Source organism: Rhodoferax sp., from assembly GCF_012927445.1.
GTDB lineage: Bacteria > Pseudomonadota > Gammaproteobacteria > Burkholderiales > Burkholderiaceae_C > Rhodoferax.
In genome coordinates, this window is sequence record NZ_JABBPD010000004.1 from 738,942 (window position 1) to 796,213 (window position 57,272).

56 protein-coding genes (2 of these 56 cut by a window edge) are annotated in these 57,272 nt (G+C 59.2%); 26 read left to right on the forward strand and 30 right to left on the reverse strand.

Translation table 11 applies throughout. From position 1 onward, the window contains the following. Nucleotides 1-714: the 3' portion of a transglycosylase domain-containing protein gene (locus HHJ17_RS09090; protein WP_296501120.1), read on the forward strand. Its footprint begins 75 nt before the window's first position; the window shows 714 of its 789 coding nt (coding positions 76-789); its start codon lies beyond the left edge, outside the window; its stop codon occupies nt 712-714. A 24-nt stretch (nt 715-738) separates the two neighbouring features. On the opposite strand, the gene HHJ17_RS09095 is transcribed toward HHJ17_RS09090, so the two are convergent. Then, nucleotides 739-1,404, reverse strand: a complete 666-nt coding sequence (locus HHJ17_RS09095) for a hypothetical protein (protein WP_296501119.1) — start codon at nt 1,402-1,404, stop codon at nt 739-741. Nucleotides 1,405-2,008: 604 nt separating this feature from the next. Here HHJ17_RS09095 and HHJ17_RS09100 point away from each other — a divergent pair. The 23 genes from HHJ17_RS09100 to ruvC all read left to right on the forward strand — a co-directional run bounded on the left by HHJ17_RS09100 (nt 2,009) and on the right by ruvC (nt 24,936). Further along, the gene (locus tag HHJ17_RS09100; RefSeq protein WP_296501199.1) at nt 2,009-2,269 is read left to right on the forward strand and encodes a hypothetical protein; all 261 of its coding nucleotides are present in this window, start codon (nt 2,009-2,011) and stop codon (nt 2,267-2,269) included. 3 nt (nt 2,270-2,272) lie between these two features. Further along, nucleotides 2,273-4,123: a Tad domain-containing protein gene (locus tag HHJ17_RS09105; protein ID WP_296501118.1), complete on the forward strand. Its 1,851-nt coding sequence runs from the start codon at nt 2,273-2,275 to the stop codon at nt 4,121-4,123. Nucleotides 4,124-4,130: 7 nt separating this feature from the next. Further along, nucleotides 4,131-5,522, forward strand: a complete 1,392-nt coding sequence (locus tag HHJ17_RS09110; RefSeq protein WP_296501117.1) for a hypothetical protein — start codon at nt 4,131-4,133, stop codon at nt 5,520-5,522. Further along, complete coding sequence (locus HHJ17_RS09115) at nt 5,512-6,225, forward strand: hypothetical protein (RefSeq protein WP_296501115.1); 714 nt, start codon at nt 5,512-5,514, stop codon at nt 6,223-6,225. The genes HHJ17_RS09110 and HHJ17_RS09115 overlap by 11 nt, the downstream gene beginning before the upstream one ends. Before the next feature lie 17 nt (nt 6,226-6,242). Next, nucleotides 6,243-6,452, forward strand: coding sequence for a hypothetical protein (locus HHJ17_RS09120; RefSeq protein WP_296501114.1), 210 nt, complete (start codon nt 6,243-6,245; stop codon nt 6,450-6,452). 68 nt (nt 6,453-6,520) lie between these two features. Continuing rightward, nucleotides 6,521-7,567, forward strand: a complete 1,047-nt coding sequence (gene cpaB / locus HHJ17_RS09125) for a Flp pilus assembly protein CpaB (protein WP_296501112.1) — start codon at nt 6,521-6,523, stop codon at nt 7,565-7,567. A 29-nt stretch (nt 7,568-7,596) separates the two neighbouring features. Further along, nucleotides 7,597-8,901, forward strand: coding sequence for a pilus assembly protein N-terminal domain-containing protein (locus HHJ17_RS09130; protein ID WP_296501111.1), 1,305 nt, complete (start codon nt 7,597-7,599; stop codon nt 8,899-8,901). 31 nt (nt 8,902-8,932) lie between these two features. Continuing rightward, a complete protein-coding gene (locus HHJ17_RS09135) occupies nt 8,933-10,642 on the forward strand; it encodes an ATPase, T2SS/T4P/T4SS family (protein WP_296501108.1) in 1,710 nt (569 codons plus the stop codon). Beyond that, on the forward strand, nt 10,642-11,493 hold the full coding sequence (locus tag HHJ17_RS09140; RefSeq protein WP_296501107.1) for a type II secretion system F family protein: 852 nt from the start codon (nt 10,642-10,644) through the stop codon (nt 11,491-11,493). The genes HHJ17_RS09135 and HHJ17_RS09140 overlap by 1 nt, the downstream gene beginning before the upstream one ends. A 32-nt stretch (nt 11,494-11,525) precedes the next feature. Then, nucleotides 11,526-12,374, forward strand: a complete 849-nt coding sequence (locus HHJ17_RS09145) for a type II secretion system F family protein (RefSeq protein ID WP_296501197.1) — start codon at nt 11,526-11,528, stop codon at nt 12,372-12,374. After that, on the forward strand, nt 12,371-12,730 hold the full coding sequence (locus HHJ17_RS09150; RefSeq protein ID WP_296501104.1) for a DUF192 domain-containing protein: 360 nt from the start codon (nt 12,371-12,373) through the stop codon (nt 12,728-12,730). Before HHJ17_RS09145 ends, HHJ17_RS09150 begins: the two co-directional genes overlap by 4 nt. Then, the gene (locus HHJ17_RS09155; RefSeq protein WP_296501101.1) at nt 12,709-13,575 is read left to right on the forward strand and encodes a TadE/TadG family type IV pilus assembly protein; all 867 of its coding nucleotides are present in this window, start codon (nt 12,709-12,711) and stop codon (nt 13,573-13,575) included. Before HHJ17_RS09150 ends, HHJ17_RS09155 begins: the two co-directional genes overlap by 22 nt. A gap of 26 nt (nt 13,576-13,601) precedes the next feature. Beyond that, the gene (locus HHJ17_RS09160) at nt 13,602-14,072 is read left to right on the forward strand and encodes a cyclic nucleotide-binding domain-containing protein (protein WP_296501099.1); all 471 of its coding nucleotides are present in this window, start codon (nt 13,602-13,604) and stop codon (nt 14,070-14,072) included. An 11-nt stretch (nt 14,073-14,083) separates the two neighbouring features. Continuing rightward, on the forward strand, nt 14,084-14,542 hold the full coding sequence (locus HHJ17_RS09165) for a Crp/Fnr family transcriptional regulator (protein ID WP_296501096.1): 459 nt from the start codon (nt 14,084-14,086) through the stop codon (nt 14,540-14,542). Nucleotides 14,543-14,602: 60 nt separating this feature from the next. Continuing rightward, complete coding sequence (locus tag HHJ17_RS09170; protein WP_296505590.1) at nt 14,603-15,247, forward strand: formyltransferase family protein; 645 nt, start codon at nt 14,603-14,605, stop codon at nt 15,245-15,247. A gap of 5 nt (nt 15,248-15,252) precedes the next feature. Then, nucleotides 15,253-17,457 carry an adenylate/guanylate cyclase domain-containing protein gene (locus HHJ17_RS09175; protein ID WP_296501090.1) on the forward strand — a complete coding sequence of 735 codons (2,205 nt, stop codon included), beginning with the start codon at nt 15,253-15,255 and terminating at the stop codon, nt 17,455-17,457. A gap of 55 nt (nt 17,458-17,512) precedes the next feature. After that, the gene (locus HHJ17_RS09180) at nt 17,513-18,442 is read left to right on the forward strand and encodes a transporter substrate-binding domain-containing protein (protein ID WP_296501086.1); all 930 of its coding nucleotides are present in this window, start codon (nt 17,513-17,515) and stop codon (nt 18,440-18,442) included. Further along, on the forward strand, nt 18,439-19,770 hold the full coding sequence (locus HHJ17_RS09185) for a cation:dicarboxylase symporter family transporter (protein ID WP_296501083.1): 1,332 nt from the start codon (nt 18,439-18,441) through the stop codon (nt 19,768-19,770). The genes HHJ17_RS09180 and HHJ17_RS09185 overlap by 4 nt, the downstream gene beginning before the upstream one ends. 136 nt (nt 19,771-19,906) lie before the next feature. Continuing rightward, nucleotides 19,907-20,647: a response regulator transcription factor gene (locus tag HHJ17_RS09190; RefSeq protein ID WP_296501081.1), complete on the forward strand. Its 741-nt coding sequence runs from the start codon at nt 19,907-19,909 to the stop codon at nt 20,645-20,647. After that, nucleotides 20,619-22,667, forward strand: a complete 2,049-nt coding sequence (locus tag HHJ17_RS09195; RefSeq protein WP_296501078.1) for an ATP-binding protein — start codon at nt 20,619-20,621, stop codon at nt 22,665-22,667. Before HHJ17_RS09190 ends, HHJ17_RS09195 begins: the two co-directional genes overlap by 29 nt. A 58-nt stretch (nt 22,668-22,725) precedes the next feature. Then, entirely contained in the window at nt 22,726-23,337 is a 612-nt protein-coding gene (locus HHJ17_RS09200) for a lysophospholipid acyltransferase family protein (RefSeq protein WP_296501076.1), read from the forward strand. Nucleotides 23,338-23,355: 18 nt separating this feature from the next. Next, nucleotides 23,356-24,345, forward strand: a complete 990-nt coding sequence (locus tag HHJ17_RS09205; protein WP_296501073.1) for a phosphatidate cytidylyltransferase — start codon at nt 23,356-23,358, stop codon at nt 24,343-24,345. A gap of 42 nt (nt 24,346-24,387) precedes the next feature. Further along, a complete protein-coding gene (gene ruvC / locus HHJ17_RS09210) occupies nt 24,388-24,936 on the forward strand; it encodes a crossover junction endodeoxyribonuclease RuvC (protein WP_296501070.1) in 549 nt (182 codons plus the stop codon). 46 nt (nt 24,937-24,982) lie between these two features. On the opposite strand, the gene pssA is transcribed toward ruvC, so the two are convergent. From pssA to dapF, 29 genes are all read right to left on the reverse strand, one after another. Beyond that, on the reverse strand, nt 24,983-25,594 hold the full coding sequence (gene pssA, locus HHJ17_RS09215; protein WP_296501066.1) for a CDP-diacylglycerol--serine O-phosphatidyltransferase: 612 nt from the start codon (nt 25,592-25,594) through the stop codon (nt 24,983-24,985). A gap of 38 nt (nt 25,595-25,632) precedes the next feature. Then, on the reverse strand, nt 25,633-25,809 hold the full coding sequence (locus tag HHJ17_RS09220) for a hypothetical protein (RefSeq protein WP_296501060.1): 177 nt from the start codon (nt 25,807-25,809) through the stop codon (nt 25,633-25,635). A 27-nt stretch (nt 25,810-25,836) separates the two neighbouring features. Next, nucleotides 25,837-26,760 (reverse strand): UDP-3-O-acyl-N-acetylglucosamine deacetylase, encoded by a 924-nt coding sequence (gene lpxC, locus HHJ17_RS09225; protein WP_296501058.1) that lies wholly within the window; start codon nt 26,758-26,760, stop codon nt 25,837-25,839. A 51-nt stretch (nt 26,761-26,811) separates the two neighbouring features. Continuing rightward, entirely contained in the window at nt 26,812-27,138 is a 327-nt protein-coding gene (gene flhD, locus HHJ17_RS09230) for a flagellar transcriptional regulator FlhD (protein ID WP_296501055.1), read from the reverse strand. A gap of 27 nt (nt 27,139-27,165) precedes the next feature. Further along, complete coding sequence (ftsZ, locus tag HHJ17_RS09235) at nt 27,166-28,419, reverse strand: cell division protein FtsZ (protein WP_296501052.1); 1,254 nt, start codon at nt 28,417-28,419, stop codon at nt 27,166-27,168. Between the two features lie 144 nt (nt 28,420-28,563). Beyond that, nucleotides 28,564-29,793, reverse strand: coding sequence for a cell division protein FtsA (ftsA, locus tag HHJ17_RS09240; protein WP_296501050.1), 1,230 nt, complete (start codon nt 29,791-29,793; stop codon nt 28,564-28,566). Nucleotides 29,794-29,846: 53 nt separating this feature from the next. Then, entirely contained in the window at nt 29,847-30,632 is a 786-nt protein-coding gene (locus HHJ17_RS09245; protein WP_296501047.1) for a cell division protein FtsQ/DivIB, read from the reverse strand. Then, the gene (locus tag HHJ17_RS09250) at nt 30,629-31,627 is read right to left on the reverse strand and encodes a D-alanine--D-alanine ligase (protein ID WP_296501043.1); all 999 of its coding nucleotides are present in this window, start codon (nt 31,625-31,627) and stop codon (nt 30,629-30,631) included. The genes HHJ17_RS09245 and HHJ17_RS09250 overlap by 4 nt, the downstream gene beginning before the upstream one ends. After that, entirely contained in the window at nt 31,624-33,057 is a 1,434-nt protein-coding gene (gene murC / locus HHJ17_RS09255) for a UDP-N-acetylmuramate--L-alanine ligase (RefSeq protein WP_296501041.1), read from the reverse strand. The genes HHJ17_RS09250 and murC overlap by 4 nt, the downstream gene beginning before the upstream one ends. Further along, nucleotides 33,054-34,136 carry an undecaprenyldiphospho-muramoylpentapeptide beta-N-acetylglucosaminyltransferase gene (gene murG / locus HHJ17_RS09260; protein ID WP_296501038.1) on the reverse strand — a complete coding sequence of 361 codons (1,083 nt, stop codon included), beginning with the start codon at nt 34,134-34,136 and terminating at the stop codon, nt 33,054-33,056. The genes murC and murG overlap by 4 nt, the downstream gene beginning before the upstream one ends. Next, the gene (gene ftsW / locus HHJ17_RS09265) at nt 34,133-35,368 is read right to left on the reverse strand and encodes a putative lipid II flippase FtsW (RefSeq protein WP_296501194.1); all 1,236 of its coding nucleotides are present in this window, start codon (nt 35,366-35,368) and stop codon (nt 34,133-34,135) included. The genes murG and ftsW overlap by 4 nt, the downstream gene beginning before the upstream one ends. 17 nt (nt 35,369-35,385) lie before the next feature. Next, on the reverse strand, nt 35,386-36,903 hold the full coding sequence (gene murD, locus HHJ17_RS09270; protein ID WP_296501037.1) for a UDP-N-acetylmuramoyl-L-alanine--D-glutamate ligase: 1,518 nt from the start codon (nt 36,901-36,903) through the stop codon (nt 35,386-35,388). Between the two features lie 3 nt (nt 36,904-36,906). Beyond that, a complete protein-coding gene (gene mraY, locus HHJ17_RS09275; RefSeq protein ID WP_296501036.1) occupies nt 36,907-38,085 on the reverse strand; it encodes a phospho-N-acetylmuramoyl-pentapeptide-transferase in 1,179 nt (392 codons plus the stop codon). 21 nt (nt 38,086-38,106) lie between these two features. Then, nucleotides 38,107-39,522, reverse strand: a complete 1,416-nt coding sequence (gene murF / locus HHJ17_RS09280; protein ID WP_296501192.1) for a UDP-N-acetylmuramoyl-tripeptide--D-alanyl-D-alanine ligase — start codon at nt 39,520-39,522, stop codon at nt 38,107-38,109. Nucleotide 39,523: 1 nt separating this feature from the next. Further along, nucleotides 39,524-41,098, reverse strand: a complete 1,575-nt coding sequence (locus HHJ17_RS09285; protein ID WP_296505591.1) for a UDP-N-acetylmuramoyl-L-alanyl-D-glutamate--2,6-diaminopimelate ligase — start codon at nt 41,096-41,098, stop codon at nt 39,524-39,526. Next, nucleotides 41,098-42,840, reverse strand: coding sequence for a penicillin-binding protein 2 (locus HHJ17_RS09290; protein ID WP_296501032.1), 1,743 nt, complete (start codon nt 42,838-42,840; stop codon nt 41,098-41,100). The genes HHJ17_RS09285 and HHJ17_RS09290 overlap by 1 nt, the downstream gene beginning before the upstream one ends. Beyond that, entirely contained in the window at nt 42,837-43,133 is a 297-nt protein-coding gene (gene ftsL, locus HHJ17_RS09295; RefSeq protein WP_296501030.1) for a cell division protein FtsL, read from the reverse strand. The genes HHJ17_RS09290 and ftsL overlap by 4 nt, the downstream gene beginning before the upstream one ends. Beyond that, a complete protein-coding gene (rsmH, locus tag HHJ17_RS09300; RefSeq protein ID WP_296505765.1) occupies nt 43,130-44,071 on the reverse strand; it encodes a 16S rRNA (cytosine(1402)-N(4))-methyltransferase RsmH in 942 nt (313 codons plus the stop codon). Before rsmH ends, ftsL begins: the two co-directional genes overlap by 4 nt. 9 nt (nt 44,072-44,080) lie before the next feature. Next, entirely contained in the window at nt 44,081-44,509 is a 429-nt protein-coding gene (gene mraZ, locus HHJ17_RS09305; protein WP_296501027.1) for a division/cell wall cluster transcriptional repressor MraZ, read from the reverse strand. 258 nt (nt 44,510-44,767) lie between these two features. Next, nucleotides 44,768-46,099 (reverse strand): ATP-dependent protease ATPase subunit HslU, encoded by a 1,332-nt coding sequence (gene hslU, locus HHJ17_RS09310; protein WP_296501026.1) that lies wholly within the window; start codon nt 46,097-46,099, stop codon nt 44,768-44,770. 4 nt (nt 46,100-46,103) lie between these two features. Then, entirely contained in the window at nt 46,104-46,649 is a 546-nt protein-coding gene (gene hslV / locus HHJ17_RS09315; RefSeq protein ID WP_296501025.1) for an ATP-dependent protease subunit HslV, read from the reverse strand. Between the two features lie 80 nt (nt 46,650-46,729). Next, nucleotides 46,730-48,505 carry an STAS domain-containing protein gene (locus HHJ17_RS09320; protein ID WP_296505592.1) on the reverse strand — a complete coding sequence of 592 codons (1,776 nt, stop codon included), beginning with the start codon at nt 48,503-48,505 and terminating at the stop codon, nt 46,730-46,732. A 41-nt stretch (nt 48,506-48,546) separates the two neighbouring features. Next, the gene (gene dksA, locus HHJ17_RS09325; protein WP_296505593.1) at nt 48,547-49,680 is read right to left on the reverse strand and encodes an RNA polymerase-binding protein DksA; all 1,134 of its coding nucleotides are present in this window, start codon (nt 49,678-49,680) and stop codon (nt 48,547-48,549) included. Between the two features lie 32 nt (nt 49,681-49,712). Next, on the reverse strand, nt 49,713-50,762 hold the full coding sequence (locus tag HHJ17_RS09330) for a GTP-binding protein (RefSeq protein ID WP_296505594.1): 1,050 nt from the start codon (nt 50,760-50,762) through the stop codon (nt 49,713-49,715). A gap of 60 nt (nt 50,763-50,822) precedes the next feature. Then, the gene (locus HHJ17_RS09335) at nt 50,823-52,004 is read right to left on the reverse strand and encodes a class I SAM-dependent methyltransferase (RefSeq protein ID WP_296505595.1); all 1,182 of its coding nucleotides are present in this window, start codon (nt 52,002-52,004) and stop codon (nt 50,823-50,825) included. A gap of 78 nt (nt 52,005-52,082) precedes the next feature. Continuing rightward, nucleotides 52,083-52,394: a hypothetical protein gene (locus HHJ17_RS09340; protein ID WP_296505596.1), complete on the reverse strand. Its 312-nt coding sequence runs from the start codon at nt 52,392-52,394 to the stop codon at nt 52,083-52,085. A 34-nt stretch (nt 52,395-52,428) separates the two neighbouring features. Continuing rightward, nucleotides 52,429-53,400, reverse strand: coding sequence for a tyrosine recombinase XerC (locus HHJ17_RS09345; protein WP_296505597.1), 972 nt, complete (start codon nt 53,398-53,400; stop codon nt 52,429-52,431). Nucleotides 53,401-53,412: 12 nt separating this feature from the next. Beyond that, nucleotides 53,413-54,099 carry a DUF484 family protein gene (locus HHJ17_RS09350; protein WP_296501014.1) on the reverse strand — a complete coding sequence of 229 codons (687 nt, stop codon included), beginning with the start codon at nt 54,097-54,099 and terminating at the stop codon, nt 53,413-53,415. Next, nucleotides 54,096-54,971 carry a diaminopimelate epimerase gene (gene dapF / locus HHJ17_RS09355; RefSeq protein WP_296505598.1) on the reverse strand — a complete coding sequence of 292 codons (876 nt, stop codon included), beginning with the start codon at nt 54,969-54,971 and terminating at the stop codon, nt 54,096-54,098. Before dapF ends, HHJ17_RS09350 begins: the two co-directional genes overlap by 4 nt. A gap of 69 nt (nt 54,972-55,040) precedes the next feature. Between dapF and HHJ17_RS09360 the strand changes: the two genes are divergently transcribed. Then, complete coding sequence (locus HHJ17_RS09360; protein WP_296505599.1) at nt 55,041-56,696, forward strand: MBL fold metallo-hydrolase; 1,656 nt, start codon at nt 55,041-55,043, stop codon at nt 56,694-56,696. Between the two features lie 12 nt (nt 56,697-56,708). Further along, nucleotides 56,709-57,272: the 5' portion of a M90 family metallopeptidase gene (locus HHJ17_RS09365; RefSeq protein WP_296505600.1), read on the forward strand. 255 nt of this gene lie beyond the right edge of the window; only the first 564 of its 819 coding nucleotides appear in the window; it begins with the start codon at nt 56,709-56,711; its stop codon lies off the right edge, out of view.

A 57,272-nucleotide genomic window follows, 5' to 3' on the forward strand; every position in this document is an offset into this window, starting at 1 on the left:
ATTGCCGCCATGGCGGTACTGGACCCGCAATCGACCTCGTTTGGGCGCTCGGAAGCGTGGCGCGTGCTGCATGAAAAAGGCACGTTGCGCTGGCGCCAGCAATGGGTGGCCTACCCGCAGATTGCGGACTCACTGAAGCGGGCGGTCATTGCCAGTGAAGACGACGGCTTTATCTACCACGACGGCGTGGACTGGGACGCCCTGGAAAAAGCCTGGCAAAAGAATGCCAAGGCGGAAGCGCAGGCGGCCAAAACGCAGGCGGCGATGACGCAAACCGCGAAAAACCAGGCCAACCGAAAAACCGGTACGGGCCCGGCCAAAAACCAACCGCTGGTGCGCCAGCCCAAGGTGGTGGGCGGCTCCACCATCACCCAGCAGCTGGCCAAAAACCTGTTTTTATCGGGCGAGCGGACCCTGCTGCGCAAGGGCCAGGAGTTTGTGCTGACCCTGCTGCTGGAGTCCTTGCTGAGCAAGCAGCGCATTCTGGAGATTTACCTCAACAACGTCGAGTGGGGCGAAGGTGTGTTTGGCGCCGAGGCGGCCGCCCAGCACTACTTTCGCAAGCCGGCCTCGCGGCTCAGCGCCTACGAAGCATCACGGCTGGCCGTGATGTTGCCGCGCCCCAAGTATTTCGAAAAAATGCCCAACTCCAGCTATATCTCGGGACGCGCCGGCGTGATCGCCAACCGCCTCGCGGATGCCGAATTGCCCTGACCGCAGCTCCATTCGTCGACAAGGTCACAGAACTCGAGCTATTGGCGTGGCCTCTGGGGCCAGAGCTTGCGCCAGCCTTTTCATGCTGCCACGGCTTTCATAGGTACTGAAGCAATAGGGGGCCAACCGTTTGCGGAAAAAATTAATCATCTTGGTGGACGAATCAAATGACATGCCGTACACCCCCACCGGTCGCGTTTCCACGATAGGGCTGGCAACATGGCGACGCAGGGCCGCCGCCAAAATAAGCGGGCTTAAGGCCTGCGCGGCGCGCAAATGCGGGCGAACGAACGTGCTCCGGTAACACAGTGCATCCGTCACCAGCGGAGAGCGGGTGACGATCATCCAGGCGACCACCTCGCCGTGATGACGCACACCGACACTGATGCTGGGTTCAATGTCCTCGACTTCGGTAAAGGGCGAAAGCACATAGGGAATCTTCCCTTCCGCCACGTCATGTTGCAGTTGGATGCGTTCTTCGACGCTGAGCTCCTTGGGAGCAGTAGCAGGCGACAGCTGCACCATCATGCCGGGCTTGATTCGTTTAGCCTCGCTCTGCGGTGGCATGTAGATCAGCGCTTCAAGTAGCTTGACCGGCGCCTCTACCGAAAGTACCGGCTGGTTAACCGTGACGACGTCGCCTTTGCTCACCAGCACTTCAACGACGAGGCCGTCATGCGTGCTGACCACATTGCTGGCCAGTTCATACTAGGCCGACAAGTCGGCCAGCCGGCTGCGTTTTCCGGCCCTGCTGGGGCGTTTGGGCTCGCGTCGGCCAATTTTGGTGCAGCTCAAGCTGCGTTTGCCACAACGCCTAGCGCTGCGACTGGTGCAGCACTCCAAGCGGCTTGGGGTGCAGCCAAAGCCGCCGGAGCTGATTTGAACGACAACACCGCGACCGAAATCTCCCTGTTGTTGTCCTACTCTTTCTAACTGGAGCCGAATGCCTGGCTCGCGTTAGCGCTGCGAGCCTGCACAACTCGGCCCTGATGACATATTGGTGCTGGACCGGGGTTATCCGGCAACCTGGCTGGTGGCCTATCTCAATGAGCACAAGATTCGCTTTTGCATGCGCTGCGACAAGGTCACAACAGAACCTTTTCGCTAAGCGTTCGAACTCCAAAATCTACTACGAGTAAGTTGTTGGCTTGTCCCTAGTTTTGGGGACAAACAAGCAATCTGTCTTGCCCAATAATTAATGCATCAATTTGTTGGCGAGATTGCCGGTGCGGGTTTTGAGGAAGCACCTTACAGAAGAACCGTTTATTTATTAACCAAGAGTGAAGGAATTTTCATGAACCATTTTGAATCCAAAAAACGTCAACTCGGCCAAGGCATGACCGAGTACATCATCATCGTCGCCTTGATCGCTGTTGCCGCCATTGGTGTTTACAGCTTTTTCGGTGAAACCATCCGGGCCCAAATGGCTGGGATGACCAATGAGTTGGCAGGAAAAGATGGTTCGGCAAACATCCAAAAAGCAGGAGACGCAGCAGGCAAAGCTGACGCTGAAAATAAAGCCAAAAATCTGGGTAACTACACATCACCAAAGTAAGTGATGCACCCCCGGCGCCGAGCATTAACGCCTAGCCCGGGTAAACAGCGGGGACAGGCCCTGCTGTTTGTCACTGTGACAGCGTTGGTGATATTGCTGGCCATGTTGACGATGTTCAGCATGGGCCAGCTCACCACCGAGAAGATGAAACTGCAAAACACGGCCGACGCAGCGGCCTACAGCTCGGCGGTCGCCCAAGCGCGTGATTACAACTTTTCGGCCTACCTCAACCGCGGCATGATTGCCAACGATGTTGCCGTGGCTCAGTTGGTGGGTTTGGCTTCCTGGGGGCGCAATTACTACGACACCTTCCACACCCTGATGCCGCGGGTTGATTCGAGATATTCATGGGTGTCGCCCGGCCCACTGTATTCGCTGTGGTCGGTCTCTGAGCCCGTGGCCAAAGGCGCGTCTTCGATACTCAAGCCGGCCTTTGATACTGCTGCCAGGATGTTTGTACCCCTGTTGTTGACGATCAACACGGGTTTTGCCGGTGCCCAAAAGATTTACCACTACGGCACCGCCCTGACCGTGGCTCAAACGCTGGGCGTTGACGACAAGTTCAACAGCATCATGCAAGGCACCGTCGGCTTTGACATGAGCACGATCACCGACTACATCCGCTTCGGGGACAGCTACAACGTGGTCAAGCTCAATGATCCCAGCGCCCACCTGAGCTTGCTGGGCATGGCGGGCTATGCCTACAACACCTCTCAATGGGTCAAGTTCACGTCAGACCGTAACCCCCTCGGCCCTTGGGGAACGGAGTCATTTGATTTCACGTTGGGCGACGGCTGCGGAGGATCTCCCTGGGAGCCATACAACGAAGACTGGTGTTTTAGTTGGCTCTATGGAGCAAAGCCGAGGCAGAAAGGCCATATCACCTTCACCCAAAACCACCCGGAGGATGCGACCGACGACGGACCGAAAAAAGACCGCATGGCCGGTGTCGTGAATGCCTCACTCGATGGCTTCACCACCGACCGCTCCAAGACCTGGTGGCTGCCGATGCTGGTCGATCCGATTCTTTTGGTCGGGCCGGAGCCCTCCGCTGGTTGGTTTTTGAAAATGCTGTTTCACGACGGTGCCACCAAACTCGCGGATGACAAAGACGCCAACGGCTTCCGAAAAGAAGACAGCTGGAACCAGCGCTGGGTAGGCCAAGATTCCACCAACATGCTGGCGATTGCAACGGTGCCCGTTGGCCCCATACCGTTTTGGGGTTTCATCAACATCCCCGTGGTGCCGCTGATGTCCGGCAAAGGAGCATGGGACCTACTGGGTGCGGATGCCGCTGGCACGGCATCCGCCGGGCCCACCAGTGGCGACTTGTCAAAGCTAACGGCACTGCGCAGCTACCGGGACGTGACAAACATAGAGCAGGCCACAACCACAGCGAATCAAAATATAAGTTCGCCACCGCTGCTGGTTGAGGTGGAGAAAAGAACCAGCACCATTGCCACCAGTGCCACGGGGCGTCTTCGCATAGGTCGCAGCGGTGGGGCCGCCGATCCCGCCGGTTGCGGCATAGGGGATGCAGCGCGCAATGCACCTCAAGTGACTGCGCCGTTTGGCAGCGGTAACCTGGACGTGGGAGACGGCGCAGCCGCTAATTGCATGCGCGCCTTGTCCAAGGCCGAAGCCTATTTTTCGCGCCCGACGAACCTTTTCCCGCGCGCCGATGGCCTGACCGAATACGGCAGCTTGTACAGCCCTTACTGGCAGGCGCGCCTGCTGCCTAACAGCGCTGACGAGCAATCGGCCTCTCTGATCTTGCACGGCTTGACGGACTTCAAGAGTTTTGGCACCGGTGCGTCATCTTATGCAACTGAATTGATCAAACGCGCCCAATAACATCCGCATGCGTTCAAGTCTTTACCCCACACAGTCAACCCATCGCGGACGTCAGCGGGGTCAAGCCCTGGCTGAATTCACCATTGCGGCGGCTTTTGTATTGATCCCGCTGTTTTTGATGATCCCGTTGTTAGGGAAATTCATGGACATGAAGGCGACGACGATTCAGGCGGCGCGCTATGCGGCTTGGGAACGAACGGTTTGGTACGGTAATTCAGACTGGGCGGACGGTCAAAAATCAGACGTGCAGATTCAGAGTGAAGTCCAACAGCGGTTTTTTGCTGATTCAGCCACCACCACCCTGCGCAGCACCGACCAAACGCTGACCGGTGCTGTGGCTGCTAAACCGCTGTGGTACGACCATGCTGGCGCCTCAATGCTCTCGACCTATTCCGCAGGTGTTGGCCCAGGCACACAGACCCCCGGCACGATGGATGGTTTCTTGAGCGGCGCTCAAAAAATCGTCAACACGATTGACTCGGCGCTCGGCACCAAATTCAAGTTGGACATGCAAAGCCTGTATACCTCAACGGTGAGCTTGGATGCCGCCAACACCCCGGCCATCCGCCTGGCAACAGGGGCAGATACGTCCGGCTTCATGGCCCCCAACTTTGTCATGAAGCAAGTGCTGGTGACCAATGGTTGGAGCGCCAACGGACCAGACTTCGTCAAGAAACAGACTGAAGGTCTGGCCGTTCTCAGCCTGGCCCAGCGCAGCCCGGTCAAAGAAGTCATGCACATTGTTCAAAGCGTCCTTGGCACTTTTGTTGAAGAATTGAAGCCGAGCAGCCTCAAGCTCGGCGGAGAAGTATTGCCCGACTTGGTGCCGCCCGATCGCTTGACAGCCTCCGCATCACCTGCCCCGCAGCCCGGGAAGACCGCCGAGCAGCGACGCAAAGAAGAAGCCGATAAACAAAATGCGGAAGCAAAAGCGTTGACCGATAGGGTCACAACAAAAGTTAACGCTTTGCATAACGCGATTGGGACGACTCAAAACTCGATCAATTCCTGCAGCGCCGACAAACAAGCGGAGTTCCTTGCGAACTACCAGAAATGTGACGTTAATCCTCTCACAGGAGAGAAGACTAACTGCACCGTCAAAAAACCACCTGGTGGACTGGACACCAGTTACACGCCAAATGCTGACGCCAGTGTGGCTTGTCACGCGGGATTGGACGCGCAAATTGCAGCCTTGGAAGCCAAGCTCGCTGACCCCGATTTGCAATTGGCAATAACAAAGTCAGACCAACAGTTGGCGGCTAATCCAGATCTGATCAACGATACCGTCTTTATGACGAATCGCAACGCAGCAAAGTCGAAGATCGCAGCTTTCCAAGCGCAAATTGACGACTTGCGAAGGCAAATTATTGACTTGAGAAAGCCGAAAAATGCCCTCTAAGACTTTGTTACTTGCGGCCAGCCTCGCCTTGAGCGGGTTGATGGCCATCGCCGCCGAACCGAAAAAACCGGACTGCGCGCCGTTTGCCTTGCCCGATCTGAAGCTGACCTGGGTCGCCCCCGATATCGTGCACAACGGCACGCCGTTGCAGATCAGGCGCTTTGACAGTACCGACAGCGTGCAGGCGATCCTGGCGCGCTACCGCCGCGAATGGAAATCTTCTGCGCAAAGCCCCCAAGACGCGATTGAATACACGGTTGGCGGCTATCAGGTGATTGCCAAGCTGCGCGACATGTGCTTTTACACCGTGCAGGCACGCAGCAATGGCACCGGCGGCTCTACCGGCATGCTGGCTGTCAGCCAAATACAGGACAGCAACCAGCTGCGGGTTCTGGGGAAAGATTTCCCGATGATGTCGGGCAGTCTGGTGGCAGCCGACATGACACACCGCGACCCCGGCAAAGAGGCTCGCACCATCATGCTGATGAACCAGTTTTCAACCAACGCCAACGCCGACTTTTACCGCCGGGTGATTGGCGGCGACGGCTGGAACATCACCAGTGACCACTTGGTTAAATTCAAAGGCGGCAATGGCAATGGCTACGCCATCACCTTCAAGCGCGCCTTCAATGAAACCAGCATGGTCATTTCGCGCACCCAGGGCGGCAGCAGCGTGCTGGTCAATCTGGTCGACAAACCTTGACCCAAACAGTAGCCAACATGCCTTTGAACCTGTCACCCCAGCCACGGCTACAACGCGGTCAGTCCAGCGTTGAGTACCTGACTGTCAGTGCCTTTGCCGCCATTGTTTTGCTGGTGCCCGACGACAGCGGCAACGTGGTTGTGGTGCAACTGGCCAACGCCATCAAGACTTATTACAACGCGTTTGCATATGCACTTTCTTATTCCTCCACGATCACGCCCTTTTGAAGGGACGCCACGCCGATGACGACACCCGAATTTACTCCGCCCCCACTGACCAAAGAGTCATATTAATCATGCGCAAATTAATCACTTTTTTCAGAAAAATCAACCGCATGTGGCTGCTGGTGGCACTGGCTGTTGTGCTGGGCTTGGCTGCAGCCATGCTGATGTCCAAATACCTCAAGGGTCGCGAACAGACATTGGAGGTAGAGGCCAAAAAACGTGCCAGCGGTGGCCCCACCGTCGAAGTGGTCGCGGCCGGAATAATGATTCCCAGAGGCTCGGCGCTGGGTACGCAGAACCTTACCAAGCGCGAGATTCTGGCGGACCTGGTGACCGAAGAGATGGTGCTGGTCAAAGACTTTGATCGCATTGACGGCGCCAAGGCCACACGGCCGATTCAGGCTGGCTGGCCTTTGCGCATAGCCGATGTGACCGAAAAAGTCCAAGGCTTCGCCGACGGCCTGCAAGAAGGTTTGCGTGCCATCACCATTGATGTCGATGAAATCAATTCGATGGCGCAAATGGTCAAGCCGGGCAACATGGTTGACCTGATGTTGATCGTGCCCGACAAAACGGATGCCGATGGCGGTCTGCGGGCGGTGCTGGTGTTGCAAAACGTCAAGGTGCTGGCAACGGGTCAAAGCATCGCACCTGGTGGCGGCAATAAAGGTGGGACCACGAGCCAGGGCGATTATGCTGGCTCCTCTGGCAACGCACAGCGTTACTCGAACTTCACGTTTGAAGTCACGCCGCAAAATGCAGCCCGCATCGCGCTGGCCCAGCAGGTCGGAAAAATCCGGGCTGTGTTGCGTGGCAATGCCGACAGCGCCATGGTGTCACTGACAGACATCAACACCAGGACCATGCTCAACACCGGCGTGAATGCGGTCAAGGGGAGCAACATCAACACACCCAAAATCAGTGCGGTCGAGTACATCATCGGCGGCAAGGGCTCTGGGGGCGCTGTCAACATCAACATCCCATCGCTCTTTCCACCTTCAGCGGGTGATCGCCGGTCGCCAGCCGGGGCCGATGCCGCGCAAGCGGCCTATCCACCCGCAATGGCAGGCTTCATGCCGCCATCGGCTGGTGGTGCCAACGTTCAGCAGCGACCATGAGTCAACTCAATACACAAGGACACTTCGCGATGTTTTTTAGACTCACCCTACTCTTTCCCTTGCTGGCCGGACTGGCTTGTGTACAGCCTGCCGCGGCTGCAGATGATGTTTCTTCACTGCAACTTGTTGTGGGGCAGATCAAAACGATTCCACTGCCTAGCAAGGTCGTTCGGGTCGCTGTTGGTAACGGGAAAATCATCACCAGCAATGTGCTTGAGACCGAAATGGTGGTACTGGCTGAAACACCTGGCACCACGAGTCTGCGACTTTGGACTGCTGACGGCAATCAGTTGAACTACGCGGTCAGCGTGCTGGCCACCGATCCGGATGTCACGGCCAAACGCCTTCGAGACATGCTGGGCGCCATGCCAGGCATCAAGGTTGAGCGCATCGGCGACATGGTCTTGCTGACGGGTTCTGCGAGTAAAGCGGGCCTGTCACGCATCGACGCCATTGCGAAATTATTCCCGCAAACCCATAACGCTGTGCTTGAAGAAGAAGTCACGATGCGACGCATGGTGTACATGAAAGTACAGATTGTGGAAATGAAAAAATCACTCGCATCGAACATCGGGGTTGCATGGGACAAAAGTATTGCGGGTCCCGCAGCAGCTGTTGCCGGCAACTGGAGCACCAACCAGAATTTCAGGGTTCCATCCACACCGCCTGCAGGGTTTCCAACTACACCTATTCCTATTGGTGGTGCCGGCTGGCGTCCGTACCTTGGCATGACATCAGTCATCACCTCGATGATCAACCTGGCTGTTGACAACGGCGACGCCTTTGTTCTGGCAACACCTGAGCTCAGTGCTCGCAGCGGGGGCAAGGCCGAATTTTTGGCGGGTGGACAAATTCCCATCATCTCGCCGGCCAGCGCTGCAGCCCCAGCAACCGTGACCTTCAAGGACTACGGCATCAAGCTGACCATTGAACCGGTGGCTGACGAGAAGAACAATGTCAGCGCCCTACTCAAAACAGAGGTCAGCAACGTTGACAACTCCGTCGCCGTGGGCGGAAACCCGGGCTTCCTGACTCGAAAAACGGATTCTGAATTCAACGTGCAGTCAGGGCAAACGATTGTGCTGTCTGGCCTGGTCAACACCAGCCTGCAGAAAGACATTTCGAAACTCGCGGGTTTGGGTGACTTGCCCATCCTGGGCGCCTTGTTCCGTTCGACTAACTTTCAAAATGGCCGCACCGACCTGGTGATCTTCGTCACCCCGACCGTGATTGATTCGTCCTCAAGCCTGAATCAAGAGCGCTTGCAGAAGGCGCAGGACATTCAGGAAAAGGCCAAGTCACAGTCAGGCGACTTGGGCACCCTCAATCAATAGTTGATGGTTTGTTTGTTTACAGGGGGGAACCATGTTCAGTGTTGAATACAAATCTGCAAAAAGTGAGCTCACACGGGTCAATTGCGAGATCGACAGTCTCACCATCGGCAAAGCCGACACTAACCTGATCGTGTTGCGTGGCTGGACTGTAGGAAAACGCCACGCCACGATTCACAAGCGGGCGTCCGGTTTTTTTGTCGAAGATCATGGAGCCATGGGTGCGACAGAAGTCAATGGGAAAGCCATCGAGAAAGAGTACGGCCCGCTGCGCGCTGAAGACGTGATTCGGATTGGTGACAACTACGTGAATGTGATTGTCGAAGCCGCGATTCTCATGGCGGCGGTTGCACCAGCTCCCCTGCCCGCGTCAGCTGCCGTTACGGCCACTTTCGTGGCGACACCGGAGCTCATCGTCAAGCAGCCGCCAGCGCAGCAGGCCGCGGTACCCGCCACGCCTGACCTGACCGAGCGTATGAACGCTGCACGCCGAGCGCTTCATGGCAAGTTGATCAGTCAAATGGATTTGCGACGGGTCGATGTCCGGAGCATGAGCGAAGATGACTTGCGTTTGAACACGCAAACCATGATTGCAGAAATTCTGGCCAGTGACACCAGTTTGCCACCTGATATTGATGGTGCCCGGCTGGCCAGAGAGTTGCTGAATGAAGTGATTGGCCTGGGTCCGCTTGAAGACTTGTTGGCTGATCCAGACATCAGCGAGATCATGGTCAACCGCTTTGATGAAATTTACGTCGAACGCAAAGGCAAATTGACAAAGGCTGATATTGCGTTCAGCACCGACCAGGCGGTGCTCGGGGCGATTGAGCGAATCGTTGCGCCTATAGGCCGTCGTATTGATGAGAGCTCTCCGATGGTGGACGCCCGCCTCAAAGACGGCTCACGCGTCAACGCAGTGATCCCGCCGCTGGCGCTCAAAGGCTGCAACATCACCATCCGTAAATTTTCAAAGTCGAAACTGGTCGACACGGACATGATCAATTTCGGCTCGGTCACCAAAGACATGATGAAATTTTTGGAAATAGCAGTTGATCAAGCTGCCAACATCGTAATCTCGGGCGGCACCGGCTCGGGCAAAACGACCTTGCTGAACGTGATGTCGAACTACATTCCAGATGATGAACGCATTGTCACGGTCGAAGATGCGGCCGAACTTCAGTTGGCCAAACCGCACTTGATTTCACTTGAGTCACGGCCACCGAATTCTGAAGGCAAAGGCGCCATCACGATTCGTGATTTGGTCAAAAACTGCCTGCGCATGCGACCTGACCGTATTGTGGTCGGCGAGTGCCGCGGCGGTGAAGCGCTGGACATGTTGCAGGCGATGAACACCGGCCACGATGGGTCCATGACTACAGCCCACGCCAACACGCCGCGTGACTGTATCGCACGACTTGAAGTGATGACCCTGATGTCTGGCCTTGACTTGCCCTTACGTGCTATTCGCGAACAAATTGCCTCGGCAGTTCACATGATCGTTCAGCAAAGCCGCTTTCCAGACGGCAGCCGCAAGATCACGCACATCACCGAGGTCACCGGCATGGAGGGCGATATCGTGCAACTGCAGGACATATTTTTGTTCAAGCAGGATGGCTATGACGAGCAAGGCAAGATCAAAGGCAGGTTCGTCGCAACCGGCAATATCCCCGACTTCTGCCAAGACTTGGCCCGCCGCGGTATCCCGGTTGATTTGTCCATCTTCCAACCACCGAAGAACCTCTGATGTTTGAATTTGCCTTCCTTATTGGTGTCGTGGTGGCGGCTGCGATTGTGATTGGTATGGTGGGCATGTTGCTGGTCCGTTCATGGCTAAACCACCAACAGGCCACACTCGCGACAACAGCCAAGACAGATTTGGCTGCGATGTTCATTTTTATCGACCCCAAGCTTCTGTTCAAGTACAGCGTGGGTGCCTTGGTCGTGATTCCGATCTTGCTGCTTGTCGTGCTCGACAATCCCTTGGTGGCGGTTGTGTCAGGCGTGGTCGTGGCTTTTACGCCCCGCTACTTCGTCAAACACCTCCAAAAGTCACGTATCACATTGTTTGAAAAGCAACTGCCCGACGCGCTGCTGATGGTGTCGGGGGGCATGCGCGCTGGCGCCAGTTTGGCGGTCGCGCTGGAGTCGATGGTGAAGGAACAAAAACCACCCTTGGCTCAAGAGTTCGATCTGATGCTGCGCGAGCAGCGACTCGGTGTGGACTTTGACAGCGCCCTGTCCAACATGGAAAAGCGCATGCCTCTACCCGACTTTGTGTTGTTGGTGGCGGCCATGAAAATCACGCGAGAAGTCGGTGGCAATTTTGCCGAGATTCTCGAATCACTCTCCGGTACCTTGCGACGCAAGCATGAGATGGAGGGGAAGATCAAAGCCCTCACGGCACAGGGAAAACTACAAGGCATCGTGATGGCGCTTTTGCCCGTCTTTCTGCTGGCCATTCTGACCTTTATGGAGCCAGATGCCATGGCTCCGCTTTACAACACGCTGTATGGCTGGGGCGTGTTGCTGGTGGTCAGTATCATGATCACGATTGGCTACATCGGTATCCAAAAAATTGTGAACATCGACGTATGAACTCAACCACTGTAGTCTGGATTTTGGCTGCGATGGTCGGCACTATTGCGCTGATTGTTTTGTACGTGTATTCAACTTTGAGCCGTGCAGTCCCGCAGGACGATCGTCAGTACATGGACAAACTCCCGCCGGCTTTGCGCTTGATGTGGCCTCTGGTGCGACTCATTGATTTCCACCTGACATCGCGCATTTCACTGGAAAAACTCGAGCGCACCAACACCAAGCTGAACAACAGCGGCGTCGCTCACATGATGACTGCCGAGCAGTTTTATGCGGTGCGAATGGTTTCTTTGGTGGCTGTATCTGGAATCATGTACATGGTCGCAGGCATGCTGAACAAGTCCTCACCGACCCTACTCATGGTGGGTGCGTTATTGGGTTATTTTTACCCCTCGATCTGGCTGCTAGACGCCCGTAAACGTCGTTGCAAGCTAGTGCAAAAGGCCATGCCGATGTTTCTGGACTTCATCACCATGGCAGTGGAAGCCGGGCTGAACCTGACCGGGGCCTTGAACCAAGTCGTACAAAAGGGCCCCCCCGGCCCCTTGCGCCAAGAATTCTTCATGGTAGTCCGCGACCTGCGCTCAGGACTTCCGCGCGCCGATGCGCTTCGCCGGATGGAGTCACGCTTGATGATGCCTGAAGTGTCAAGTTTTGTGGGTACTGTGATTCAGGCCGAAAAGATGGGCGCATCACTGGGTTCGGCCCTGCGTTCGCAAGCCGACCAGCGCCGCAGCGAACGTTTTCAGCGAGCGGAAAAACAAGCCATGGAAGCACCCGTCAAACTGATCGGTCCGCTGATGATGTTTATTTTCCCGGTCACCTTCATCGTTATTGGCTTTCCTATCGTCATGAAATTCTTGAAGTCTGGACTGTTTTGAAGCTCGGCGCTGTCTACCGGGAATCAGACACCCATAGCCTGGTGCCACGGGTGTGGAAAGCCGCCAGCGCCATTGAGCGGATGCGTGGTTTGCTCGGGCGACCTCCCCTGAGGTCTGGCGAAGGCCTGCTGATCAACGCTTGCAACATGGTGCACACCGTCGGCATGCATTACGCGCTGGATTTGGTTTTTTTGGACGCCACTGGGCATATTAGAAAACTGGTCTGCAACGTGAAGCCACTGCGCTGCGCTGGAGCCTTTACCGCAACGACAACGCTCGAACTGCCAGCAGGATCGCTGGCCACGCTAGGTCTCAGCTTGGGCGAGCAACTTACATGGCGGACGTTCGAGGCATGAGAGGCTTTACAAGTAAACCCCTGCACCGCCAGCGCGGTCAATCGATGACGGAATACCTCATCATCTTGCCATCATTGCTGTTGCTGGTGCTCGGCGTTATCCAGTTTGCACTCATTTACCAGGCCAAAGCCTCACTGAACTATGCAACCTTCATGGGAGCCCGCCAAGGTGCATTAAATAATGCCAAAATTACTTCCATCATCGGCGGTGTGGTCGGTGGCATGACGCCGTTTTTTATGCGCACCAGCAACGCGCCTTTTCTGGACGATATGGCCAAAGCCCGCATGATTGCGGCGATCGAAGTCTCTAACCCGAACACCGCCAAGGTTGAAATCATCAGCCCTACGGCAGTAGCGTTCGACGCGTACTCGCAACTGTCGAACACGGGTGATATTCCAAACGACAACCTGATGTTCCGCGACAGCAGCGTTCTCAAAGATGGCATGTCGATTCAGGATGCCAACCTGTTGAAAATACGGGTGACTTACTGCGTCAAGCTGATGGTGCCTTTTGTCGACCGGGTTATTTATGCATTGAGCACTGGCATTGCCAGCGTGAAAAATATGACCCAGGAATCATATTGGGTATCAAGCACAGAAACCATTCCGAATATATGTTCAGTGATGAACGGTAGCTATGCCTCAGCCAGGCAGCAAGTGAATGCACTCACCGGCGCAATGCCTGCCGGCGTCTCACTTACCGACAGTGGACTAACAGATTCGGACATCAAGCAACTTTCGCAGCAATTTCCAACCACTCCGGTGCTCAACTGGAATGTCGGTGGCATGCGGATACCCATCACAGCCGAGGCGATTGTGCGCATGCAAAGCCCAGTTAGGTTTTAAGTCGAAGAACAGCAACAGGACACACTATGGAACAAACAGCAAACGACGCTTTTTGCAGGCATTTTTCGACACTCGCAGAAGAGCTTGATCCCCTTCATACCGCAACCTTTTTGAAGGGCGTCACTGTGTTGGAACTACCTCCAGGACGTAAATTGATACGGCATCGCATGCCAGTTGATTCAATTTATTTTATTGTGGCCGGCACTGTCGCCGTGTCCGTTGAGGATGGTAAAAATTCAACCTTACTGAGCGTGCTTGGCCCTGGCCAGTGGCTGGGCGAGGTCTCGGCACTGAGCGGTGAGTTGATGACCAGTGCGACCATTACCACCCAAACACCAGCGCGTTTCTTGCGCATGCGGCATCAGATACTGGAAGACTTGATCACCACCAATCAGGCCGTAGCAAACGTGCTGCTACCCCACCTAGTGCTGATGCTGTCAGACCGTTTGCGTAAGTCGTACCAGCGTGAAGCAGATTTAGCACTGGCCCAGGCCTGATCGGAATCATCATGGACATTAAATACTTCCTCAAACTTCAGCCAGGTTTTGAGAATTTTTCAAACGCAGACCTTGACGTTTTTGCGCGAATGCTGAACGTCGCCCTCTACCCGGCAAGACACTCATTCACAGTAAGAGGTGAGCAGGGCCATGCTTTGTATTTGATCATGGATGGCGCGGTCACGATGACCAGCGGCGATGTCCAGCCAGGCGATGGTGATGCGCGTTCTTTGCGGATTGGCGAATGGTTCGGCTTGCTGTCGTTGGTTGAAAATTTGCCCGCTTTTGAAAACTGCTGCGCCTCTGATAGTGTCACGGTAGCGTCGTTCAACCGAGTGCAATTTGATGAACTCTTTGAGTTAGCGCCGCCCATCGGACGGCATTTTCTGTACATGCTGGCGAAGCAGCTGGCGCGTACCCTGATTGCGCAAAACAGCCGGCTCAGTGCTAGGGCACGACTGTCGAAATAGTGTCATCCATGACCCCTCAACGATCAAGCTCAGCCAACACAAAAACAAACTTTGCAACAAATGAGTATTCAAAAATACAGAGTCGCCATGTTTGGAAGTTACTACCGTGGCTTCTATTTACTCAACGAGTTGTTACATGGGGAAATAAGCAGTCAAGTCATGGTCGTTGGTGTCGCCAGTGACGACCCTGAGGCTAGCAATATTGCGGCTGACAAGCGTGTGTGGCAATACCCGCACACTTCATATGAAGAGAGGATGGTCGCTGAGCTGGCCGAGGAATTCGACGTGGAGACGTTCATCGGACCCGTCAATGCCCAACCGTTTTACGACATCATTGACCAGTGGAAGCCGGACATTTGCATCATGGCGACCTTCGGTCAGCGGATCAAGGCGCGACTGATCAACACACCGCCGCTTGGGTTTTACAACATGCACCCCTGCATTGATGATTCTTGGCCGAGCCAATATGTCGGGGGCAATCCGTTTCAAGCGCTTATGCTCGATGGGAAGCGTTATTGCACGATTGCTTTTCACGCTGTGGACGAATCGTTTGACACGGGGTCGTTGATGGGAATGTCAAAAAAAATTGCGCTCCCCAAAGAAGCATCCGTCACCGACATGCACAAAATTTCCTCTTTTGCTGCCGCACAGCTGGCTAGCTGTGCGTTGAAGAAAATCATCGTTCAACATCAGGCCTCAAAGTAGTCGCCATGGAAGAAAAAAAAACTACCCGACTATCACGCAGTCTGTCAGTCGAGTCGATGCCACTGGCTCTGCCACGTTCATATGGCATCAAGTTGCGGCTGAGTATCAGCGTGCTTTTTATGTGTCTGATCCTGCCGTCATTCGGGCTAGTTATTTACTACGTCTACAAAAACAACTACAAGATCTATAAAGAAAATGCCTCGGCACGGATCACTAACCACAACAACCAGATGCAGGACAAACTGGAAGCCTTGCTAGATCCGATCAGTGCCTCGCTGTTAAGCCTGGCCAAACAAATCCACGATGACCCCAAGCTGTTTAAAAATCCAAGCATCAACGACACGATGCTGCTGCATCTAGAGAACAACCCCAGGCTAGTCTCCATCTTCCTTGCGTCCGACAAGGGAAGTTTTCATCAAGTGCAAAAAGTCCAGGAAGGCATGATCATTGCCGACCGGGTGCCGCCACCGGATTCGAACTTCAACTTCTGGGTCGTTGAACCTTCCCAGAAACCATCAAAAAATGCAACAACCGTGAACTCAGTCTTCACATTCTTCAAGACCCGGGATGCGGAACCGCTAGATACCTTCGTCATCTCCAATGACTACGATCCGCGTAAGCGACCTTTTTATAAAAACTTATCCGCCACCGCGGCCAAGGCGACTGAATCACTGCGCCAACGTTTTATTCTGCTCGATGAACCTTATGTGTCGGGCAGTACCTCCCGCGCCACGATGACTGTCTCCACGCCTATCTATGAGGACAATAGATTCAAAGGGATGATCGGCGAATCGTTCGAACTCTCTACGATTTCTAATTTTTTGAAATCCATTCGAATCACTCAAAATACCCAGACATATATCCTCGATGCAGGTGGCGACATCGTCGTCAGCACGGGTGCAGACAATGGCTACACGATAGAGAAAAAAAAACTGATCAAGCAAAACGTGCTCACCGCCGATGGTCAAGCGGTTCAGCAAGCCTTCAAGATGTTCACCACTGAGAAGAATCGCCAGTTTGAGTTCACCCATGAAGGAACATCCGAGAGTTATCTTGTCCAGTTCACCGAGCTACCTAATTTCTATGACAAGAAATGGACGGTCCTCACGCTCGCCCCGGAGAGCGACTTCTTGATTGGCCTGAATGAGATCAACAAACGTCTCATTATCTATGGCGGACTGGTTAGTCTGTTACTCGCATTTCTAACCTATGGGCTCTCCAGAAAAATATCACGCCCAATCGAAATTTTGGCGAATGATATTCGTGACTTGCTTGACTTCAACCCTTCCAATAAAGTGATTAATTCGAAGATATTCGAAATCAATATTCTGAGCAGTTCCGTCAACAAGCTTCGCAACACGCTGAGAGCGTTTACAACCTACGTACCGCAAGATTTAGTCAACGACTTGTTGCGCTCAGGCAATGAAATCGAGCTGGGCGGTGAAAGCCGTTACCTGACGATTCTCTTCACCGACTTGCAGGGATTTTCATCAATATCGGAAGTGACGCCTTCACGTGAACTGATGAAACTTATCTCTGCCTACTTGGCACTGGTGACCTATGCCGTGAAGGAAGAGAGTGGCACGGTTGACAAATTCATAGGCGACTCAGTGATGGCGTTTTGGGGCGCCCCGCTGTTGAATCAAAACCATGCTTATCACGCCTGCGTTGCAGCGGTGAAGTCGCAACGCCGAATGGTTGCACTGAATCTTCAGTTAAAGAAAGAAGGCCTGCCACCGCTGACAGTTCGAATCGGCATTCATTCAGACGCCGTTCTCGTGGGCAATATTGGATCGCCAACACGCATGAGCTACACCGTGATGGGCGACGGCGTCAATATTGCCGCGCGCCTTGAGGGCATCAACAAGGATTTTTTGACCTCTATTTGCATCAGTCATGCCACGTACAAAGAGGCCGGTGAGCGCCTGTGGACACGTCCGGTTGACGTGATCACAGTCAAGGGCCGCAAGGGCGAGATTCCGATTTACGAGCTATTGGCGATTCGAGGAGATGACCCAGAGACGATGCCCACTGACCGAGAGCAAGCGCTGTGCAGAGAGACGCAGAAAGCATTTGCGCAGTTCTCAAACCAACGCTACAGAGAAGCGGCAGACCTGTATCAGGAGATCATCGACTCTTTTGATGATGGACTTTCAATGATCATGAAAAACAGATGCATTGAGCACTTGGCCGTTGAGACTCCGATATGAGTCAACGTATTGCAAATGACGACGCGTACCCACCAGCGCCAATGAAGGAACCGCTTTGAAAGTATTTCATCGTAGAACCCGTCAAGACACAGATTCGATGCGTTGGGTTGGCGTATTAGGACGAATTGTAAAAGTGGGAGTTCTGGCTACATGGCTGATGATGGATATGTCGCATGGGCTAGTATCGGCTCAGACAGCGCCTGATCCTATCGCCCCTAAATCACCTCTTGTGAAGGTTCGCAATGGTCAGATGGTTGCACCAGACATCGCTCGGATTTTGAACCGGGGAGAGTTGGTTGTTGCGATCATCTCCAGTGACTCAGCACCCTTCTTCTCTGAAATGGATGGCGCGATGGTGGGTACTGATGTCAATGTTGCCCGTTTAATCGGTAAGGAGCTAGGAATACCGGTTCGTTTTGACCGGACCGCGAAGACATTTGAGGCCGTGGTTGATATGGCTGCCGAAGGGCGTGCGGACATTGGCATGGGGCGATTGGCCAGAACAACATTGCGTGCTCAGAAGGTCAGCTTCAGTACGCCTTACATGACGCTGCAGCATTCTTTCATCATCAATCGACTTGAATTTTCAAAAATCTCAGGCGACCGCGCAGCACAGAGTGTCATCCGCAACTTTAATGGGACCTTAGGCCTTATTGGCCGATCCGCTTGGGAAGAATTTGGACGGCGCAATTTTCCAAAAGCCAAAATTGTTACGTATACATCTTGGGATAAGGTCTTGGAGGCAGTAAAAAAAGGTGAAGTGGTGGCGGCCTATCGTGATCAGTTTGAGATTCAGAAAATCATGCATGCAGATCCGGGATTGGCGCTGACGCTTAGAACCGCGACCTTCAAAGACATTGAGTCATCGCTGAGCCTGATGATTGGTATTCAAGACACCGCATTGCTGTCATTTGTGAATGAAGTTATTACCATGCGCCACGAAAAACCAACCGTTTCCATGCTACTGAAGGAATTGAAAGAATGAGTCATTTTCCGCTGGCTCTCACCAACTGGCAGAAGTACCGCCGCTTCTCCATGCACCCACTGACGGTATTGGTGTGTGTGATTTTGGGTGGCTTCCTTGGCTATGTGGCACCCGCCATCGCCAAGAACCTGACGGTTGTTGGCACGGTTTACGTTGACCTTCTCAAAATGATCGTGATGCCATTCATGATGTCGGCCATTATTTTCAGTTTGCAAAACCTTTCTCACGCTGGTGATACATCCAAGATACTGGGCCGTGTCTTGTTCGTATTTGTCTATTTCTCAGTTTCTGTAGCAGTTTTATCGGCCGTTCTTTTCATGCTGGCCAGTCCCGGCGACCACTTGTCAGAAAGCGTGAAGTCCACACTTGGCGCTATCGTAGGTGCCAACTCCGAAAGTATTAACCTCGATATGTTCCGCTGGAAAGTCGATGAGATTCCGAAAGAAGCCACCGTCTCAGATTTTTTGACTTCTTTAATCCCCACCAATATTTTTGCTGCGTTGGCCAGTGACGATACGCTCAAAGCACTGATCTTTGCGCTACTTTTTGGCTTTGCTGTGGGGCAAGTCCCCAGTCGCGTATCAGGAGGATTGAATCAGACCCTGGAGACCATTTACAAAGCTTGCCAAACATTGACCCTATGGATGAATTTCCCCTTGCCCATCGTGCTAATTTGTTTATCGGCGAGTCAGATAGCCAAAACAGGTTTTGAGCCACTGCGCGCCATGTCTGGTTTTGTGATCACGTTTCTGGGGATCAGTGCCGTTCTGCTGGGCCTGGCTGTAGTGGTCATTCGCAGTCGTGCTTCCATCACCTTGAATGCGGCGATCCGTTCCATGCGCGTGCCTTTTGCACTTGGTGTTGCGACCAATAACAGCGCGACTTGCATGGCGTCCATGATTGAGGCGTTGTCAGACATCCTCGGCTTCTCCAAGTCACGCGTGGAACTGCTTGTCCCGCTGAGTGTGTCACTGCTGAAAGTCGGTGCCGTGGCCTACTTTGTCTGTGCCACCCTGTTCGTAGCCGACCTTTATGGGCGCGACATTACTGCGGTCGATGTTGGACAGGTCATTCTGATTTCGTTCCTGGCCGGGTTTGCATCAAGCGGTATGGTCGGCATTGTTTCGATTGCGCTGGTGGGAACTATTTGCAAATACTTGAATTTGCCGTTTGAGGCGGCTTTCATCTTGTTCGTAGCAGTAGACCCCATTTGTGCCATGGCACGTACCGCCGTGACGGTGGTCGCAGCTTGCGCTGCTGTCGCCATCATTTGCCCCAAACCTCAGACTCAGGCTGGTGTGGCAGATCAGGTTCTGAAAATCATCTAGAGCGGTTTCAGCCTGGCTACAAAGTTGTCCCCAGTTTTGGGGACATACACCCGAACGGCATGGTGCAAAATCTATGCCTTTGTGGTCTCTGATGGCGGTCACATTGCGCACTTGCGTCAACACTTAAGGTGATTCCATGCAAACCTTTACGGACCGCCCTCTGATTCATGTGGCGCTGGTTGAAGACGACGTCCATTTCCAGCATGCGATAGGCGCAGCCATCAAGGCTTCTGACGACATGAAGCTGGTCAGCCTGGCCGGCACGCACGCCGAGGGCATGCGCGCGCTCCAACAGGCGCCGGCCGACGTCCTGCTGGTGGACTTGGGTCTGCCCGACGGCTCGGGCATTGACGTGATTCGCGCGGCGCAAGTCCAGTGGCCCACCTGCGCCGTGATGGTCTGCACCACGTTTGGCGACGAAGCGCATGTGCTGCGGTCCATTGAGGCCGGGGCCGCTGGCTATTTGTTGAAAGACGGCGCACCGGCCAGCATGCTCGACGAGATTCGCATCCTGCACGGCGGCGGCAGCCCGATCAGCCCGCTGATTGCCCGCCAGATTCTGACGCGCTTTCGTGATCGCGGGAGTCTTGGAAATACCCCCAATGGCGCCCTTGCCGGCGCTGGCACCGCCCCTGCCCCGCCCATCACCAGACGCAGAACCGACATCGACGCAGGCGACGAATCCCTGGCGCTGTCCAGCCGAGAGCATGAAGTGCTGGGTCTGATTACCAAAGGATTCACCGCCGAAGAAATCGCCAGGCTGATGCAGATTTCTGTTCACACGGTGCAGACCTACGTACGCCGCGTATACAGCAAGCTCAAGGTGAACTCGAAAGCGGAAGCGATCTATGAAGCACGTCATCAAGGTCTGGTGTAGGGCCGACGGGGTGCCTCAAGAACGCACGCGCTTGAACCGCTGGGCCGACCAATGCATGCGGCGGCTGGCGCGCGGGTGCCGCCATGGCCTGTTGTGTATTGCCTTGATGAGCGGGGTTCTCCAAGCCACATGGGCGGCAGCCGATCCAGGCTTCCCGCTGCACTTCACGGAGGCCGAAACGCTGCTGGTGGACGGCATCGGTTTTTCAGCACCGCCCTACTCGCTCGATTCAGCCCCACCCGCTGGCGAGTGGACGCCGGTCACCTTGCCGCATGGTGTGCCACAGCAAGTGGTGCGCACGGTAGAGACTGGCCAGACGCTGAACCCGCCGACGGTGATCCGCTGGTACCGCTTGCGGGTGCCGGCGTTGAGTGCGTCACCCGCATCGGCAACCGAGCCGCGCTACCTCTATATTGCGCGCTGGAAAGCCTACGGCCAGCTTGCGGTCTACGGCGACGGCCGCCTGCTCTACCAGTCCCATTCCAATTTGCTGTGGAATGGTCGCAACAATCCGCTCTGGATTGCGCTTGACGGCACCGCCGGCGCCGTCACGCCCAAAGTGATCACGGTGCGGCTGGAAAGCCTGCGTCACAGCGGAAGTGCACTCTCCTCGATCTGGCTGGGTGATGAACCCACCGTGGGCTGGCGCTTCCGCACGCGCAATCTATTGCAGACGCAGTTGCCTTTTGTGTCGAGCGCCGCCTTCCTGATCTTCGGTCTGTTCGCCATGAGCGTGTGGGTGAGGAGGCAAGAAGATTCGCTCTATTTGATCTTTTTTCTTATCTCGGTGGCGGCCTACCTGCGCACCATGCACTACTACCTGGGCGAACAGCGTCTGCCTGTGTCTGACGAGTGGTTTGGCTGGATCACGCTGAATTCGCTGTTCTGGCTCTTTGCGCTGGCCAATTCGTTCCTGGCTCACTTGCACCTTCGCCAACAACCCTGGCAGACGCGGGCCATTGTCGCCGCCACTGCGGTCATCAGCTTCATGACCCTGCCGTTCCTGCCCACCGTGCTGCCTTGGGCAACCTGGCTGCATGCCACTTTTTTGGGGTCAACGATGTATGTGGTGGCGATGGTGATGGGGGTCGCCGTGGGCGGGTTGGGCTTGTACCACTCCCGACTGGCCAAGTCCCGCCATGGCATCGTGCTCTCCAGCTGGGGGCTGATCACGCTCTTGATTGGTGTCTACGACTGGATGCAACTGAACAATCACGTCAGCGTTGAAGGCAGTTACCTGGGTTCCTACGGCATTGTGGGTATTTTCCTGATCTCCCTGCACATCATGTTCCAGCGTTACAACGGCGCAATCGAAGAAGTGAAGCATGTCAACACCACCCTCGCAGAGCGACTGCGGGCGCGCGAAATGGAGCTCACATTGGCTTCTTCGCGTTTGCGTGAAATTGCCCATCGGCAAACATTGAGCGACGAGCGGCAGCGTCTGACCCAGGACATGCATGACGGTCTGGGGTCTTCGCTGGTCAGTGCACTGCGCGTGGTCGAAGGCGGTCGCATGTGCGAGGCGGACGTGGCCGAAGTGCTGAAGGGCTGTATCGACGACCTGAAGCTGGCGATCGACTCCATGGAGCCGGTCGAGGCCGACCTGCTGCTGCTGCTTGCCACACTGCGCTTTCGTTTGGGGCCGCGGCTTGCCAGTGCAGGGATCGCGCTGCGCTGGGAAGTCGTGGACGTGCCAGCGCTCGACTGGCTGGACCCGCGCAACGCCCTGCACATCCTGCGCATCCTGCAGGAGGCTTTTGCCAACATTCTCAAGCACACCCAGGCCCACGAAATCCGCGTCACCACCGGGCTCGAAAACGGTGGCGTCACCGTCACCATTGCCGACAATGGCCAGGGATTTTCTCTGGCAACCGCACTGCAAAAAGGCGGCAAAGGCCTGCACAACCAGCAGCGCCGGGCACAATCGATCGGTGGCGCGGTCCGCTGGCAATCGAACGACCATGGCACCCGCATGACGCTGTGGTTGCCAGAAAAAACGCAGGCATCGCTGGCGGCCTGAGGCCATTGAAGTCCGGGGTGCTGGCGGCGACAGCTTTACGCTCTGTATCATCGCGGCCATGCTTGCAAAGCTCATGAGTTACTTCCTGCTGGGCCTGATCCGCGTCTTGACCGGGGCACAGGCACGCTGGTACGGCTGTCCGCCCAAGGCGGAGCAACGCATCTACTTTGCCAACCACCAAAGCCACGCCGACCTGCTGATGATCTGGGCCGCGCTGCCGAAAGAGTTGCGCGTGCGCACCCGCGCCATCGCGGCCAAAGATTACTGGACCACCACGCCGTTCAAACGCTGGCTCACCACGGCGGTGTTCAACGTCATTTATGTGGCGCGCGATCGCAGCGCCGACGAAGACCCGCTGGAGCCACTGATTGAAGCCCTGAGTCACGGCGACTCCATCATCCTGTTTCCGGAAGGCACCCGCGGCAACGCGGAAGAGCCGCAAGCGTTCAAGGCCGGCCTCTACAACCTGGCCCTTAAGTTCCCCGCCCTTGAGCTGGTGCCGGCCTGGATCAACAATGTGCAGCGCGTCATGCCCAAGGGCGAAGTGGTGCCGGTGCCGGTGCTGTGCTCGGTCACCTTCGGGGCGCCCCTGCATCTGCAAATTGGTGAAGAACGGCGCGCCTTTCTGGAGCGGGCCCGCCACGCCGTCATGGCCCTGCGCGACGTGTAGCCGAACCGCATCAACGTCATGTACCAGACCCTGAAAAATCTCACCGCCACCGAGCAAGTGGGCGCCCTGTTCATCCTTGTGTTCGGCCTGTTGCTGCTGGCCAGCATCGCCGCCGTGTTGCTGTCGCTGCGCGAATTCGACGACGCCAAAGTTGCTGAGCAGCGACGCAGCGACCTGCACAATTTTGAGGGCGTCCTGCGCACCAGCTGGTTCATGGTGCTGGTGTTCTGGATCGGCTGGCTGGCGGGCGACTGGGTGGCGCTGACCCTGTTTGGCTTGGTCTCGTTTTTTGCATTGCGCGAGTTCATGACCTTGTCGCCGACGCGCCGGGGCGACCACCGCAGCCTGGTGCTGGCCTTTTTTGTGGTGCTGCCCATCCAGTACTGGCTGGTCGGCAGCGAGCACTTTGACCTGTTCACGGTGTTCATTCCGGTCTACGTATTTTTGGCGCTGCCGGTGGCGAGCGCGCTGGCCAATGACCCGCAGCGCTTTCTGGAGCGCAATGCCAAGCTGCAGTGGGGCATCATGGTCTGCCTCTACGGCATGAGCCACGTGCCCGCCCTGCTGCTGCTGGACTTTCCCAACTACAACAACAAAAGCGCCTTTTTGGTGTTCTTTCTGGTGCTGGTGGTGCAGACCTGCATGCTGGCCCAGCACCTGGCTTCGCGCCAGCTGCAAAAAGCCCCTGCCGCCCCCCACATCAGCCAGAGTTTCAACTGGCCGAGTTGGTGGATTGGCATTGCCGTCGGCAGCCTCCTGGGCACCCTGCTGGCCGGCATCACGCCGTTTGTGCCGGGCCAGGCCTTTGCCATGGCCCTCATTGCCTGCGTCGCCGGCTCACTCGGGCACCTGGTGATGAAAGCCCTCAAACGCGACCGCGGCATCCCGATCTGGCGCGGCCAGGGCCTGGCCGTCACCGGTGCCGGTGGCCTGCTGGACCGGGTCGATGCCCTGTGCTTTGCCGCCCCCGTCTTCTTTCACTCAGTTAGATGGTATTTTGGCCTCTAGCCCCCGTGAATACTGCGCAAGCAGCTACTTAATTAATAGCAAATGAGAATTTTAGGCATCGACCCCGGTCTGCGCACCACCGGCTTTGGCGTGATCGACGTGGACGGCTCCGAGCTGACCTATGTGGCCAGCGGCACCATCAGCACGATGCACCTGGACAAAGGGCATTTGCCGGCGCGGCTCAAGGTGCTGTTTGACGGCATCCGCGAAGTCACTGGCCGCTACGAGCCCGATTGCGCCTCGGTTGAAATTGTGTTCGTCAACGTCAACCCGCAGTCCACCTTGTTGCTGGGGCAGGCCCGCGGCGCCTGCGTCACGGCACTGGTGTCGACCGATTTGCCGGTGGCCGAATACACCGCGCTGCAAATGAAACAGGCCGTGGTCGGCTACGGCCGCGCCGAGAAAACCCAAGTGCAAGAGATGGTGCGCCGCCTGCTTAGCCTGCCCGGCCTGCCCGGCCCGGACGCCGCCGACGCCCTCGGCCTCGCCATCACCCACGCCCATGCGGCCAAGGCGATGGCCCGGCTGGCGCTGGCCGATGGCGTGCTGGGGGCGGGGAGCGGCAAGTACAAGGCGGGGCGCAGTCGGTAACGGGTGTTGGTCAGGACTCACCCAAGGCGGCAAAGTCCAAGGCAGTTCAGAGTTTGGGCAGCCGGATGCGACTGACCATCAAGGAGCCGGAGATGGCAAACAGCAAGACCAGGGGGTGCAAGCTGAAGCCGGCCAAGGTGACCCGCCCAAACCAAAGTGACTCATGCAGCGCCCCTTGCACGGCCGCCACAAACAGCAGCAGGACGAGCAGCAGCGACGTCGGGATGGGCGTTCCCTCGAAGTATTTCACCTTGTCCTGGCCCTCAGAAAGAACCTCGGCCGTCACGTTGTAGCGCGCTAGGCGCGATACGCCGCACGCGACAAAATAGGCCAGCACAATGCGGTCGTACAAGCCCTGCATGCCGCAACCATACGCAATCAAGGCGGGGGCGACGCCGAACGAAATGACGTCGGCCAGCGAATCCAGTTCCCGCCCCATGGCCGAGGTTTTCTGCCGCCAGCGCGCAATCCGGCCATCCAGCACATCGAAGATCAAAGCCGCCAGGACCAGTCCGCAGGCAAAGTAGACATGACGGACATCGCTGGTTTGCAGGTAGGTCATGATGGAAAACAAGGCGCCCGTGCCGCAAACCGCGTTCGCCAGGGTGAACCAGTCGGCCAGGTGAAACTCCCGAATCATCGAGAAAGGCTTTTGCATGGTACGTGTCCTCCTAACAAAAAAATTGCGGCACTGCTTTAAGCGAGGCGCTCCAGAATCAGCACCGCAAAAAAACCGAAGCCGGCAATCAGCGCCCACTTGAGCGTCCGCAGGCCATAGCGCTTGAAGCGCGGCTGGCCGGTGGCAACATAAAAAGTGAACGACACCACGGCGCCCAGCAAGAGCAGCAGAATGAGCCAGCGAAAAAGCAGCATGGTGATGGTCTGAGTTAACTGGCGGGCCTACCAGGCGCGGGCCAGTTGTGCGAAACCCGGGGGGGCGAGCTTTTCGTCTTCAAACGTCACCACGTCCCAGGCATCGGTGCGTTTTAACAGTTCGCGCAGCAACAGGTTATTGAGCGCGTGGCCCGAACGACGGGCGCTGTAGCTGGCCAGAAAGGGTTTCCCCACCAGGTAGAGGTCACCCATGGCGTCGAGGATTTTGTGCTTGACGAACTCGTCGTCGTAACGCAGCCCCTCGGCATTCAACACCTTGTAATCGTCCATCACGATGGCGTTGTCCAGCCCGCCGCCCAGCGCCAGGCCGTTGGCGCGCATCATTTCCACGTCCTTGGTGAAGCCGAAGGTGCGGGCCCGGGCGATGTCTTTTGAATACGAATTGAGGCTCATGTCAAACACCACGCGTTGGCCGGTAGCGTCCACCGCCGGGTGGTCAAAGTCGATCTCGAAACTGAGCTTGTAGCCATGGTAGGGCTCAAGGCGGGCCCACTTTTCAAAAGCGCCCTGCCCTTCACGCACTTCCACCGGTTTGGTAAGGCGGATGAAACGCCGTGGTGCCTTTTGCAGTTCAATGCCGGCGCTTTGCAGCAGAAACACAAACGACGCCGCCGAACCATCCAGAATCGGCACTTCTTCGGCCGTGATGTCCACGTACAGGTTGTCCACACCCAGCCCGGCGCAGGCCGACATCAAATGCTCTACCGTGAGCACCTTGACATTGCCGTTGGACAAGGTCGATGCCAGCCGGGTATCGGTCACCGCAAAAGCCGAGACCGGAATATCCACCGGCTGCGGCAGATCGACGCGCCGGAACACGATGCCGGTATCGGGCTGCGCCGGCCGCAGCGTGATCTCGACACGTTGGCCGCTGTGCAGACCGACGCCAACGGCGCGGGTCAGGGATTTAAGGGTTCGTTGTTGCAGCATGGTGCAATTTTACCGACGGGGGCGCCGCAGCGCGGCGCCCCCGTCGTTGCGTCACAGCGCCTCGGCGTAGCGCCCGGCCATCAGGATACTGGCGTGCAAGCGGGTGGTGGCATCGTTATCGACGCGCCCCAGGTTGTGGTTGGTCAGCAAGCCCCAGACGATGTCATCGTCAATGCGGAAGCGGCACAGCAACATGTTGCTCGAAGAAATCTTGAGCATCTGCCCCATTGACAGTCGACCAATGATCTCGGCCGCCTCCTCCGAGATACCGAGGCGAAACAGCGCCTCGGCCTGATCGACGCGGATCAGTTTTTGCGCCAACATCAGGTAGGTCAGATTGGCGTCCCGAATCTCTGACAGGATTTGTTCATTGGTCATGGCGGTCTCTTACTGTAGGGAAGTGGCTCAATCGGCCTGTTTGCGCAAAAAGGCGGGGATCTCAAAGTCATCCATGCCGCCCGAGGCCAGCGCATCAACTTTGGCGGCCGCCTGGGTCCGGTCGCGGGTGCGCCAGACGCTGGGGGTGGCCATGCTGTTGTAGTCGGGCTGGGTCAAACCAGCCACCGACGTCATGCCGGAAGGCATCATCGTCGAGGGCGTCACGCTGCCGGCGGCGCTGTTCATGGTGGGCATGTGAAACGGCACGTTGTCGGTTCCGGTGCGCAGCACCTGCAACTGGGGCTTGGCGCGGCTGGCACCCAGGCGACTCAGACCGGTGGCCACCACGGTGACGCGGATTTCATCGCCCAGCTCGTCGTCGTAGGCGGTGCCGTAAATCACATGGGCATCGGGCGAAGCATAGGCACGAATGGTGTTCATGGCCAGCTTGGACTCGCTCAATTTCAGCGAACCTTTGGCCGCGGTGATCAGCACCAGCACGCCCTTGGCGCCCGAGAGGTCGATGCCTTCGAGCAGGGGGCAAGCGACGGCCTGTTCAGCGGCGATGCGGGCGCGGTCCGGGCCGGCGGCGACTGCCGTGCCCATCATGGCTTTGCCGGGCTCACCCATCACGGTGCGGACGTCTTCAAAGTCGACGTTGACGTGGCCGGGCACATTGATGATTTCGGCAATGCCGCCGACGGCGTTTTTCAGCACATCGTTGGCATGGGCAAAAGCCTGATCCTGCGTCACATCGTCACCCAGCACGTCGAGCAACTTCTCGTTCAGCACCACGATCAGTGAATCGACATTGGCTTCCAGCTCGGCCAGCCCACTGTCGGCGTTGGTCATGCGGCGACCACCTTCAAACTCAAAGGGCTTGGTGACCACACCGACCGTCAGAATGCCCATTTCACGGGCCACGCGGGCAATGACGGGCGCCGCACCGGTACCGGTGCCGCCGCCCATGCCAGCGGTGATGAACAGCATGTGCGCGCCATCGATGGCGGCCCGAATGTCGTCCACGGCCAGCTCAGCGGCTTCGCGCCCTTTGTCTGGCTTGCTGCCAGCGCCGAGACCACTGGTGCCGAGCTGAATGGTTTTGTGGGCATCGCTGCGGCTCAAGGCCTGGGCATCGGTATTGGCACAAATGAACTCCACGCCTTGCACCGCGCAACCGATCATGTGGCCGACGGCATTGCCGCCGCCGCCGCCGACACCGATGACCTTGATCTGGGTGCCGAGGTTAAACGCTTGTTCTTCAATCATTTCGATAGGCATTTTTTTCTCTCCTTAAGTTTCATTTATTTGACAGTTGTCGAATTGGGTTCAGATCGCTTGTTGCATCCGATGGCGGGGGCGGATCCATGCATCGCCATCGCCAGGGGGGACTTGCGCGTGCGAGCCAGCGTCGGGTGTGCATGGTTAAAAGTTCCCCACAAACCAGTCCTTGACCTGGCCGAAAGCGGTTTTCATGGAGCCATTTTTTTGCGCCACCTTGAAGCCGCGCAGGCGCGCCAGTCGGGCCTCTTCGAGCAAACCCATGACCGTGGCCGCACGGGGCTGGGCCACCATGTCGGACAGCGATCTTGCATATTGGGGAATCCCGCGGCGCACCGGCTTGAGGAAAATATCCTCGCCCAGTTCCACCATGCCGGGCATGATGCAGCTGCCACCGGTGAGCACAATGCCACTGGACAGCATTTCTTCAAAACCGGACTCGCGCATCACCTGGTGCACCAGCGAAAAAATCTCTTCGACGCGGGGCTCGATGACGCCGGCCAGCGCCTGGCGGCTCAACATGCGCGGACCGCGGTCACCCAGACCGGGCACCTCGACCTGGGCATCCGGGTCGGCCAGCATCTGCTTGGCATAACCGCTCTCGACCTTGATGTCTTCGGCGTCCTTGGTCGGCGTACGCAGCGCCATGGCAATGTCGCTGGTGATCAGGTCACCGGCAATCGGGATGACGGCGGTGTGGCGGATGGCGCCATTGGTGAAGATCGCCACGTCGGTGGTGCCAGCGCCAATGTCGACCAGCGCCACGCCCAGCTCGCGTTCGTCTTCGGTCAGCACCGACAGGCTGCTGGCGAGCGGATTGAGCATGAGCTGCTCCACTTCCAAACCACAGCGGCGCACGCATTTGATGATGTTCTCGGCGGCACTTTGGGCGCCGGTCACGATGTGCACCTTGGCTTCCAGCCGGATGCCGCTCATGCCGATCGGCTCTTTCACATCCTGGCCGTCAATGATGAATTCCTGCGGCTCCACCAGCAGCAGCCGCTGGTCGGTCGAGATGTTGATCGCTTTGGCGGTTTCCACCACGCGCGCCACGTCGGCAGCGCTCACTTCACGGTCCTTGATGGCGACCATGCCGTGCGAATTGATGCCCCGGATATGGCTGCCGGTGATGCCGGTGTAAACCCGGGTGATCTTGCAGTCGGCCATCAGCTCGGCTTCTTTCAGCGCCTGCTGGATGCTTTGCACCGTGGCGTCAATGTTCACCACGACGCCGCGCTTGAGGCCATTGCTGGGTGCGACACCCAGCCCGGCGAGCTTGAGCTCGCCATTGGGCAGCACCTCGGCCACCACCACCATCACTTTGGCGGTGCCAATGTCCAGCCCTACGACCAGATCTTTGTATTCTTTCGCCATATATTCACCTGTTGCTTCTGTTGCCGCTATTGCCGTTACTGCCGTTATTACCGTTACTTTTTCTGCACATCCGCCACGAGGGTGGTCACACCCCGCAAGCGAATGGCATACCCATCTTGATGTCGCAAATCTGCTGTTTCCAGGGCATCCGGCGTTCGTCCGTAGCGGGAAGTGACCTGGGTCAGCGTCTTGAGAAATCGTTGCGTGTGGGCCTGCACCTCCGCCACCGAGCCGCCACCCAGCTCGATGACCGCGCCCGTATCGAGCTTCACCCGCCAGCCGCCATGAACGGTCAGTTCAAGTTGCTCCAGCGCCATGTCCATGTCTTCAAACATCGGCTGCAGCGTCTGGTACATCGCCAGGATCAGCGCCGCCTGGACGTCCGGGCCATTCAAGCGAGGCAAGGTCTCTTGATCGACCTCGCCAATATTGGCTTCAAACACTTCGCCAAAACTGTTGACCATCCGGGACTCCCCCTCCACACCCCAGAAAGCCACCGCCTTGTGCTCCTGCAACAGCACCTTGAGCCGATTCGGAAATTCGCGCCGCACCACCGCCTGACGCACCCAGGGCACCGCCTCAAAAGCGAGCCGTGCTGCGGTCAGATCCATCGTGAAAAACGTGCCGCTCAACCGGGGGGCCACATTGGCCCGCAGGGTCAGCGCATTGTTGTGTGTCACTTCGCCGGTCACCGCAATGCCGCTGATGGCAAATTTGGGGTGACGCGAGGCCCAGCCCGCCACTGCGCCAACGACCATCAAGGCGAACGCCAGGAACAGGGCGGAGGCCGTCATGTTCATGAGCTTCACATCGAATGGTGCGGGCAGGTTTTTAGTCATGGAGCGACCTTGGACGAGTCCGCTGCACCAGCGCTGGGGGTGCCAGCGGCCAACGCATAGTCGAGGGCGGCATGGCGCAAGACCTCCACGCACAGCGCCGGGTAAGCAATACCGGCGGCCTGGGCCGACATCGGCACCAGCGAATGGCTGGTCATGCCGGGCGAGGTATTGATTTCAAGCAGATACGGCTTGCGCGTGCGGGCGTCAATCATCACGTCGGCACGGGCCCAGCCGCGACAACCCAGCACCCGGTAGGCCCGGAGCACCAGTTGTTGAATATGCTGCTCTTCACCGTCGGGCAGCCCGCAGGGCACCAGATACTGCGTGGTGTTGGTGAAATACTTGTTCTGGTAATCGTAGTTGCCGTCCGGCGCCACAATGCGGATCACCGGCAGGGCCTGGGCGGCGGAGCCCGACCCCAGCACGGGAATCGTCACCTCATCGCCGCTGATGAACTGCTCGCACAACACCATGGCGTCATGCCGGACCGCCAGCGCATAGGCCGCGGCGCACTGGTCTTTGTGCGTGACTTTGGTCAGGCCGATGGTGGAGCCTTCGCGGTCGGGCTTCACAATCATCGGGCATCCCAACTCGGCAAAGGCTCGTTCGGTGGCCGCCGCGCTGTCGACCTGCAGCCACTCGGGGGTGGGCAAGCCTTCACTGCGCCAGATGCGCTTGGTCATGACCTTGTCAATGCCGATGCTCGACGCCATGACGCCGGAACCAGTGTAGGGAATACCCAGCAACTCCAGCGCTCCCTGCACCGTGCCGTCCTCCCCAAAGCGGCCATGCAAGGCGATGAAGCAGCGTGCAAAACCTTCCCGTTTGAGTTCAGCCAGATCGCGCTCGGACGGATCAAACGCATGGGCATCGACGCCTTGCGACAGCAAGGCCTGCAGCACGCCCTGGCCGGACATCAGGGACACTTCACGCTCGGCGGAGGCGCCGCCCATGAGCACCGCCACTTTGCCTAGATTTAATTCAGAATAGCTCATAGCCCGCGTATTTCCTGCGTTAGTTGCTCAGTATTTTGTAGCGATTCGACCACTTTGCCCGGCACGGCACCGATTGAGCCGGCGCCCATGCACAGCACCACGTCGCCGGCGCGGGCGTTGTCGAGGATGCTTTGCGGCATGTCGGCGATGTTGTCCACGAAGACAGGTTCGATGCGCCCCGCCACGCGTAGCGCGCGCGCCAGACTGCGGCCATCGGCCGCCACAATCGGCGCCTCACCGGCGGCATAGACCTCGGCCAGCAGCACGGCATCGGCCAGCGCAATGACCTTGATGAAATCCTCAAAACAATCCCGGGTGCGGGTGTAGCGATGCGGCTGGAACGCCAGCACCAAGCGCCGCTCCGGAAAAGCCCCGCGTGCCGCCGCCAGCGTGGCCGCCATTTCAACCGGGTGGTGGCCATAGTCGTCAATCAGCGTGAAGAAGCCGCCATCACGCGCCCGGACCTCGCCGTAGCGCTGGAAGCGGCGACCGACGCCCTTGAACTCGGCCAGCGCCTTTTGCACTGCGGTGTCCGCCACATTCAGCTCTACCGCCACCGCAATCGCCGACAAGGCATTGAGCACGTTGTGCCGGCCCGGCAGGTTCAGCACCACGTCCAGGTCCGACAGCACCACGCCATTGCGGCGCTGCACCGTGAAGTGCATTTGCCCGTCCACGGCGCGCACATCCACGGCGCGCACTTGTGCGCCTTCGTTGAAGCCGTAGCTTGTGATCGGGCAGGTTACCAGCGGCACGATGTCTTGCACAGCGGGGTCGTCGGTGCACAAAATGGCGGTGCCATAAAACGGCATGCGGTGCAGAAAATCAACGAACGCCTGCTTGAGCCGGGCAAAGTCGTGCCCGTAGGTCTCCATGTGGTCGGCGTCGATATTGGTCACCACCGCCATCACGGGCGACAGCTTCAGGAAGGAGGCGTCCGACTCGTCGGCTTCCACCACGATGTAATCGCCCTGTCCCAGCCGCGCGTTGACACCGGCACTGTTGAGCCGGCCACCAATCACAAAGGTGGGGTCCAAACCGGCTTCCGCCAGCACGCTGGCCACCAGGCTGGTGGTGGTGGTTTTGCCGTGGGTGCCGGCAATGGCGATGCCCTGCTTGAGACGCATCAACTCGGCCAGCATCAGCGCCCGCGGCACCACCGGGATGTGCTTCTCGCGGGCGGTCAGCACTTCAGGATTGTCGGCCTGCACGGCGGTGGAAGTGACCACCGCGTCGGCGCCATCCACGTTGGCGGCGGCATGGCCGATGTAGGTCTGGATGCCCAGGCCGGCGAGGCGCTTCAAGGTGACGCTGTCCGCCAAGTCGGAGCCTGAAATCACGTAGCCCAGATTAAACAGCACTTCAGCGATGCCCGACATGCCAACGCCGCCGAGGCCTACAAAGTGAATATGACGAACAGCATGTTTCATGAAATCAGGTCCTCACACGCGGCCACGATTTTCGCGGTCGCGTCAGTTTTTTCTAATCTTTTGGCTTGCAGCGCGCATGTCAGCAGCACACTACGCTCTGTTTTTTGTAGCATCTCAGCAAGCCGCTCGGGGGTCAACTCCGACTGCGGCACCAGCCAGCCGGCGCCCTGATCGACCAAAAATCGGGCATTGGCGGTCTGGTGATCGTCCACCGCGAACGGGAACGGCACAAACAGGGCCGCCGCGCCGACGGCGGCAATCTCGGTCACGGTACTGGCGCCCGCGCGGCAAATCACCAGATCGGCATCGGCAAAAGCTTGCGCAGTGTCGTCAATAAAAGGTGTGAGTTGCGCCTGCACCCCCACCTGCGCGTAGTTGGCGCGCAATTGATCAATCTGGGTGGCGCCGCTTTGGTGGATCACCAGCGGGCGCTCATGCAGCGGAATCAGGGCCAGCGCCCGGGGCACGATATCGTTCAAGGCCCGCGCCCCCAGACTGCCGCCCAGCACCAGCAAGCGCAAAGGTCCGCTGCGCCCGGCAAAGCGGGTGGCAGGGTCGGGGCCACCAATGAAAGCCGCCCGCAGGGGGTTGCCCACCCACTGCCCTTTTTTGAGGACATCAGGGAAAGCGGTGAACACGCGCTGCGCCACCGCCGCCAACACCTTGTTGGCCATGCCCACCACTGAATTTTGTTCGTGCAGGATCAGGGGTTTGCCCAGCAGAGCGCTCATCAGCCCGGCCGGAAAAGTGATGTAGCCACCCAGCCCCACCACGACGTCGGGCTTGACGCGGCGCAGCACCTGGATGCTTTGCCAGCACGCGCGCAGCAGGCGCCAAGGCAACCTGGCGAGCGTCGAGAATCCTTTGCCGCGCACCCCCGAGAAATCAAGCGCTTCCAGCGGGAAGCCCTGGGGCGGCACCAGCCGGCTTTCCATGCTCGGCTGGGCGGCAGTGCCCGTCCCACCGAGCCAGTGCACCCGCCAGCCTCGTTCGCGCAAAGCCTGCGCCACCGCCAGCCCCGGGAAAATATGCCCCCCCGTGCCGCCGGCCATCACGAGTGCGGTCTTGCTAGCGCTCATACCCGGCCCCCCTGCATCAGCAGTCGGTTTTCATAGTCAATCCGCAACACCACGGCGAGCGCGACCATGTTGACCAAAATGGCGGAGCCGCCGTAGCTCATCAGCGGCAAGGTCAGGCCTTTGGTGGGCAGGGCGCCGAGGTTCACCCCCATGTTGATGAAGGCCTGGAAGCCCATCCAGATGCCGACACCCTGCGACACCAGCCCGGCAAACACCCGGTCCAGCGCAATGGCCTGGCGTCCGATGTGCATCATGCGGCGCGTCAGCCAGAGGAACAGGCCAATCACGCAGACCACGCCGACCAGGCCGAACTCTTCCCCGATCACGGCCAGCAGAAAATCGGTGTGGGCTTCGGGCAACCAGTGCAGTTTTTCCACACTGCCGCCCAGCCCGACGCCAAAAATCTCACCGCGGCCAATGGCGATCAGGGAATGGGTAAGCTGGTAGCCTTTGGCCAAGGCGTTCTTCTCGCTCCAGGGGTCGAGGTAGGCAAAAATACGCTCGCGCCGCCATTCACTGGTGGCAATCATCAATCCGAAGGCGACCAACAGCACGGCCGCAATCAAGAAGAACATGCGGGCGTTGACGCCACCCAGAAACAAAATGCCCATGGCGATCACGGCGATCACCATGAAGGCGCCCATGTCAGGCTCCAGCAGCAGCAACACTCCGATCACCGCCACCGCCGCCCCCATCGGCAACACGGCGCGAAAGAAGCGTTCTTTCACCTCCATCTTGCGCACCATATAGTCCGCGGCATACAGCAGCACGGTGAACTTGGCCAGTTCGGAAGGCTGAAAACTCAACGGCCCCAGCGCAATCCAGCGGCGGGCGCCATAGACCACTTTGCCGACATGTGGAATCAAGACCGCGGTCAGCAACACCAACGACGCCACGAACAGCCAAGGGGCCGCTTTCTCCCAGGTCGCCACCGGAACCTGGAACGCCAGCAGTGCCGCCACAAATGAAATCACCAGCCACATCACATGGCGCGTCAGGAAATAGGTGTGCGTGTACTTGGCAAACCGGGGGTTTTCCGGCATGGCAATCGAGGCCGAGTAGACCATCACCAGCCCCCAGGCGAGCAGCGCCACGGTGACCCAGATCAGCGCCTGGTCAAACACCATCTCACGCGACGGCGCGCTGCCGGTTTCGGCACGCCGCGTCGCGCCCAGCCGCACCGGCAGGACATCGCCCACCGGCTTGGCCAAGCTGCCGAGCCAGCCGGTCATGCGCTGGGTAAAGCCGCTCACAGCGTGCCTCCCATCTCGGCACCGGCGGCGCTGGCGACGGCACTCACCGCCTCTACGAACACCCGGGCGCGGTGCTCATAGTTGTCAAACATGTCGAAGCTAGCACAGGCCGGCGACATCAGCACCGCATCGCCGGCATGGGCCAGCCGATTCGCCTGCGCCACCGCCTCGGCCATGGACGCGGCCTCACTCAGCGGCACGCCAGTGTGTTCCAGTGCGGCCCGAATCTGCGGCGCATCGCGGCCAATCAGCACCACCGCGCGGGCGTAGCGCGACACCGGTTCGGCCAGCGGCGTGAAGTCTTGCCCCTTGCCTTCACCACCCATGATGGCGATCACCTTGCGCTCCGCCCCCAGACCGCACAGGGCGGCCACGGTGGCGCCGACATTGGTGCCTTTGCTATCGTCAAAAAATTCCACTTCATTGAAGATGCCGATCGGTTCGACCCGATGCGGTTCGCCCCGGTATTCACGCAGGCCGTAGAGGATGGGCCCCAGACCACAACCCGCGGCGGAGGCGAGCGCCAGCGCCGCCAGGGCATTGACCGCGTTATGGCGGCCCCGGATGCGCAAGGCGTCGGCCGGCATCAGGCGCTGAATGTGAATTTCTTCGGCGGCTTCACTGCGTTTGCGGCGGGTCTCATCGGCTTCCAACGCGCGCACCAGCCACACCATGCCATTGACCTGCTCAATGCCAAAGTCACCCGGGCGCTGCGGCATGTCGCCCCCGAACGTGACATAAGGACGATACAAGGGGCGCTGCAGCTTCACGCGCAGGGGTTCCGGCAACATGGCCATGACGACCGGGTCTTCCCGGTTCAGCACCATCAAGCCCTGTGAGCCAAAGATGTTGGCCTTGGCCGCCACATAAGCCGCCATGCTGCCATGCCAGTCCAGGTGGTCTTGCGTGATGTTGAGTACGGTGGCGGCGCTGGGCTCGAAGGTTTTTTCACCGTCCAGCTGAAAGCTCGACAACTCGATGACCCAGACCTCGGGCAGTGATTCCGCGTCCAGGTGTTTGATCAACGTGTCCAGCAGCGTGGGGCCGATATTGCCGGCCACGGCGACCGTTTTACCCGCCCGGCTGACCAGTTGCCCGGTGAGCGAAGTGACCGTGGTTTTGCCGTTGGTGCCGGTCACGGCCAGCACTTTCGGGTCGTAGCCGCGCTCCGCCTTCAGGTTGATGAGCGCCTGCGAAAATAAGCCTAATTCGCCTGCAGCCCACAATCCCTGTGCGTGTGCCGCTTTCATAACTGTAGCAACTTCGGCCGGCATCAATCCCGGACTCTTGAACACGGCGCGGACGTCGCTGCCGTCGACCAGCGCCGCGTCGAAAACGCCACTGACAAACCGGGCGGCCGGCACCTCGCCTTGCAAGGCGGCCAACTGCGGCGGCGCGGTGCGGGTATCCGCGACCGTCACCTGGGCGCCCAAGCGCGCGCACCAACGCGCCATCGCCAAGCCGGATGCACCCAGGCCCAGAATGAGAACGTGTTGGTCTTGCAGCGTGTTCACGGCTTATCTCAGCTTCAAGGTCGACAGGCCCACCAGGCACAAGAGCATGGTGATGATCCAGAACCGCACCACAACCTGCGTTTCTTTCCAGCCGCTTTTCTCGAAATGATGGTGCAGCGGCGCCATCTTCAAAATGCGCCGTCCTTGCCCATAGCGCTTTTTCGTGTACTTGAAGTAAGTCACCTGCAGCATGACCGACAAGGCCTCGACCACAAAAATGCCGCCCATGATGGCCAACACAACTTCCTGACGCACGATCACCGCGATGGTGCCCAAGGCCGCGCCCAGCGCCAACGCACCCACGTCACCCATGAACACCTGCGCCGGGTGGGTGTTGAACCACAAGAACGCCAGCCCCGCCCCGGCCATGGCCGAGCAGAAGATCAGCAGTTCACCGGCCCCCGGAATGTGTGGAAAAAACAGGTACTTGGAATAGACCGCGCTGCCGGTCACATAGGCAAAAATGCCCAGCGCCGAGCCGACCATCACCACCGGCATGATGGCCAGGCCGTCCAGACCATCGGTGAGGTTCACCGCATTGCTGGAGCCGACGATCACGAGGTAGGTCAGGATGACAAAGCCGAGCACGCCCAGCGGATAACTGATCTCCTTCATGAACGGCAACAGCAAGCCGGCTTTGGGCGGCAGACTCAAATCAAAGCCCGACTGCACCCATCTGAAAAACAACTCCAGCACACGCATATTCGAGTTTTCCGAAATGCTGAACACCAGGTAGAGCGCCGCCACCAGACCGATCAAGGATTGCCAGAAATACTTTTCCCGCGACCGCATGCCCTCGGGATCTTTATTCACGACCTTGCGCCAATCGTCCGCCCAGCCAATCGCACCAAAACCCAGCGTCACCAGCAGCACGATCCAGACAAACCGGTTGCTCAGGTCAACCCACAACAGGGTGGAGATGGCGATGCACAGCAAAATCAGGACGCCGCCCATGGTCGGCGTGCCACTCTTGATCTGGTGCGAGTCCATGCCGTAACCCCGAATCGGCTGGCCGATCTTGAGTTCCGTCAGGCGCCGAATGACAAAAGGCCCGGCCACCAGCCCCATCAGCAGCGCCGTCAAGGCGGCCATGACGGCGCGGAACGTCAGGTATTGGAAAACCCGAAAAAACCCGAATTCAGGCGACAGCGACTGCAGCCATTGGGCAAGACTTAGCAGCATTGCGAACTCCTAGAGTGGGAGTTAAACAGCATGACTTTTTTCCTTGTCGTTGTGGGCGTGGGCGACGATGGCTTCAACCACCCGCTCCATCTTCATGAATCGCGAACCCTTGACCAGCACACTGCCCACGCGAGGCAGTTCGGCCAACACGGCCGCTTGAATGGATTGACTATCGGCAAAATGACGGCCGGCGCCGAAGCTGCTTGAGGCGGCGGCGGACAAGTCCCCCTGCGTGAACAGCGCCTCAATCCCAAGCGTGCGGGCCAGTTGCCCGGCTTCGGCATGGAACTGCGGTCCCTGATCGCCCACTTCGCCCATGTCGCCCAGCACCAGCAGCCGCGGCCCCGGCAGGGCGGCCAGCACATGAATGGCTGCCTGCACCGAGTCGGGGTTGGCGTTGTAGGTATCGTCGACCAGCGTAATGGCGCGCTCGCCGGCTTGGACCAGCACGGCACGGGAGCGCCCTTTGACCGGCTCAAACGCGGCCAAGCCCAGAGCGATGGCCTCCAGCGAGACGCCGGCGGCCAGTGTGCAGGCCACGGCGGCGAGTGAATTCTTGACGTTGTGCAGGCCGGCAATATGCAGGGCATAGCGCAGCGGACCGGCCGGAGTGGTCACGGCCACCTGCCAGGCAGCGCCCGACCAGACCGCTTCGGTACACCGCACATCCGCCGTATGGACGGCGTCATTGGCGACACAGAACTGCAGCACGGCACGTTGACCAGCTTTGGCGGACCACAGCGTGCTGTAAAGGTCGTCACTGGGGAACACCGCCACCCCATTGGCGGCCAGCGCGTCAATGACGGCGCCGTTTTCTTGCGCCACGGCTTCCACCGTGGCCATGAATTCAAGATGCTCACGCTGTGCGTTATTCACCAGCGCCACCGTCGGCTGGGCGATGGCGGCCAGGGTCGCAATCTCGCCCGGATGGTTCATGCCCAGCTCAATCACGGCCACTTCATGGTGCGGGCGCAACCGCAGCACCGTCAAGGGAACACCGATCTCATTGTTGAAATTGCCTTGCGTGGCCAAGAAGGCCTGCGGCTTGAAAGCCTGCAAGATGGCGGCGATCATCTGCGTCACGGTGGTCTTGCCGTTGCTGCCGGTCACCGCCATCAGCGGCAGCTTGAACTGTGCGCGCCAGCCCGTGGCCAGTGCCGCCAGCGCCAGCTTGGCATCCGCCACCACCACGCCAGGCAGGCCAACGGCGCGCAGGCGGTCATCGGCATCTCCCTGACAGACGGCGGCTACGGCGCCCTTGGCTTTGGCCTCGGCCAGAAAATCATTGGCGTCAAAGCGCTCGCCCTGCAGCGCCACAAACAGATCCCCCGGTTCAATCGTGCGGGTGTCGGTATGCACGCGCCGAAAAGTCACCGCGCCATGGCCGACCAGGCGTGCGCTCGTGAGCCACGCCAGGGTTTGCTGCAGCGTCATCATGTCACGCATCTGGCGCTCCCGATTGGGGGACGGGGACGGGGGCAGTCCAGCCCGCCAAGGCCCGGCGAACATGGTCCAGGTCGGAAAAGGGCAAACGCTCGCCGTTCACTTCTTGATAATCTTCATGGCCTTTGCCAGCGACCAGCAGCACATCGTTGGCCGCCGCCTGGGCCAGCGACTGCGCAATCGCCAGCGCACGGTCAGGCTGCACCGTCACCGGTTCATGACCGGTCAAGCCAAGCAAAATCTGGCTGATGATGACTTCGGGTTTTTCGTTGCGCGGGTTGTCACTGGTGACCACCACCTGGTCGGCATGCCGGGCGGCCATGGCCCCCATCAGGGGCCGTTTGGCCGCATCCCGGGCGCCGCCGCAGCCGAAGACACACCAGAGTTGGCCTCCCCGCTGCTCCGCCAGGGAACGCAGTGCCACCAGCGCTTTGCCCAACGCGTCCGGCGTGTGGGCGTAATCCACCGCCACCAGAGGCTGGCCCGCATCGCCCACGCACTCCATGCGACCAGGCACCGGGGTCAAATCGTGGCACGATTCAATGGCGGCCGCGAGCGACACGCCCATCGAGCGCATGGCGGCGATCACGCCCAGCAGGTTGGACACGTTGTAGGTCCCGATCAGCTGGGTGTGCAACACCGGCGGCGGGTTGCCCGCAACGCCATCCTCCACCAACTCGAAACACAGGCCCTGCGCGTCGTAGCTGATGTTGCGGGCCTGCAGCCGTGCTGATTCAGTGAGCGAGACTGTCCACACGTCAGGCACCTTGCCGCTCAGCGCCACCGCCAGCGCGGCGCCCTGAACATCGTCAATATTGATCACCGCCGATTGCAGGCCGGACCACTGAAACAGAGGTTCCTTGGCTTGCCAGTAGGCTTCCATCGTGCCGTGGTAGTCCAGATGGTCTTGCGTGAAGTTGGTGAAAATAGCGGTGCGGATGCGGGTCCCATCCAGGCGGTGCTCTTCGATGCCGATGGAGGAAGCCTCGATCGCGCACGCCTGGACACCCGCTTCGACAAAGCGCCGGAAAGTTTGTTGCAGCAGCACCGGGTCGGGCGTGGTCATACCGGTCGCCACAATCTCGGCAACACCCGCGACCGAAGCCAACGGGGCAGCCTGGCCCGGCGCCGGTGGTCGGCCAATACCCAAAGTACCCACCAACCCGCATGGAATGGGTGCCACCTGCTTTAAATTCGATAGCGCCTGCGCCAGCCACCAGGCGGTGGAGGTTTTGCCGTTGGTGCCGGTCACGGCCAGCACCGCCAACTGCTCGGAAGGTTGTTCGAAATACGCCGCGGCAATCGGGCCGCTGGCCGCTTTGAGCCGGGCGTAGGCGGCAACGTTGTCGCCACTGAAGGCATAAGGTTCGGCACCGTCCAGCTCCACCAGACAGGCGGTCGCGCCGCGGGCCAGCGCAGCGGCAACATGCTGGCGGGCGTCAACGGCCGCGCCCGGCCAGGCGATGAAGCCGTCACCCGGCTGCAGCTTGCGGCTGTCGGTACGAATCGTCCCGGTCACGCGGCTGCGCAGCCAGTTGGCGGCGTCCAGGGGGGTTTGGAATTCAAGCATCACAGGCTCTCTTCTTCCGCTTTGGCCACGATCTGGGGCTTGACCGCCATGTCGGGCTGAACACCCATCATGCGCAGGGTCTGCTGCGCCACTTCACTGAACACGGGAGCGGCCACCGCCCCACCAAAATACTGGCCAGCGCTGGGCTCATCAATCATCACGCCGATGATGATGCGCGGCTGCTCAATCGGCGCCATGCCGACAAACCAGCCCCGGTATTTGCGATTGCCAGCGGTGCCGTAGCCCTTGCCAACCTGTTTGTAGGCGGTGCCGGATTTGCCACCCACGGAGTACCCGATGGTCTGCGCTTTTTGACCGGTGCCGCCCGGACCCGCCGCCAGCTGCAGCATCTTGCGCACCTGGTCGGCCGTATGCGCCGACAGGACCGGCACGCCCACGGCCGGTTCGCTGTTCTTGAGCATGGTGACCGGAATGATCTTGCCGCCGTTGGAAAAAACCGTATAGGAGCGCGCCATCTGGAACAGTGACGCCGACAGGCCGTAGCCATACGACATGGTGGCCTGCTCAATCGGGCGCCAGGTCTTGAAGGGGCGCAGCCGCCCCGACACCGCACCGGGGAAACTGATCTGCGGCTTCTGCCCAAAACCCGCTTCTGAAAAAAGCTCCCACATTTCGCGCGGCTGCATTTGCATCGCAATCTTGGCGGTGCCGATATTGCTGGATTTCTGGATCACACCTTCGACCGTCAGCACGCCATTGGGGTGCGAGTCGGAAATCGTGGAGCCCGTGATCGTGAACCGGCCCTTGCCCGTGTCAATCAGGGTCTGCGGCGTAACGCGACCGGTCTCCAGCGCCAGCCCAATCGTGAACGGCTTCATCACGGAGCCCGGCTCGAAGGTGTCCGTCAGCGCCCGGTTGCGCAATTGGGCGCCGCTCAGGCCCTGTCGCTTCATCGGCGAGTAGCTGGGGTAGTTGGCCAACGCCAGCACTTCACCGGTCACCACATCCAGAACCACGACACTGCCGGCCTTGGCTTTGTGCAGCAGCACGGCATCGCGCAGCTTTTGGTAGGCAAAAAACTGAACCTTGCTGTCAATGCTGAGCTGCAGGTCACGCCCGTCAGCGGGCGCGACGGTCTCGCCCACCGCCTCCACCACCCGACCGAGGCGGTCCTTGATCACCCGACGGGAGCCGTTGTGCCCGGCAAGATCCTTGTTGAACGCCAGCTCAATGCCTTCCTGGCCTTTGTCTTCCACATTGGTGAAACCGACCACATGCGCTGCCGCCTCGCCTTCGGGGTACTGACGTCTGTATTCCTTGCGCTGGTAGATTCCTTTGATACCCATGGCCGTGATTTCTTGCGCCACCGACTCGTCGACCTGGCGCTTGAGCCAGACAAAACTCTTGTCCTCGTCTTCCAGGCGCTTGGTGAGTTCGGCCAGCGGCATGTCCAGCAATTTGGCAAGTCGCTGCAACTGGGTCTTGTCGCGCTCGACATCTTCCGGGATGGCCCAGATACTGGGCGCCGGCACGCTGGAGGCGAGGATCAAGCCATTGCGATCCAGGATCCGGCCCCGATTGGAAGGCAGCTCCAGCGTTCGCGCAAAACGCACTTCCCCCTGTTTTTGGAAAAAATCGTTCGCAATCACCTGGATATACACCGCGCGGGCAGCCAAGCCGACAAACCCGAGGGCGATGGCCGCCACAATAAACTTGCTGCGCCAGACCGGGGTCCGGCTGGCCAGCAAGGGGCTGGAGGTGTAAGCGATGCTGCGGCTCATTGAATTCGCCCTGCCGCAGCAGGCTGCTCGGCATGGTAGGTCACATAGTGCGTGATGGCCGGCGTGACGCTGCGCATCTGCAATTGATCCTTGGCCAACTTCTCCACGCGCAAAGGGGTGGCCTGATCGCGCTTTTCCACCTGCAGGCGTTCATTGTCGGCCTCGATCCGGTGCGCCGCAGAACGGGCTTTGTCCAGCTCGGAGAACAGACGGCGTGAGTCGTACTGCACGTTCACGAGGTACAAAGAGCTTGCCAGCACGGCCAGCAGCAGCACCAGGTTGAGACGGGTCATGCGGCCGTCCTTTGTGCCACGCGCATGATCGCGCTGCGCGAGCGGGGGTTGGCCGCCACCTCGGCGGCACTGGGCTTGATGCGGTCCAGTGCCTTGAGTTGCATGATTTTGGGGGCAGCAAACGGATCGCGCCGATCATATTCATCGCGCGAGTGCTTGGCGATGAACTGCTTGACAATGCGATCCTCCAGCGAATGAAAGCTGATCACGACCAGCCGCCCGCCCGGCTGCAACACCTGAAGACTGGCTTCTAGCGCCTGTTGCAGCTCTTCAAGCTCGGCATTGATAAAAATCCGAAGAGCCTGAAATGTGCGCGTGGCGGGGTTTTGGCCCTTTTCGCGGGTTTTGACCGTGTCAGCCACGAGCTGGGCCAATTCGGTGGTTGTTGAAATTGGGCCCCGCTCCTCTCGGCGAGCAACAATCGCCTTTGCAATGGCGCCAGCAAACCGTTCTTCACCGTAGTCACGTATCACCTCCGCTATTTTGTCGACCTCGGCATCGGCCAGCCACTCGGCCACGCTAATGCCCCGCGTGGTATCCATGCGCATGTCAAGGGGGCCCTCGAACCTGAAGCTGAAACCCCGTTCCGGGTTGTCCACTTGCGGCGAACTGATGCCCAGATCAAGCAACACACCGGCCACACTGGCGTGCGGAAGCTCCCCGAGATGCCGAAAACCCTGGTGCCGGATGGAAAAACGCGGGTCCTTGATCGTGGCCGCCTCGGCCAAGGCATCAAGATCTTTGTCGAAGGCAATCAGTCGCCCCTGCGGCGCCAGCCGGGACAGGATCAGGCGAGAATGGCCGCCCCGACCAAATGTGGCATCCACATAGGCGTGCGTGCCGGCTTCGGTGTCACCGGCTTCGGCGTCCGGATTGTTGAGAAGCGCATCGACGGCTTCGTTCAACAATACAGTGGTGTGTGTCCATGAAGTTTCCACCATCGGCCTTCAGAAAGAGAAGTCCTTGAAGACGTCGGGCATGTCGCCCTGCATCGCCTTGGCCTCTTGGGCGTCGTAGGTTTGCTTGTCCCACAACTCGAAATGGTTGCCCATGCCCAGCAGCAGGGTGTCCTTGGCAATACCGGCGGCCTCCCGCAATTCGGGCGACACCAGCACGCGACCCGTGCCATCCATCTCGACATCCATGGCATTGCCCAGAAAAATCCGTTTCCACCACTGGGCCGACATCGGCAGGGTGGCAATGCGTTCACGGAATTTTTCCCATTCGGGACGCGGAAAAACCATCAAGCAGCCGTGAGGGTGCTTGGTGATGGTGAGCTGGCCCAGGGCCATGGCACTCAGGACGTCACGATGCCGGGTCGGCACAGACAGCCGACCCTTTGCATCCAAACTTAAAGACGAAGCCCCTTGAAACACGACAGCTCAACCTCTTTTGATAGATAGGCGAAGAAATGGAAGCACAAATGCACTATTCACCACTAAATTGCACTTTTTTGCACTGTATCAGCAAAAACGATCTACGCAAGAGGACTTGCAACAATTATTTCAATGAAATCAAGGACTTAGAAGCGACTCCCAAAGTGCAAGAACAGTAAAAACTGTTCTAAATTAAGCACTTAGCGGATATTTTGAAAGTGATGCGCGAAGGAAAACCCTAGTCCCAGCCGCAGACCTTTACAGTATGTAACGAGAGAGATCTTCGTTCCGGCTCAGCTCACCGAGTCGCGCATCCACATACGCCGCATCAACCTGAATGGTCTGGCCGCCCAGGCTGGCCGCCTCAAAACTCACCTCATCCAGCAGCCGCTCCATCACGGTCGACAGGCGCCGCGCGCCAATGTTCTCGGTGCGTTCGTTGACATCGAACGCGATGTGCGCGAGACGCGTGATACCCGCCTCCTGAAACTCGACGGTGACATTCTCCGTCGCCAGCAAGGCTTGGTACTGCTTGACCAGCGAGGCGTGCGTTTGCGTCAGAATCGCCACAAAGTCTTGCACCGACAAAGACTGCAACTCCACCCGAATGGGAAAGCGTCCCTGCAACTCGGGAATCAAATCACTCGGCTTGCTCATTTGGAACGCACCCGAGGCGATGAACAAAATGTGGTCGGTCTTGACCATGCCGTATTTGGTGGACACGGTGGTGCCCTCAACCAGCGGCAGCAAATCGCGCTGGACACCCTGGCGCGACACTTCGGCACCGCTGCCCTCCGAGCGCGAGGTGACCTTGTCAATCTCGTCGATGAACACAATGCCGTTCTGCTCCAGCATGTGCAGCGCCTGTGTTTTGATTTCTTCCTCATTGACCAGCTTGGCTGCTTCTTCGTCCACCAGCAGCTTCAGGGCCTCTGGAATCTTGAGTTTGCGCACCTGGCGCTTTTGTTGCCCCATCTGGCCAAACATGCCGCGCAACTGCTCGGTCATTTCTTCCATGCCCGCCGGGCCCATGATTTCCAACTGTGGGGTGGCTTGGGCCACGTCAATCTCGATCTCCCGGTCCGCCAGCTGGCCTTCTCGCAGTTTTTTACGAAAGGTCTGGCGCGCCGTGCTCTCGGTCTCGGGGTTTGGAACGACGCCGAAGTCGCTCCGCGGCGGCGGAATCAGAATGTCCAGCACCCGGTCTTCGGCGGCATCTTCCGCGCGGGCACGCACCTTCTTCATCTCAGCGACGCGGGTTTGCTTGACCGCAATATCGGCCAGATCGCGGATGATGGCATCCACATCCTTGCCCACGTAACCGACCTCGGTAAATTTGGTGGCCTCGACCTTGATAAAAGGCGCATCGGCCAGCCGGGCGAGTCGCCGGGCTATTTCGGTTTTACCCACCCCTGTCGGGCCAATCATCAGAATATTTTTGGGCGTGATTTCCGCGCGCAAGCCGGGCTCCACCTGCTGACGGCGCCAGCGGTTGCGCAGCGCGATGGCGACCGCACGTTTGGCCTGATGCTGGCCAACGATGTGCTTGTCCAGTTCACGAACAATTTCCTGCGGGGTCATGGAGGACATAGATTTAAAGGGTCTCAATCGTGTGATTCATGTTGGTATAGATGCAGATATCGGCCGCAATCTCCAACGACTTTTTGACGATTTCCTGCGCCGACAGCTCGGTATGGTTCAGCAAGGCGATCGCCGCCGCTTGTGCATAAGCGCCACCGGAGCCAATCGTGACAATCCCGTTTTCCGGTTCCAGCACATCCCCGTTGCCGGTGATGATCAGGGACGCCTCACTGTCGGCCACCGCCAGCATGGCCTCCAGACGGCGCAGCACCCGGTCGGTGCGCCAGTCTTTGGTGAGCTCGATGGCGGCACGCACCAGATGACCCTGGTGTTTTTCAAGCTTGGCTTCAAAGCGCTCGAACAGCGTGAAAGCGTCGGCGGTGGCACCCGCAAAACCGGCCAGCACCTTGCCGTGGTAGAGCTTGCGCACTTTGCGGGCCGTGCCTTTGACCACAATGCTGCCCAAGGTGACCTGGCCGTCGCCGCCGATCGCGACTTGCATGCCTTGTGGGGTCTTGCGTCGCACGCTGATGATGGTCGTACCGTGAAATTGTTCCATATTCTTCTCAAGTCAGGTCATCCAGCCTGATAACAAGGCTGGACTGGAGCGCGTTTCGTTAAAAACACCCAACCAGCGGGTCAGCTGGTCCTCAATATGACGCGGGCGTGTTCGTTGATCCCGATCACATTGAAAAAGGCAGCCACCAGACACGGCACATCGCGAAACTGCACCTGGCAGCCTTCGGACTCTCGCGTAGCAACCCAGTTGAGAATACTTCCAGCGGCCGAAAAATCGACACGAATCAGCCGGGCACAGGAAACCACCAGTCGGTCCGCCCCCTTCAATCCTGCCTGCAGTTTATCCAATGCTTCTGCCACATCGCCCAGCACTTCGCCGGTCAATTCCACAACGGCCGCAGGGAGAATGTCCATCCCCATGAGCACGGTCGGCGCCTGATTCAAATCAGCCGGGTCGCTGAAGGCGCCCCCCATCAAACCATGGGCGGATTCAAATGGCGTGCTTGAATTCACCCCCTCGAAGACATATTCACAACGGGCATCTGACCAGGGCGGCGGGGAAACTTCATAGGTGACACAATAATCCAGCGCCGCCAACTCAAACTCATCCTGCAAGCGCAAAATGCGCAAGGCATCCAGACGAAGCCGCCACCAATAGGGATCAACCCGTTTGTCACCGGATGGGGTCAATGATCTCAGTGTGTTTTCAAGAATGTCTGCCGCCAAAAAATTCAATTTCACGGGTTTCGAACACCACTCGACAAACAACGCCGCCAAGGCCCGTGCCCCATCGGGGGTGATGGCGCTCAACTGCCGCCAGTTCAAACACCAGGGCTCAGCCTCGCGCGTCAAGCGGGCCTGCAGGGCATGCACCGTCTGAACATCCAGCACGGCGGGACAATCCCACTCCGTCTGATTACTTTTCACCGCGGCCTGCACCCGATCTGCCAGGGGCGCCCCCGCTGCTTTATGCCCCAACAAATCGGGGGTGGAGAACCAGGCTGGCGCCGAGCGGCCGAAACGCTGGGCATAGTCGATGGCGACCCGATCAAAACTGGCCTGCTGTCCGGTTGAACGATAGAGGTCGAACAAGGCAGCAGCCCACCGGTCGGCCGAATCGGGATCGACGTTGTCGGCATGCAACGCGGCCAGAAGCCCGGCTTCGGCACCGGCATCGTCGCCGTTGGCGAACCGGATGGCCGCTTCCTCCAGGTCCGGGTCCGCCAGACTGTCACCCAAGTCGATGGAAAACAATTTGGAGGGTGAAAATTCGCTGACTCCCGCTTCAAAGTTCCGGCTTCCCGCGCTTCTGGCGACCGTCGGTTCATGCGCCCCCCCCACCGCCGCCATGTCATCCGTTGTAGATAAACCCATTTGCGTGGATTCGTAATCAGACCCGGGCATCGAATCCAAATCCGAATTTAACTCGGATGCCTGTGTCGGCTCAAAAGACATCAACGCAGCATCGTCTGCAGTTCGAGGCTGAGTGCTCACCAGAGGCGAACTGCCGCCGAGAACCGCGGATTCATCCTGCTTGCCCTTCCACCACTGCTTGGACATCTGGGCTTCTATTTCATCAATCTTTTTGAGTGTCGTGGCTCGCTCATCCGGATTAGAGGCCAGACTGCTCTGAAAGAACGAGGGACGTCCCGCGAGATCGGGGTTGATCGCAGGCGCATTGCGCCGTAATTTGCGCAGATAGTCAAATTCACGGCGCCGGACAAAATCATTTTGTCGCTTGCGCTCGATCATTTCTTTGAGCGCCTGCTTGCTGTAGCCGCTCTCCTGCTCTGGTTCCGGCGCTGGCTTGTCCAGATCAGCCCAGTCTTTCGTCGGATTACGGACGAAGCGGGCCACCTTGGACAGCAAACCGGCGTTATTGTCTTTGGTCGCCATGGGACAGCAAGGCCAGATAAAAAGTTGGAGACAACTTTCGATTAATCCCCGAACATTTTTTGCCGAAGTTCCCGGCGCTGTTGCGCCTCCAGCGACAGGTTGGCCGTGGGTCGCGCGAGCAAACGCCCGACCCCAATGGGTTCCCCGGTTTCATCGCAATAGCCATATTCGCCTGCATCAATGCGCTGAATAGACTGTTCAATTTTCTTCAAGAGCTTGCGTTCCCGATCCCGGGTGCGCAACTCCAGCGCATGCTCTTCTTCAATGGTGGCACGATCGGTCGGATCGGGCACCACCACGGTTTCCTCGCGCAGATGCTCAGTGGTTTCACCCGCATTGCTCAGAATTTCCTGCTTGATCACCGATAACTTCAGGCGGAAAAATGCCAACTGGGTATCGTTCATGTACTCATCGTCGGGCATCGCGATCACGTCGGCATCGGTCAGTTGCTCAACCGGTTTTAATTTCCAGTTGTTGGCCAGCTTGGGGTCTTTTTTGACGGACGAAGCCAGTGGCGGAATGATGAACGGGACCGGCGTAGTTTGCGTGAAACTGGCTTTGGCCGCGGTAGAAGCCACCGACTGCGCCATGGAAGGAACCGTGAGCTGGGCAAGCCGGGAAGAAGGACGGCCGGCTCTGGCAGGCACGGACGGGGCGTCAACTTGGGTGGGGGCCACCACAACCGGTTTTGCCGACGCCGCAGCGGTCGCAATTGTTCCAGGCTTCACCGTATGGGTGACTTTGGGTTTTGATACCACTACTTCGGGTTTGCTAGCTTTCGCAGTCGTCGTTTTCACAGAATCCTTTACTTGAACTTTAACTTTATCTTTGGCTGTCGGCTTGACGACCTGGATCGGGGCGGCTATCTCAGACGCTTTGACCGGTGATGGCTTCTTGACCCGTGGTTTGGCTGAAAGGTCCGCCACCGGCTTGGCAACGGCTTTCACATTGGGCTTGTCCTTGTCGATTGCTTTGGATGCCATTTTGGGTTTCCCGGATTGAGCTTTCACTTCTTGCCTCCTCGCAGAATGGACCTGCGTATCTACTTCCGAAGCCTTTGACGTTATACCCGCAATGCCAGCTGTTGAGGACTGACGTTGCGCATCTTCTTTGGCGCGCGAGTTTACAGGCTCCGCCACTGGAAAACCCATCAGTTGCAAAAGCGAGACAAACATTTGGACTTCTGCTTAAAAATAAGGGCGCCGAATCAAACCAGACTCTGCTCCATGCCCTGCAAAAAGATGTCCTTGGGCAGATCAATGCCGATGAACACCATTTTGCTGGACCGCTTTTCACCCTCGGCCCAAGCCGGCCCCAGGTCGCTGCCCATCAACTGGTGCACGCCCTGAAAAATCACTTTTCGATCGGTGCCTTGCATGAACAAAACGCCTTTGTAGCGCAACATGCGCGGGCCGTAAATATTGACGATGGCGCCCAGAAAGTCTTCCAGCTTGGCCGGGTCAAAGGCCCGATCCGATTTGAAGACAAAACTCTTCACGTCATCATCGTGATGGTGGTGATGTCCGCCGCCTTCGCTGTGCGAGGGATGGTCGCAATGTTCACCGGGCGCGTGGTCATGGCCTTCATGGGCGGCCTCTTCTTCTTTGAGAAAGTCAGGGTCAATATCGAGCTTGGCATTCAGGTTGAAGCCGCGCAGGTCAAACACTTCACTTAACGCGACTTCACCAAAATGCACCGCCTTTTGCGGTGCGCGCGGGTTCATGTGCTTCAAGCGGTGCGTCAAGGCATCGACTTCGTCCTGCCCGACCAGGTCGGTCTTGCTGATGAAAATCTGATCGGCAAAGCCGACCTGGCGGCGCGCCTCCTGCCGTTCGTTGAGCTGCGTCGCCGCATGTTTGGCATCGACCAGCGTCAGGATCGAGTCGAGCAGGTAGCTCTCGGCAATTTCATCGTCCATGAAGAAGGTTTGCGCCACCGGACCGGGGTCCGCCAGGCCGGTGGTCTCGATCACCACGCGGTCAAAGACCAGCTCGCCCTTGCGCTTTTTCTCGGCCAGATCGCGCAGCGTCGCGCGCAGATCTTCGCGGATGGTGCAGCAAATGCAGCCATTGCTCATCTGGATGATCTGCTCGGTGGTGTCGGTCACCAGGATGTCGCTGTCGATGTTTTCCTCGCCAAACTCATTCTCAATGACGGCGATTTTCTGGCCATGGGCCTCTTGAAGCACGCGCTTGAGCAGCGTGGTTTTACCGGAGCCGAGAAAGCCCGTCAGAATGGTTGCAGGAATGAGGCTCATCGTTTTTCTCAGTGGGTTGGCGTCAGAAGCAGGGGAGTGTAGCGGGCCAGGGGCGGCGGCTCATTTGCGCATAACCACCAAACCCTTGAGGTATTCACCCTCGGGGAAATTGATCGTCATCGGATGATCCGGGGCGCCCCCCATGCGCTCGCTGATATAGCCATCGACCCCGGCGTCAATGCCGGCGGAGGCCACAATCTTATGAAACAGGTCGGCGCTGACGCCGCCTGAGCAGGAATAGGTAAACAAGACGCCGCCCGGTGCCAGCAGCTTGAAGGCGAGCCGGTTGATGTCCTTGTAGGCCCGCGCGGCCCGCTCGGCGTGCGCCACGGTCGGGGCAAACTTGGGCGGATCAAGCACGATGGCATCAAAAGTTGTGCCGGCGGCACCAAACTGGCGCAACGAGGCATTCACATCGGCATCCATGAAGGTGGTGCGACTGGCGTCAAACCCATTCAACACCACGTTGGCGGCGGCTTTTTCAAGGGCCGGGCCGGATGAGTCAATCGAGGTGACGTGACCCGCGCCGCCGGTCAGCGCAGCCACCGTGAAGCCGCCGGTGTAGCAGTAACAATTGAGCACACGCTCAAATTTCAGGCGCCGGCTGTAATCGGCAAACGTCTTGCGGCTGTCGCGCTGGTCCAGGTAAAAGCCGGTCTTGTGCCCGCTGGCGATGTTGATGGCCAGTTGCCAGTCGTGCTCGCGCAGCACCAGTTCGGTCGGACCCTCCCCGCGCAACCAGCCGCTCACCTCCGGCAACCCTTCCAGCGCGCGGCCACTGGCGTCGGAGCGCTCATACAACTTGCTCAGGCCGGTGGCGACCAGCAAGGCGTCGGCCAGCACCGCTTTCCAGCGCTCGGCGCCAGCGGAAAGAAACTGCGCCACCAAGGTGTCGCCATAGCGGTCGACGATGAGCCCCGGCAACCCGTCGGACTCACCGTGCACCAGCCGCATGCTGTCACTATTTATATCAAATCGGCCTCTAGCCCTTACAGCAGCTGCGCAAGCAGCTATTAAAAACGCAGCACCTATCGACTGCGCTTCGTCAAAACTCCAGACCCGGGCCCGGATTTTGGAGCTCGGGCTGAAGGCGGCCCAGGCTAGAAACTGGCCGTCAGCAGATTCCACCCGCACCGTCTCGCCCGCGTCGGCCGTGCCTTGGGCAATGGCGGACTCAAAGAGCCAGGGATGGCGGCGCAAGAGCGAACGCTCTTTGCCGGCTTTTAATTGAATCGTTTTCATGGCACTGATTGTGGGGCCTAACGAAGGCGACCTTTTCCGGTCACCTGGCGCCGCCCTTGGCCGCGCCAGGGTGCGTCATCAATAAGTGACGGACATCGCCGGGACGTCGATCCGGATCATGGGTTTGGCAAGCGCCGCAGACACGGCCTGAACATAGGCCGCGGCCCATTTTTCATCCCCCAGCAAGGCGGCGCCGGCCGCTTCGGTTACCCGCAGCACCTTGTCCGCCGTCAGAACTTTGCCGCTGGCCCGCAGGGGCTCACAGTCCAGGGCGGTGAACTGGCTGTCAAGCCAGGTCCGGGCGACGTCGTGGGGCATGGGAGGCGCTTCGCCCACATTGAAATTGAATTCAACCCCTTTGTCCAGGATGACCGATATTTGACTGCGCATGAAGAACCTTTCTATCGAAGGGCTCCAGTGTGCCTTACTTCTGACCGGACGACTTGATTTTGGCCCGGGGATGCGCCGCATCGTAGGCCTTGGCCAGATGCTGAAAGTCCAGCCGGGTGTAGACCTGCGTGGTGGTGATGCTGACGTGGCCGAGCAACTCTTGCACGGCACGCAAATCGCTGCTCGACTGCAGCAGGTGACTGGCAAAGGAATGGCGCAGCATGTGCGGATGCACGGGCGTGGCCAGCCCGGCTTGCTGGCTGCGGCGCTTCACCCGCTGCCAGATCGATTGCGCGGTCAGCCGGGTGCCATTGCGCCCGATAAACAAGGCGGCCTGGGCGGTACCGCCCGGCGCCGGCGTGCCCTGCGCGGCCAGCGGCAGCGCCTGATCGCGCAGCGCCAGCCAGCGCGTCAGCGCTGCAAGCGCCTTGCGGCCCACCGGCACGGTACGTCGTTTGGCGCCCTTGCCCAGCACATGCGCTTCCGCCGCATCCAGATCGATCCAGCCGGGGGCCGCGAGACTGGCCACCGCGTCCAGGCCAGTCAATTCACCGACGCGCAGGCCGCTGCCATAGAGCAATTCGACGATGGCGGCGTCGCGCGCTTCCAGCCACGGATCGTTGCGGTCACTGGCAAAACGGGCCAGTTGCACGGAATCGTCCACACTCAGGGCTTTCGGCAAAGGCTTGCCGGCCTTGGGCGCGCGGACATCCTGCACCGGGTTGCTATGGACCAAGCCTTCGCGCCCGAGCCAGACGTAAAAACCGCGCCAGCCCGACAGAATCAGGGCAATGCCGCGGCCGCTGCGCCCGCCGCCATGCATCTGCGCGACCCAACGCCGGATGTGGCTGTTTTGGACCTGGGTCAGGGCGACGCTGACCTGCGCGGCATAGCCTTGAAGCTTTTGGAGGTCCAGCGAATACAGCGTGACCGTGCGCTCGGCCAGGCGTTTTTCGAACCGCACATGCGCCAGGTAGCGCTCGATCAGGACGGCGTCGTCAACCACCGGCACAAGCCACTACCGCAGGCGGGTCAGCGCGGCGCTGGCCAGTTCGGCAATGCGCTCCAGAAAGTCGGTGCCCATGGTGTTGTTGAAACGCTGGGCGTCCGGCGACGCCAGCACCAGCATGCCAAAGGCTGGCGCCGTGCTGCCCACCAGCCCGGCGCGCAGCGGCAGAATCGCCAGCGAGATGGCGGCCTGCGGTTCGGGCAGCCAGCTGATGGCCTCGAAACCGGTGTTCAAGCCACAGTACGGCTCCATCAGCGAGGAGGCGAACAGTTTGGCGTCGTCACTCACGCCCAGCGCAAAGTTGGCAGCGGCAAACTCGGGCGCCACGTCCCACACCTTGATGCCGACCTGGGGCACCAGGAACTGATGCTGAATTTCTTCGGCAATCTGTCCCGGCAAGGCCTGCAGGTCGGTGGTCAGAAACAGGTCGCGCGCCCAGCGCAGCAACTTGTCGGACAAGATGACGTTCTCGTTGACATTGCGCAGCATGCCCATGATGCGCTGCTCCAGCACCCGGATCTTGTCGCGCAGCATCTCCGCCTGGCGCTCCTGCAGGCTCACGGCGCGCTGGCTGTGCGGGCTGGTGAGTTGCACGGCGGCCAGCAATTCGGCGTGGCGCTCAAAAAATTCGGGGGTATTGGCCAGGTAGTTGGCAATATCGTCTTCGGTCAGGGGATTGGTGAAGGAGGTAGTCATAGGTAGTCAGGTAAATCAATTTCGCCGTGAAAAACAGTGGTGGCCGGGCCCGTCATCATCACCGGCGAGGCGAGACCGGCCCAGGAAATCGTCAAGGTGCCGCCGCGGGTCTGCACATCCACCTTGTCGTCGAGCAGTCCCAGCCGGATGCCCGCCACCACGGCAGCGCACGCGCCGGAGCCGCAGGCCAGGGTTTCGCCGGTACCGCGCTCAAACACGCGCAGCCGAATGTGGCGGCGGTCCACCACCTGCATGAAGCCGGCATTCACCCGCTTGGGAAAACTGGGGTGGTTTTCAATCAACGGCCCTTGCAGCAGCACCGGCGCCGTGTCCACCTCGTCCACCACTTGCACGGCGTGCGGATTGCCCATCGACACCACTGCTACATAAACAATAGCTTCCTGCGCAGGTTCCACGAGGGCTAGCGGCCATTTTTGCCATGAACCAGCGGCTTGCGGCGTCAAACCGGCCGCATTAAATGGAATCTCGGCCAGCTCAAACACCGGCGCGCCCATGTTCACCGTCACCCGGCCATCGGGCATCAGCCGGGGTTCAATCACGCCGGCCTTGGTTTGCACCCGGATCGCATCCTGGGTGGTCAGACCCTGGTCCCGCACAAAGCGGGCAAAGCAGCGCGCGCCGTTGCCGCACTGCTCCACCTCAGAGCCATCGGCGTTGTGGATGACGTACTCAAAGTCGATGCCCGGCGCGGGCGACGGGCGCACCGTCAAAATCTGGTCGGCACCGACGCCGAAGTGGCGGTCGGCCAGAAAGCGGTACTGCGCGGGGGACAGGCCGAGCCGCTGCCGGGTTTCGTCGAGCACCACAAAGTCGTTGCCGGCACCCTGCATTTTGGTGAAACTGATTCGCATGCGGGAATTATCCCTGCATCGCAGGCGCAGCCGCGCTCCCACCGGCGTAATTCATTGCAAAATCACGCCATGGCACGCCCCACCCAACTCCTCCATCCCCCGCGTGAACCCGCGCCCACCCGCCCTGCCGCCACCGTGCTGCTGCTGCGCGACTCGGCCAGCGGCATTGAAGTGCTGATGACGCGCCGCTCCATGACCGCCAGTTTTGTCCCGGGCGCTTATGTCTTTCCAGGCGGCGGCGTGGACGCGCTGGACGAGTTGAGCCACGGCCAGACGAAGCGGCGTGCCACCCAAAGTGACCTGCACCTGACACAGGCCATCGCCGCCATCCGCGAAAGTTTTGAAGAATTGGGCGTGCTGCTGGCGCGCCGGGCCGACGGCTCAGCCGCCGACCAGTCTGACGTTGACGCGCTCGACCGCGCCGAACCGTTCGCCGCCCAATGCCAGACGCTGGGCCTGACGCTGGCGGCCGACGAGGTGTTTGTGCTGGCCCACTGGATCACCGATCGCGATATGCCGCGCCGCTTTGATGTGCCGTTTTTGGTGGCCCGCATGCCCGCAGGGCAAACGCCGGTGGCCGATGAGACCGAGCAGTTCGAGCCGGTGTGGGTGCGCGCCGCCGAGGCGCTGGCGCGGCACAAAGCCGGCCAGTTTTTCATTATTTTCCCGACCATCCGCACGCTGGAACGGCTGCAGGACTACGCCACGGTCGACGCCGTGCTGCAAGCCTGCGCCGCCACCGAGCAGCCGCTGTGGAGTTGCTGCCCGCGTACCGGCCTGCTGGCCGGCGCGGAAGCCCGCTACATGGAGCACGAGCAGCCGTATGGCGAACTGGCGCTGGTCTGCCCGGACGGGCACATCGTGCACCCGCTGGACTGGCAAACCGAGCAACCGGTGGCGCTGCTGAAAAACGTGCAGCGCCTCACCGCGCCCAACCCCGGCGCAATGACCGGACCCGGCACCAACAGTTACCTGGTGGGCGACCCGCATACCGGCTACATCGTCATTGATCCCGGGCCAGCCGACCCCGAGCACCTGGAAAAGCTGTGGCGCGCCGCCGGCGGCGACATCCGCATGATTGTGTGCACCCACTCTCACCCGGACCATTCGCCCGGCGCCAAACCGCTACAGGCCCTGTGCGACACCCGACCGCCGATTTTGGGCCTGCCGTCCGCCCCCACGGCACGGGCGCACAGTGCCTTCACGCCCGACAGGTCGCTACAAAATAATGAGCTACTTACGCTTAAGGGACGGGGGCTAGCGCCTGATTTGACACATACCTTGATGGTCCTTCACACCCCCGGCCACGCGGCCAACCACCTGTGTCTGGTGCTGCTGGAAGACGGCTTGCTGTTCAGCGGCGACCACATCCTGAACGGCAGCACCACGGTGATTGACCCGCCGGATGGCGAGATGACGGCCTACCTCGATTCGCTCGACCTGTTAAGCGCCGCCTGCACGGCGCACCGGATTGACTTCATCCTGCCCGCGCACGGCTACGTCATCGGCGGCTTTGCCGGCGAGGCCGCTGGCGCCATTGCCCACCTGAAGGCGCACCGATTGAGGCGCGAAGCCAAAATTCTCCAGGTGATGCAGGCGCAGCCGAACGGCACGCTGGACGACTGGGTCGCCGCGGCGTACGACGACGTGCCGCCGCGCATGTGGCCGGTGGCCAAACGCTCGCTAACGGCGCATGTCGCGCGCATCGAAGCCTTACAACCGTGAGCGCGTAGCGCCTTGCCCGCCCTCATCGTGGCCGGTCTGGCCCTGCTTTTTATTCTCTGGCTGCTGGGCCAGCCCTACTGGACCCGGCGCCAGCGCGACAAGCTGCGGGCCCAGCCGTTTCCCGACGCCTGGCGCGACATCCTGAAGCAGCGCGTACCCTACGTGCGCGCCCTGCCCGCCGATTTGCAGCGGCAGCTTGAACAGCACATCCAGGTGTTTGTGGCCGAGAAAGCCTTCATCGGTTGCGCTGGCCTGGTCATGACCGACGAAATGCGGATCACGATTGCGGCGCAAGCCTGCCTGCTGCTGCTCAACCGCCCGCGCGGCTACTACCCCAACTTGCGCCAGATTCTGGTGTACCCGGGCGGCTTCGTGGTGCAGCGGGCGCAGACCGACGACAGCGGCGTGGCGCATCACGCGCGCGAGGCCCTGTCCGGCGAATCCTGGTCGCAGGGCCAGGTCATTCTGTCGTGGCACGACGCGCTGGAAGGCGCCGCCATGCCCCACGATGGCCAAAACGTGGTGATCCATGAATTCGCCCACCAGCTCGACCAGGAAACGGGCGCTGCCAACGGC

Excerpts from the sequence above, each read along its gene's own strand:
- ftsZ (WP_296501052.1), bottom strand. The coding sequence starts at position 28,419 with ATGCCTATCGAAATGATTGAAGAACAAGCGTTTAACCTCGGCACCCAG.
- HHJ17_RS09145 (WP_296501197.1), top strand. The coding sequence starts at position 11,526 with ATGGTCGGCACTATTGCGCTGATTGTTTTGTACGTGTATTCAACTTTG.
- HHJ17_RS09200 (WP_296501076.1), top strand. The coding sequence starts at position 22,726 with ATGCTTGCAAAGCTCATGAGTTACTTCCTGCTGGGCCTGATCCGCGTC.
- HHJ17_RS09100 (WP_296501199.1), top strand. The coding sequence starts at position 2,009 with ATGAACCATTTTGAATCCAAAAAACGTCAACTCGGCCAAGGCATGACC.
- ftsL (WP_296501030.1), bottom strand. The coding sequence starts at position 43,133 with ATGACCCGTCTCAACCTGGTGCTGCTGCTGGCCGTGCTGGCAAGCTCT.
- hslU (WP_296501026.1), bottom strand. The coding sequence starts at position 46,099 with ATGTCCTCCATGACCCCGCAGGAAATTGTTCGTGAACTGGACAAGCAC.
- HHJ17_RS09190 (WP_296501081.1), top strand. The coding sequence starts at position 19,907 with ATGCAAACCTTTACGGACCGCCCTCTGATTCATGTGGCGCTGGTTGAA.
- ftsA (WP_296501050.1), bottom strand. The coding sequence starts at position 29,793 with ATGGCGAAAGAATACAAAGATCTGGTCGTAGGGCTGGACATTGGCACC.
- HHJ17_RS09195 (WP_296501078.1), top strand. The coding sequence starts at position 20,619 with ATGAAGCACGTCATCAAGGTCTGGTGTAGGGCCGACGGGGTGCCTCAA.
- HHJ17_RS09110 (WP_296501117.1), top strand. The coding sequence starts at position 4,131 with ATGCGTTCAAGTCTTTACCCCACACAGTCAACCCATCGCGGACGTCAG.
- mraY (WP_296501036.1), bottom strand. The coding sequence starts at position 38,085 with ATGCTGCTAAGTCTTGCCCAATGGCTGCAGTCGCTGTCGCCTGAATTC.
- HHJ17_RS09320 (WP_296505592.1), bottom strand. The coding sequence starts at position 48,505 with ATGGCGACCAAAGACAATAACGCCGGTTTGCTGTCCAAGGTGGCCCGC.
- HHJ17_RS09155 (WP_296501101.1), top strand. The coding sequence starts at position 12,709 with ATGGCGGACGTTCGAGGCATGAGAGGCTTTACAAGTAAACCCCTGCAC.
- dksA (WP_296505593.1), bottom strand. The coding sequence starts at position 49,680 with ATGTTTGTCTCGCTTTTGCAACTGATGGGTTTTCCAGTGGCGGAGCCT.
- HHJ17_RS09120 (WP_296501114.1), top strand. The coding sequence starts at position 6,243 with ATGCCTTTGAACCTGTCACCCCAGCCACGGCTACAACGCGGTCAGTCC.
- HHJ17_RS09335 (WP_296505595.1), bottom strand. The coding sequence starts at position 52,004 with ATGAAAACGATTCAATTAAAAGCCGGCAAAGAGCGTTCGCTCTTGCGC.
- ruvC (WP_296501070.1), top strand. The coding sequence starts at position 24,388 with ATGAGAATTTTAGGCATCGACCCCGGTCTGCGCACCACCGGCTTTGGC.
- HHJ17_RS09115 (WP_296501115.1), top strand. The coding sequence starts at position 5,512 with ATGCCCTCTAAGACTTTGTTACTTGCGGCCAGCCTCGCCTTGAGCGGG.
- HHJ17_RS09135 (WP_296501108.1), top strand. The coding sequence starts at position 8,933 with ATGTTCAGTGTTGAATACAAATCTGCAAAAAGTGAGCTCACACGGGTC.
- HHJ17_RS09330 (WP_296505594.1), bottom strand. The coding sequence starts at position 50,762 with ATGAGCCTCATTCCTGCAACCATTCTGACGGGCTTTCTCGGCTCCGGT.
- pssA (WP_296501066.1), bottom strand. The coding sequence starts at position 25,594 with ATGCAAAAGCCTTTCTCGATGATTCGGGAGTTTCACCTGGCCGACTGG.
- HHJ17_RS09220 (WP_296501060.1), bottom strand. The coding sequence starts at position 25,809 with ATGCTGCTTTTTCGCTGGCTCATTCTGCTGCTCTTGCTGGGCGCCGTG.
- HHJ17_RS09290 (WP_296501032.1), bottom strand. The coding sequence starts at position 42,840 with ATGAGCCGCAGCATCGCTTACACCTCCAGCCCCTTGCTGGCCAGCCGG.
- dapF (WP_296505598.1), bottom strand. The coding sequence starts at position 54,971 with ATGCGAATCAGTTTCACCAAAATGCAGGGTGCCGGCAACGACTTTGTG.
- HHJ17_RS09140 (WP_296501107.1), top strand. The coding sequence starts at position 10,642 with ATGTTTGAATTTGCCTTCCTTATTGGTGTCGTGGTGGCGGCTGCGATT.
- lpxC (WP_296501058.1), bottom strand. The coding sequence starts at position 26,760 with ATGCTGCAACAACGAACCCTTAAATCCCTGACCCGCGCCGTTGGCGTC.
- murF (WP_296501192.1), bottom strand. The coding sequence starts at position 39,522 with ATGATGACGCTGCAGCAAACCCTGGCGTGGCTCACGAGCGCACGCCTG.
- HHJ17_RS09360 (WP_296505599.1), top strand. The coding sequence starts at position 55,041 with ATGGCACGCCCCACCCAACTCCTCCATCCCCCGCGTGAACCCGCGCCC.
- murC (WP_296501041.1), bottom strand. The coding sequence starts at position 33,057 with ATGAAACATGCTGTTCGTCATATTCACTTTGTAGGCCTCGGCGGCGTT.
- flhD (WP_296501055.1), bottom strand. The coding sequence starts at position 27,138 with ATGACCAATGAACAAATCCTGTCAGAGATTCGGGACGCCAATCTGACC.
- HHJ17_RS09130 (WP_296501111.1), top strand. The coding sequence starts at position 7,597 with ATGTTTTTTAGACTCACCCTACTCTTTCCCTTGCTGGCCGGACTGGCT.
- HHJ17_RS09165 (WP_296501096.1), top strand. The coding sequence starts at position 14,084 with ATGGACATTAAATACTTCCTCAAACTTCAGCCAGGTTTTGAGAATTTT.
- HHJ17_RS09350 (WP_296501014.1), bottom strand. The coding sequence starts at position 54,099 with ATGACTACCTCCTTCACCAATCCCCTGACCGAAGACGATATTGCCAAC.
- HHJ17_RS09250 (WP_296501043.1), bottom strand. The coding sequence starts at position 31,627 with ATGAGCTATTCTGAATTAAATCTAGGCAAAGTGGCGGTGCTCATGGGC.
- HHJ17_RS09340 (WP_296505596.1), bottom strand. The coding sequence starts at position 52,394 with ATGCGCAGTCAAATATCGGTCATCCTGGACAAAGGGGTTGAATTCAAT.
- HHJ17_RS09245 (WP_296501047.1), bottom strand. The coding sequence starts at position 30,632 with ATGACTAAAAACCTGCCCGCACCATTCGATGTGAAGCTCATGAACATG.
- HHJ17_RS09205 (WP_296501073.1), top strand. The coding sequence starts at position 23,356 with ATGTACCAGACCCTGAAAAATCTCACCGCCACCGAGCAAGTGGGCGCC.
- cpaB (WP_296501112.1), top strand. The coding sequence starts at position 6,521 with ATGCGCAAATTAATCACTTTTTTCAGAAAAATCAACCGCATGTGGCTG.
- HHJ17_RS09160 (WP_296501099.1), top strand. The coding sequence starts at position 13,602 with ATGGAACAAACAGCAAACGACGCTTTTTGCAGGCATTTTTCGACACTC.
- HHJ17_RS09170 (WP_296505590.1), top strand. The coding sequence starts at position 14,603 with ATGAGTATTCAAAAATACAGAGTCGCCATGTTTGGAAGTTACTACCGT.
- ftsW (WP_296501194.1), bottom strand. The coding sequence starts at position 35,368 with ATGACCGGCTGGCTCGGCAGCTTGGCCAAGCCGGTGGGCGATGTCCTG.
- HHJ17_RS09175 (WP_296501090.1), top strand. The coding sequence starts at position 15,253 with ATGGAAGAAAAAAAAACTACCCGACTATCACGCAGTCTGTCAGTCGAG.
- HHJ17_RS09185 (WP_296501083.1), top strand. The coding sequence starts at position 18,439 with ATGAGTCATTTTCCGCTGGCTCTCACCAACTGGCAGAAGTACCGCCGC.
- murG (WP_296501038.1), bottom strand. The coding sequence starts at position 34,136 with ATGAGCGCTAGCAAGACCGCACTCGTGATGGCCGGCGGCACGGGGGGG.
- HHJ17_RS09285 (WP_296505591.1), bottom strand. The coding sequence starts at position 41,098 with ATGCTTGAATTCCAAACCCCCCTGGACGCCGCCAACTGGCTGCGCAGC.
- HHJ17_RS09105 (WP_296501118.1), top strand. The coding sequence starts at position 2,273 with ATGCACCCCCGGCGCCGAGCATTAACGCCTAGCCCGGGTAAACAGCGG.
- hslV (WP_296501025.1), bottom strand. The coding sequence starts at position 46,649 with ATGGAACAATTTCACGGTACGACCATCATCAGCGTGCGACGCAAGACC.